At 71.8% G+C, this 55,228-nt stretch carries 56 protein-coding genes (1 of these 56 cut by a window edge); 33 read left to right on the forward strand and 23 right to left on the reverse strand.

All coding sequences use genetic code 11. The annotated features are described in order from the left end of the window. From QMK24_RS25760 to QMK24_RS25770, 3 genes are all read left to right on the forward strand, one after another. Positions 1 to 262: class II aldolase/adducin family protein (locus tag QMK24_RS25760; protein WP_283469164.1), on the forward strand; the 262-nt coding region annotated here is incomplete at its 5' end. Between the two features lie 115 nt (positions 263 to 377). Continuing rightward, a complete protein-coding gene (locus tag QMK24_RS25765; RefSeq protein WP_283469165.1) occupies positions 378 to 1,493 on the forward strand; it encodes an alpha/beta hydrolase in 1,116 nt (371 codons plus the stop codon). 89 nt (positions 1,494 to 1,582) lie between these two features. Then, the gene (locus QMK24_RS25770) at positions 1,583 to 2,968 is read left to right on the forward strand and encodes a hypothetical protein (protein ID WP_283469166.1); all 1,386 of its coding nucleotides are present in this window, start codon (positions 1,583 to 1,585) and stop codon (positions 2,966 to 2,968) included. A gap of 220 nt (positions 2,969 to 3,188) precedes the next feature. On the opposite strand, the gene ypfJ is transcribed toward QMK24_RS25770, so the two are convergent. Further along, a complete protein-coding gene (gene ypfJ / locus QMK24_RS25775; protein WP_283469167.1) occupies positions 3,189 to 4,112 on the reverse strand; it encodes a KPN_02809 family neutral zinc metallopeptidase in 924 nt (307 codons plus the stop codon). 373 nt (positions 4,113 to 4,485) lie between these two features. Here ypfJ and QMK24_RS25780 point away from each other — a divergent pair, with 373 nt between their 5' ends. The 4 genes from QMK24_RS25780 to QMK24_RS25795 all read left to right on the forward strand — a co-directional run bounded on the left by QMK24_RS25780 (position 4,486) and on the right by QMK24_RS25795 (position 8,374). Beyond that, entirely contained in the window at positions 4,486 to 5,151 is a 666-nt protein-coding gene (locus QMK24_RS25780; protein ID WP_283469168.1) for a hypothetical protein, read from the forward strand. Between the two features lie 97 nt (positions 5,152 to 5,248). Then, positions 5,249 to 6,847: an ABC-F family ATP-binding cassette domain-containing protein gene (locus tag QMK24_RS25785; RefSeq protein ID WP_283469169.1), complete on the forward strand. Its 1,599-nt coding sequence runs from the start codon at positions 5,249 to 5,251 to the stop codon at positions 6,845 to 6,847. Between the two features lie 398 nt (positions 6,848 to 7,245). Further along, positions 7,246 to 7,467: a helix-turn-helix domain-containing protein gene (locus QMK24_RS25790; protein ID WP_030021347.1), complete on the forward strand. Its 222-nt coding sequence runs from the start codon at positions 7,246 to 7,248 to the stop codon at positions 7,465 to 7,467. A 115-nt stretch (positions 7,468 to 7,582) separates the two neighbouring features. Then, positions 7,583 to 8,374, forward strand: coding sequence for an enoyl-CoA hydratase/isomerase family protein (locus tag QMK24_RS25795; protein WP_283469170.1), 792 nt, complete (start codon positions 7,583 to 7,585; stop codon positions 8,372 to 8,374). Between the two features lie 55 nt (positions 8,375 to 8,429). On the opposite strand, the gene QMK24_RS25800 is transcribed toward QMK24_RS25795, so the two are convergent. Next, the gene (locus tag QMK24_RS25800; protein ID WP_283469171.1) at positions 8,430 to 9,290 is read right to left on the reverse strand and encodes a nucleopolyhedrovirus P10 family protein; all 861 of its coding nucleotides are present in this window, start codon (positions 9,288 to 9,290) and stop codon (positions 8,430 to 8,432) included. Between the two features lie 135 nt (positions 9,291 to 9,425). Here QMK24_RS25800 and QMK24_RS25805 point away from each other — a divergent pair, with 135 nt between their 5' ends. The 5 genes from QMK24_RS25805 (at position 9,426) to amaP (ending at position 11,810) form a co-directional block, all read left to right on the forward strand. Next, positions 9,426 to 9,941 (forward strand): Asp23/Gls24 family envelope stress response protein, encoded by a 516-nt coding sequence (locus QMK24_RS25805; RefSeq protein WP_283469172.1) that lies wholly within the window; start codon positions 9,426 to 9,428, stop codon positions 9,939 to 9,941. Between the two features lie 61 nt (positions 9,942 to 10,002). Continuing rightward, positions 10,003 to 10,185 (forward strand): hypothetical protein, encoded by a 183-nt coding sequence (locus QMK24_RS25810; RefSeq protein WP_283469173.1) that lies wholly within the window; start codon positions 10,003 to 10,005, stop codon positions 10,183 to 10,185. Then, positions 10,185 to 10,556, forward strand: coding sequence for an Asp23/Gls24 family envelope stress response protein (locus tag QMK24_RS25815; protein ID WP_283469174.1), 372 nt, complete (start codon positions 10,185 to 10,187; stop codon positions 10,554 to 10,556). The genes QMK24_RS25810 and QMK24_RS25815 overlap by 1 nt, the downstream gene beginning before the upstream one ends. Next, positions 10,553 to 11,206 carry a DUF6286 domain-containing protein gene (locus tag QMK24_RS25820; protein ID WP_502962563.1) on the forward strand — a complete coding sequence of 218 codons (654 nt, stop codon included), beginning with the start codon at positions 10,553 to 10,555 and terminating at the stop codon, positions 11,204 to 11,206. Before QMK24_RS25815 ends, QMK24_RS25820 begins: the two co-directional genes overlap by 4 nt. Positions 11,207 to 11,213: 7 nt before the next feature. Then, the gene (gene amaP, locus QMK24_RS25825) at positions 11,214 to 11,810 is read left to right on the forward strand and encodes an alkaline shock response membrane anchor protein AmaP (protein WP_283469175.1); all 597 of its coding nucleotides are present in this window, start codon (positions 11,214 to 11,216) and stop codon (positions 11,808 to 11,810) included. 68 nt (positions 11,811 to 11,878) lie between these two features. Here amaP and QMK24_RS25830 read toward each other — a convergent pair whose 3' ends face one another. From QMK24_RS25830 to QMK24_RS25855, 6 genes are all read right to left on the reverse strand, one after another. Further along, complete coding sequence (locus QMK24_RS25830) at positions 11,879 to 12,640, reverse strand: SDR family oxidoreductase (RefSeq protein ID WP_283469176.1); 762 nt, start codon at positions 12,638 to 12,640, stop codon at positions 11,879 to 11,881. 4 nt (positions 12,641 to 12,644) lie between these two features. After that, positions 12,645 to 14,447 (reverse strand): glycoside hydrolase family 15 protein, encoded by a 1,803-nt coding sequence (locus QMK24_RS25835; RefSeq protein ID WP_283469177.1) that lies wholly within the window; start codon positions 14,445 to 14,447, stop codon positions 12,645 to 12,647. 49 nt (positions 14,448 to 14,496) lie between these two features. Then, complete coding sequence (locus tag QMK24_RS25840; RefSeq protein WP_283469178.1) at positions 14,497 to 15,288, reverse strand: SURF1 family cytochrome oxidase biogenesis protein; 792 nt, start codon at positions 15,286 to 15,288, stop codon at positions 14,497 to 14,499. Between the two features lie 57 nt (positions 15,289 to 15,345). Beyond that, positions 15,346 to 15,597, reverse strand: a complete 252-nt coding sequence (locus tag QMK24_RS25845; RefSeq protein WP_283469179.1) for a metallothionein — start codon at positions 15,595 to 15,597, stop codon at positions 15,346 to 15,348. 91 nt (positions 15,598 to 15,688) lie between these two features. Next, positions 15,689 to 16,720, reverse strand: coding sequence for a DEDDh family exonuclease (locus tag QMK24_RS25850; RefSeq protein ID WP_283469180.1), 1,032 nt, complete (start codon positions 16,718 to 16,720; stop codon positions 15,689 to 15,691). 25 nt (positions 16,721 to 16,745) lie between these two features. Further along, positions 16,746 to 17,363, reverse strand: a complete 618-nt coding sequence (locus tag QMK24_RS25855; RefSeq protein WP_283469181.1) for a TetR/AcrR family transcriptional regulator — start codon at positions 17,361 to 17,363, stop codon at positions 16,746 to 16,748. Between the two features lie 142 nt (positions 17,364 to 17,505). Between QMK24_RS25855 and QMK24_RS25860 the strand changes: the two genes are divergently transcribed. Continuing rightward, positions 17,506 to 18,300 carry an acetoacetate decarboxylase family protein gene (locus QMK24_RS25860; protein WP_283469224.1) on the forward strand — a complete coding sequence of 265 codons (795 nt, stop codon included), beginning with the start codon at positions 17,506 to 17,508 and terminating at the stop codon, positions 18,298 to 18,300. After that, positions 18,300 to 19,184 carry an SDR family NAD(P)-dependent oxidoreductase gene (locus QMK24_RS25865; protein ID WP_283469182.1) on the forward strand — a complete coding sequence of 295 codons (885 nt, stop codon included), beginning with the start codon at positions 18,300 to 18,302 and terminating at the stop codon, positions 19,182 to 19,184. The genes QMK24_RS25860 and QMK24_RS25865 overlap by 1 nt, the downstream gene beginning before the upstream one ends. 32 nt (positions 19,185 to 19,216) lie before the next feature. Here the strand turns inward: QMK24_RS25865 and QMK24_RS25870 are convergent, their stop codons facing one another. Then, a complete protein-coding gene (locus tag QMK24_RS25870; protein ID WP_283469183.1) occupies positions 19,217 to 20,413 on the reverse strand; it encodes an IS110 family RNA-guided transposase in 1,197 nt (398 codons plus the stop codon). Between the two features lie 228 nt (positions 20,414 to 20,641). Between QMK24_RS25870 and QMK24_RS25875 the strand changes: the two genes are divergently transcribed. Together QMK24_RS25875 and QMK24_RS25880 are read left to right on the forward strand one after the other, a co-directional pair. After that, positions 20,642 to 21,928 carry an amidohydrolase family protein gene (locus QMK24_RS25875; protein WP_283469184.1) on the forward strand — a complete coding sequence of 429 codons (1,287 nt, stop codon included), beginning with the start codon at positions 20,642 to 20,644 and terminating at the stop codon, positions 21,926 to 21,928. Then, positions 21,925 to 23,166: an amidohydrolase family protein gene (locus tag QMK24_RS25880; protein ID WP_283469185.1), complete on the forward strand. Its 1,242-nt coding sequence runs from the start codon at positions 21,925 to 21,927 to the stop codon at positions 23,164 to 23,166. Before QMK24_RS25875 ends, QMK24_RS25880 begins: the two co-directional genes overlap by 4 nt. A gap of 103 nt (positions 23,167 to 23,269) precedes the next feature. On the opposite strand, the gene QMK24_RS25885 is transcribed toward QMK24_RS25880, so the two are convergent. After that, entirely contained in the window at positions 23,270 to 23,449 is a 180-nt protein-coding gene (locus QMK24_RS25885; protein WP_283469186.1) for a hypothetical protein, read from the reverse strand. Positions 23,450 to 23,592: 143 nt separating this feature from the next. Here QMK24_RS25885 and QMK24_RS25890 point away from each other — a divergent pair, with 143 nt between their 5' ends. From QMK24_RS25890 to QMK24_RS25905, 4 genes are all read left to right on the forward strand, one after another. Next, positions 23,593 to 26,619: an ATP-binding protein gene (locus tag QMK24_RS25890; protein WP_283469187.1), complete on the forward strand. Its 3,027-nt coding sequence runs from the start codon at positions 23,593 to 23,595 to the stop codon at positions 26,617 to 26,619. A 160-nt stretch (positions 26,620 to 26,779) separates the two neighbouring features. After that, positions 26,780 to 27,670 carry a sterol desaturase family protein gene (locus QMK24_RS25895; protein WP_283469188.1) on the forward strand — a complete coding sequence of 297 codons (891 nt, stop codon included), beginning with the start codon at positions 26,780 to 26,782 and terminating at the stop codon, positions 27,668 to 27,670. Continuing rightward, complete coding sequence (locus tag QMK24_RS25900; protein ID WP_283469189.1) at positions 27,667 to 28,350, forward strand: lysoplasmalogenase; 684 nt, start codon at positions 27,667 to 27,669, stop codon at positions 28,348 to 28,350. Before QMK24_RS25895 ends, QMK24_RS25900 begins: the two co-directional genes overlap by 4 nt. Before the next feature lie 17 nt (positions 28,351 to 28,367). Continuing rightward, entirely contained in the window at positions 28,368 to 29,411 is a 1,044-nt protein-coding gene (locus QMK24_RS25905; RefSeq protein WP_283469190.1) for a zinc-dependent alcohol dehydrogenase family protein, read from the forward strand. 54 nt (positions 29,412 to 29,465) lie between these two features. Here the strand turns inward: QMK24_RS25905 and QMK24_RS25910 are convergent, their stop codons facing one another. Both QMK24_RS25910 and QMK24_RS25915 read right to left on the reverse strand, forming a co-directional pair. Continuing rightward, entirely contained in the window at positions 29,466 to 30,995 is a 1,530-nt protein-coding gene (locus QMK24_RS25910; protein ID WP_283469191.1) for a S8 family peptidase, read from the reverse strand. 155 nt (positions 30,996 to 31,150) lie between these two features. Continuing rightward, positions 31,151 to 31,342: a hypothetical protein gene (locus QMK24_RS25915; protein WP_283469192.1), complete on the reverse strand. Its 192-nt coding sequence runs from the start codon at positions 31,340 to 31,342 to the stop codon at positions 31,151 to 31,153. Between the two features lie 209 nt (positions 31,343 to 31,551). Here QMK24_RS25915 and QMK24_RS25920 point away from each other — a divergent pair, with 209 nt between their 5' ends. From QMK24_RS25920 to moaA, 3 genes are all read left to right on the forward strand, one after another. After that, entirely contained in the window at positions 31,552 to 31,917 is a 366-nt protein-coding gene (locus tag QMK24_RS25920; protein ID WP_283469193.1) for a DUF485 domain-containing protein, read from the forward strand. Continuing rightward, positions 31,914 to 33,539 carry a monocarboxylic acid transporter gene (locus tag QMK24_RS25925; RefSeq protein WP_283469194.1) on the forward strand — a complete coding sequence of 542 codons (1,626 nt, stop codon included), beginning with the start codon at positions 31,914 to 31,916 and terminating at the stop codon, positions 33,537 to 33,539. The genes QMK24_RS25920 and QMK24_RS25925 overlap by 4 nt, the downstream gene beginning before the upstream one ends. A 138-nt stretch (positions 33,540 to 33,677) precedes the next feature. Beyond that, the gene (moaA, locus tag QMK24_RS25930) at positions 33,678 to 34,667 is read left to right on the forward strand and encodes a GTP 3',8-cyclase MoaA (RefSeq protein ID WP_283469195.1); all 990 of its coding nucleotides are present in this window, start codon (positions 33,678 to 33,680) and stop codon (positions 34,665 to 34,667) included. Positions 34,668 to 34,712: 45 nt separating this feature from the next. Here the strand turns inward: moaA and QMK24_RS25935 are convergent, their stop codons facing one another. Together QMK24_RS25935 and QMK24_RS25940 are read right to left on the reverse strand one after the other, a co-directional pair. Next, positions 34,713 to 34,967: a hypothetical protein gene (locus QMK24_RS25935; protein ID WP_283469196.1), complete on the reverse strand. Its 255-nt coding sequence runs from the start codon at positions 34,965 to 34,967 to the stop codon at positions 34,713 to 34,715. A 177-nt stretch (positions 34,968 to 35,144) separates the two neighbouring features. After that, complete coding sequence (locus QMK24_RS25940; protein ID WP_283469197.1) at positions 35,145 to 35,507, reverse strand: DUF3099 domain-containing protein; 363 nt, start codon at positions 35,505 to 35,507, stop codon at positions 35,145 to 35,147. Positions 35,508 to 35,745: 238 nt separating this feature from the next. Between QMK24_RS25940 and QMK24_RS25945 the strand changes: the two genes are divergently transcribed. After that, complete coding sequence (locus QMK24_RS25945) at positions 35,746 to 36,021, forward strand: GlsB/YeaQ/YmgE family stress response membrane protein (protein ID WP_283469198.1); 276 nt, start codon at positions 35,746 to 35,748, stop codon at positions 36,019 to 36,021. A 29-nt stretch (positions 36,022 to 36,050) separates the two neighbouring features. Here QMK24_RS25945 and QMK24_RS25950 read toward each other — a convergent pair whose 3' ends face one another. From QMK24_RS25950 to QMK24_RS25960, 3 genes are all read right to left on the reverse strand, one after another. After that, entirely contained in the window at positions 36,051 to 36,602 is a 552-nt protein-coding gene (locus tag QMK24_RS25950; protein WP_283469225.1) for an RNA 2'-phosphotransferase, read from the reverse strand. A gap of 25 nt (positions 36,603 to 36,627) precedes the next feature. Next, positions 36,628 to 38,022 (reverse strand): TldD/PmbA family protein, encoded by a 1,395-nt coding sequence (locus QMK24_RS25955; protein ID WP_283469199.1) that lies wholly within the window; start codon positions 38,020 to 38,022, stop codon positions 36,628 to 36,630. A gap of 106 nt (positions 38,023 to 38,128) precedes the next feature. After that, positions 38,129 to 39,652 (reverse strand): TldD/PmbA family protein, encoded by a 1,524-nt coding sequence (locus QMK24_RS25960; RefSeq protein ID WP_283469200.1) that lies wholly within the window; start codon positions 39,650 to 39,652, stop codon positions 38,129 to 38,131. A 246-nt stretch (positions 39,653 to 39,898) separates the two neighbouring features. Here QMK24_RS25960 and QMK24_RS25965 point away from each other — a divergent pair, with 246 nt between their 5' ends. From QMK24_RS25965 to fabI, 3 genes are all read left to right on the forward strand, one after another. Further along, positions 39,899 to 40,837 (forward strand): lytic polysaccharide monooxygenase auxiliary activity family 9 protein, encoded by a 939-nt coding sequence (locus QMK24_RS25965; RefSeq protein ID WP_283469201.1) that lies wholly within the window; start codon positions 39,899 to 39,901, stop codon positions 40,835 to 40,837. Between the two features lie 160 nt (positions 40,838 to 40,997). After that, positions 40,998 to 41,702 (forward strand): 3-oxoacyl-[acyl-carrier-protein] reductase, encoded by a 705-nt coding sequence (fabG, locus tag QMK24_RS25970; RefSeq protein ID WP_283469202.1) that lies wholly within the window; start codon positions 40,998 to 41,000, stop codon positions 41,700 to 41,702. Between the two features lie 5 nt (positions 41,703 to 41,707). Further along, complete coding sequence (fabI, locus tag QMK24_RS25975) at positions 41,708 to 42,478, forward strand: enoyl-ACP reductase FabI (RefSeq protein ID WP_283469203.1); 771 nt, start codon at positions 41,708 to 41,710, stop codon at positions 42,476 to 42,478. 33 nt (positions 42,479 to 42,511) lie between these two features. Here fabI and QMK24_RS25980 read toward each other — a convergent pair whose 3' ends face one another. Beyond that, complete coding sequence (locus QMK24_RS25980) at positions 42,512 to 43,192, reverse strand: FadR/GntR family transcriptional regulator (protein WP_283469226.1); 681 nt, start codon at positions 43,190 to 43,192, stop codon at positions 42,512 to 42,514. Positions 43,193 to 43,220: 28 nt separating this feature from the next. On the opposite strand from QMK24_RS25980, the gene QMK24_RS25985 reads away from it, so the two are divergent. The 4 genes from QMK24_RS25985 (at position 43,221) to QMK24_RS26000 (ending at position 45,733) form a co-directional block, all read left to right on the forward strand. After that, a complete protein-coding gene (locus QMK24_RS25985; protein ID WP_283469204.1) occupies positions 43,221 to 44,543 on the forward strand; it encodes a CynX/NimT family MFS transporter in 1,323 nt (440 codons plus the stop codon). Positions 44,544 to 44,600: 57 nt separating this feature from the next. Then, complete coding sequence (locus tag QMK24_RS25990) at positions 44,601 to 44,723, forward strand: SGM_5486 family transporter-associated protein (protein WP_283469205.1); 123 nt, start codon at positions 44,601 to 44,603, stop codon at positions 44,721 to 44,723. 169 nt (positions 44,724 to 44,892) lie between these two features. Further along, positions 44,893 to 45,120 carry a hypothetical protein gene (locus QMK24_RS25995; protein ID WP_283469227.1) on the forward strand — a complete coding sequence of 76 codons (228 nt, stop codon included), beginning with the start codon at positions 44,893 to 44,895 and terminating at the stop codon, positions 45,118 to 45,120. Positions 45,121 to 45,211: 91 nt separating this feature from the next. Next, positions 45,212 to 45,733: a SixA phosphatase family protein gene (locus QMK24_RS26000; RefSeq protein WP_283469206.1), complete on the forward strand. Its 522-nt coding sequence runs from the start codon at positions 45,212 to 45,214 to the stop codon at positions 45,731 to 45,733. Positions 45,734 to 45,770: 37 nt separating this feature from the next. Here QMK24_RS26000 and serB read toward each other — a convergent pair whose 3' ends face one another. After that, complete coding sequence (gene serB, locus QMK24_RS26005) at positions 45,771 to 47,024, reverse strand: phosphoserine phosphatase SerB (RefSeq protein WP_283469207.1); 1,254 nt, start codon at positions 47,022 to 47,024, stop codon at positions 45,771 to 45,773. Between the two features lie 114 nt (positions 47,025 to 47,138). Beyond that, complete coding sequence (locus tag QMK24_RS26010; protein WP_283469208.1) at positions 47,139 to 48,830, reverse strand: streptophobe family protein; 1,692 nt, start codon at positions 48,828 to 48,830, stop codon at positions 47,139 to 47,141. Positions 48,831 to 49,045: 215 nt separating this feature from the next. Between QMK24_RS26010 and QMK24_RS26015 the strand changes: the two genes are divergently transcribed. After that, positions 49,046 to 51,571 (forward strand): FHA domain-containing protein, encoded by a 2,526-nt coding sequence (locus QMK24_RS26015; protein ID WP_283469209.1) that lies wholly within the window; start codon positions 49,046 to 49,048, stop codon positions 51,569 to 51,571. Between the two features lie 128 nt (positions 51,572 to 51,699). Here the strand turns inward: QMK24_RS26015 and QMK24_RS26020 are convergent, their stop codons facing one another. The 3 genes from QMK24_RS26020 to QMK24_RS26030 form a co-directional block, all read right to left on the reverse strand. After that, entirely contained in the window at positions 51,700 to 52,491 is a 792-nt protein-coding gene (locus QMK24_RS26020) for a transglycosylase SLT domain-containing protein (RefSeq protein ID WP_283469210.1), read from the reverse strand. A gap of 269 nt (positions 52,492 to 52,760) precedes the next feature. Then, positions 52,761 to 53,825, reverse strand: coding sequence for an S-adenosylmethionine:tRNA ribosyltransferase-isomerase (locus QMK24_RS26025; protein ID WP_502962564.1), 1,065 nt, complete (start codon positions 53,823 to 53,825; stop codon positions 52,761 to 52,763). 5 nt (positions 53,826 to 53,830) lie between these two features. Then, positions 53,831 to 54,529 carry an SDR family NAD(P)-dependent oxidoreductase gene (locus QMK24_RS26030; protein ID WP_283469212.1) on the reverse strand — a complete coding sequence of 233 codons (699 nt, stop codon included), beginning with the start codon at positions 54,527 to 54,529 and terminating at the stop codon, positions 53,831 to 53,833. A 165-nt stretch (positions 54,530 to 54,694) separates the two neighbouring features. Between QMK24_RS26030 and QMK24_RS26035 the strand changes: the two genes are divergently transcribed. Further along, a protein-coding gene (locus QMK24_RS26035) for a GAF domain-containing sensor histidine kinase (RefSeq protein ID WP_283469213.1) crosses the window boundary here: on the forward strand, positions 54,695 to 55,228 show its 5' portion. 621 nt of this gene lie beyond the right edge of the window; the window shows 534 of its 1,155 coding nt (coding positions 1–534); its start codon is at positions 54,695 to 54,697; its stop codon lies off the right edge, out of view.

Genomic DNA, 55,228 nt, shown 5'->3' on the forward strand with positions numbered 1-55,228 from the left:
CGCCGCCTACGGGACGGACGAGCTGGCCGCGCACGTACTGCACGCGCTGCGCGACCGCAGCGGCTGCCTGATGCGCAACCACGGCACCCTCGTGTACGGCGACACCCTGGAGCAGGCGTACGACCGTACGGCGCAGCTGGAGTGGATGTGCCGGGTCTGGCTCACCGCGAGCTCCGTACCCGGCCTGACGCCCGCCCTGCTGTCGGACGCCGAACTGGACGAGGCGGGCGAGCGGCTGCGCGGCTACGGCCAGCCCGGCTGACCGCGGCCGCCGAGGGCGCCGGCCCGGCCACTCCGACCCCGCGCCGCCCGCGCCCGACCCGGTCGGCCGCCGCCCACTGGCCGCATCGCCGCGCGGTGCCGACACTGGAACGGAGATGCGTATGCGAACCGTGGCGGCCGTGGCCGCCACCACCGTGCTCGGTGCCGGGGCGGTCGCTGTGGCGGCCGGACGGTACGTGTCCGACCTCGCCCTGAAACCGTCCGTGGACGGCCCGGAACCGGACGAGCGGCTCACCGTCCACGCCACCGCGCCGGGACAGGTCACCCTGACCCGGAGCCTGGGCTCGCTGCGGCCCGGGGTCTACGGGCTGGCCGGCGACGGCGTGCACGCCGCGGTCGGCGAGGTGCTGTGGACGACGCCCGACACGGTGGCCCGGCGGCTGGAGCGCGTGTACCGCGGCGCCCTCGACCCCGGCACCCAGGTCCGGATGACGGCCCAGGTCCACGCGGGCGACCCGCGCGACGCCCTCGGCCTGGACCACGCGGAGGTCGCCGTGCCCGGCGAACTCGGCCCGCTGCCCGCCTGGTTCGTGCCCGCCGCCCGCGACACCTGGGTGATCACCGTGCACGGCCTCGGCGCGACCCGGGAACTCCCCCTCAACGTCCTGCCGGCCCTGCACCGCCACCGGTTCCCGGTGCTCGACCTCGCCTACCGCAACGACCCAGGCGCCCCGGCCTCGCCCGACGGACTCGGGCACCTCGGCGACACCGAGTGGCGCGACCTCGACGCGGCGATGAAGTACGCCGTGCGGTACGGCGCCCGGCGGCTCGTGCTCTACGGGTGGTCCACGGGCGCGACCATGGCGCTGCGCGCCGCCGACCACTCCGCCCTCCGGGACCGGATCAGCGGGCTGATCCTCGATTCACCCGTCCTCGACTGGAAGTCGGCGGTCCGCGCCGCGGCGTCCTCGCACGGCGTTCCCGGCGCGCTGGTGCCGCTCGGCATCCGCGCCGCGGAGGGCCGCACCGGGCTGCATGCGGAACGCATCGCGGACGCCGCTGACCCCAGCCGGCTGACCGTCCCCACCCTGGTCTTCCACGGCCCGGACGACACCCTCTCCTCCTGGTCAGGCTCCCGCGAACTCGCGGCGATCCGGCCCGACCTGGTCACCCTTCACACCGTCCCCGGCGCCTCCCACGGCGCTATGTGGAACGCGGACCAGGCCTCGTACGAAGAGGCGCTGCGCCGCTTCCTGACCCCCCTGATGTAGCCCGCGGCACGGCAGGCCGCACGGAGGGTACGGGGCGCCGCCCCGGGGCGCGTTTGGGATTCTGGGGGCTCACCCGGGAGACTGCTCCAGTGACGTCCCGTACTTCGCGAGACACTCCGCTCCGCCTTGTCCCCCGACGACCTTCCCTGGCCTTCGCCGTGGGGGGCCCCGCCGCCCGCCCTACGGCGACAGCGCGGCGCTCCCGCCCGCCGAGGCCGCCCGAGGGCACTCCCGCGCTGTCCGAGCTCGCGCGCCAGGCGCGTGCCGAACTCGCCGACACGGTCCGCCTCGCGCGATGGGCCGAGGCGGGGCCCGGCACCGCAGGACCGACCGGGATACTTCCCGAGCCCGATGTCCAGCAGGCGGCGGCCGACCTGGAGTTGACGGACCGGCAGATCCGGGCGGCCTGGGACCGGGCCCGGCTCGCCGGCCTGATCGAGCTGCACCAGGGGGCCGCCCGCCCCGGCTGGCGGCTGCGCGCCTGGGACCGCGACAACACCGCCGTCCTGCGCGGCTGGGTCGCGCTCTTCGACGCCTGGTCCCTCGCGCATCCCCCCGGCGATGCCGGGGCCGACCCCTCACTGGTGGCCGAGGTCGTCGAGGCCACGCCCCAGCTGCTGTCCTTCCTCCACCTCTCCTCGGGCCCGGTACCCGTCGACAGTCTCCTGGACCTGCTGCGCCAGCGGGTGGCGGAGCTGCGGACCGAACGGCACGAGCCGCCCGCCGACGGCGCCCACGACCCGCTGCCCGCGCTCCTGGACTGGGTGCTCGACGCCGTCGCCGGGGTCGGGGCGCTGCACCCGCGCGACACCGGGGCGGACACCCGGGAGGCCGCGCTCACCCCGCTCGGCAACTGGGCGGTGTGGGTCAAGCTGGAACAGATCTGCGTGGCCGCCCAGGGCCCGGCCGGCCATATCGAGCAGTCCGCCGAGAAGATGCTGCGGGCCTGCGCGCGGCTGTCCCCCGGCCCGGCCCGCGCCGAGTACCGGGCCTGGCTCGCCGCCCGGCCCGTCGGCCTGGCCGTCGCCGAACTGCTGGAGACCGCCCGCGGTGAGGACGCGCTGCTGCGCGGCCTCGCCTTCGAGGCGCTCCGGGTGGTCGGCCCGCCCGCCGAGCCGGTCGTACGCGCCGCCTCGGGCGAGCCGACGCTGCGCCCGTACGCGCTGCTGTGGCTGGCCGAGCAGGACGGCGACGACCCCGAGGCCGTCGCCGGGCTGCTGACCCGCGAGGAGACGGCCTGGCTGTGGGTGGACACGGCCGCGGCGGTCGCCGACCACGGCGAGGGTCAGCTGCTCGTCAGCCATCTCGACGCGGCGGTGCAGGGTTCCGTGCGGGCGCTGCTGGAGGAGATCCGCGGTGCGGGGCACCCCCGCACCGTCCAGGTGCTGGTGGCGCTGGCCGCCGCGCATCCGGACCCGGCGGTGGCCAAGGCCGTACGCCGAGCGGCGTTCCAGGTGCACACCGGCGGAGCCTGAGCCGGTTCGTCCTCGAGCTCCCCGGCTACCCCTGGGTGAGTTCGAGGACGAACCATCCAGGCCCTGTCCGGGCGATCATGAACGGCCCCTTCGCCGCTAGGCACGGCACCTCGCGGCGTTGCCGAAAAGCCCACAGGAAACCACCCTGCGGGCATTCCGGCGCCTTGCGAGGCACGGCACCAGACGACGCCTGTACCGCCCATGATCGCCCGGACAGGGCCTAGCCGAAGGTGTCGCAGCGCGCCATGTCACCGGTCTGCAGACCGGTGGTGAACCACTGCTGCCGCTGGAAGGACGAGCCGTGCGTCCAGTTGTCCGGGGTCACCCGGCCCTGCGCGCGGGACTGGATCGCGTCGTCGCCGACCGCCGCCGCCGCGTCCAGGCCGCGGGCGATGTCGTCCGGCGTCACCGCGGTGATCAGCGGGCTGCCGGTGGCCGGGTTGATGGTCATCGTGGCGTTCTTCGACCACAGACCGGCGTAGCAGTCCGCCTGCAGTTCGACCCGTACCGACTTGCTGGTGACCCCGGTGCGCCCGTCCTGGGCTGCACGCAGCGTCCCCATCAGGTTCTGCACATGGTGTCCGTACTCATGGGCCACCACATAGCTCTCCGCGAACGGCCCGCCCTCGGCGCCGAACTGGGTCTGCAGCGGGGTGAAGAAGTTCAGGTCGATGTAGACCTTGCGGTCGACGGGGCAGTAGAACGGCCCGGTCCGCGGATCGGCGTTCCCGCAGCCGGTGCGCAGCGGCCGGTCGAAGAAGACGGTCGGCGCGGCCTGATACGTGCCGCCGCGCTGCCGGAACTCGTTCGTCCAGTAAGCCTGGACGCTGTTGACCACCGCGACGATCCGGCACTGCTCCTGGGTGTTGGCGTCCCGGCCGGTGGCGCAGCTCTGTGCCAGGCCGCCGGCCGTGCCGGTGCGTGGCGAGGTGTCCGTGGAGTTGCCGGTGAGGCCCATCTGGTTGGGGCTGATGCCCAGGACGAGTCCGATGACGAGCACGATCAGACCGACGATGCCGCCGCCGATCATCTTGCCGCTGGGGGCGCCACCGCCGCCGCCGGACGAACCGCCGCCGGGCGAGCCGCCACCGCGCTGGTCCTGCACCTGTGAGGTGTCCAGTTCCGCGTTGTCGTCGAACTGCATACGTCGAGTATGGGTGATTTACCCCACACCGGCCCGCTCGAGGCGCCTGCAGGCGGTGGTCTCGCCGCCAGGACCGAACGGGCGAAGCCCGCCCGGTGCCGCCCCGTGTCGCCCGGCGGGCCGCCCGCCCCCGGCTACCGTCACGCCACATGTCCCCCAGGGCCTGTCCGGCCGATCATGAACGGCCCCCCCGCCGCCTGGCACGGCGCCTCGCTGCACTCCGCTTCGCTCCGTCTTTTCGGGACACGCCTTCGGAGAAAAGCTGCCGAAACACCCGAATTCAACCGCGTATGCGGGTGCTCCGGCGCCTTGCGATCCACCGCACCAGAAAGGGGGCACCTCCCAGCGGTAGCTGGGGGCGCCTGGACCGCCCATGATCGGCCGGACAGGCCCTGGCGCGCGCCGCCTCCTGCCCGTCGCCGCTCTGCTGGTGGCTCTCCCGCTGGCCCTCGCCGCCCACCGGATCCGGCCCGCCGCCTTCGGCGACCTCGTCACACCGCGCCCGGCCGCCGCGGCCCCGGCCCCGCACCTCCTGGAGGGGCGGGCGGTGACGGCGCGGCGCTGGACGTACACCAGGACCGGCAGCAGCCCGCTGGCCGCGCGTGCCTTCGCCGACCACGCCGTCGTCCTGTGGGAGGACGGCCTCGTCACCGACAGCTCGCTGCGCGGCGGCCGGGTGCGCTGGCACCGGGCCATTCCCGGGGCGGCCGGCTGGCTCGCCCGCCCCGAGGGCCGTGGGGGCCAGGGCGTGCTGCAGCCGCTCGGCCGGGACGGCCGGATGATCGCCGTGGTGACCCCGCAGCGGATCGCGGGCTACCGCGCGGCCGACGGAGACCTGCGGTGGGTGCTGCCCGCGCGGCCCGGCTGCGCCTTCCAGCCCTCCCGCGCGGTACTCAGGGGCTCCGCCGCCGTCGTCGCCCAGCCGTGCGCGGACCCCCGTGCAGCGTGGACCAGCGAACTGATCGCGGTCGACGGTCTCGGCCGGGTCGCACCGGACCGCACTCCCCTGGGAAACAAGCGGCTTGCCACACCCCGGTAGACTGGCCGGTATGGCAGTCCCTCTCGTTCATTAGCCGGCGGCGTACGACCTCCCCGCGCCCCTTTCTGTCGTTCGCCATGCCCTGGAGCTTTTTCCCGTGATTACTGCCACTGGCCTCGAGCTGCGTGCTGGAGCCCGCATCCTCATCGAGTCCGCATCCTTCCGTATCGCCAAGGGCGACCGCATCGGCCTCGTCGGCCGCAACGGCGCCGGCAAGACCACCCTCACCAAGGTGCTCGCAGGTGAGGGCCAGCCCGCCGGAGGCACCGTCACCCGGTCCGGCGAGGTCGGCTACCTCCCGCAGGACCCGCGCACCGGCGACCTCGACACCCTCGCCCGCGACCGCATCCTCTCCGCCCGCGACCTGGACTCCGTCCTGCGCAAGATGCGGGAGAACGAGGAGCGGATGGCCAACGGCAAGGGCGCCACCCGCGAAAAGGCGATGCGGAAGTACTCCAATCTGGAGACCGAGTTCCTCACCAAGGGCGGCTACGCGGCCGAGGCCGAAGCGGCCACCATCGCCGCGGCCCTCGGTCTGCCCGACCGGGTGCTCGGCCAGCCGCTGCACACCCTCTCCGGCGGTCAGCGGCGCCGGGTGGAGCTGGCCCGGATCCTGTTCTCCGACGCCGACACCCTGCTGCTCGACGAGCCGACCAACCACCTGGACGCGGACTCCATCGTCTGGCTGCGCGACTACCTCAAGAGCTACCGCGGCGGCTTCATCGTGATCTCCCACGACATCCAGCTCGTGGAGACGGTCGTCAACAAGGTCTTCTACCTGGACGCCAACCGCACCCAGATCGACGTCTACAACATGGGCTGGAAGCTCTACCAGGCCCAGCGCGAAGCCGACGAGAAGCGCCGCAAGCGCGAGCGCAGCAACGCCGAGAAGAAGGCCGCGTCCCTCAACTCGCAGGCCGACAAGATGCGCGCCAAGGCCACCAAGACCGTCGCCGCCCAGAACATGGCCAAGCGCGCCGACCGGCTGCTGGCCGGCCTGGACGCGGTGCGGGTCTCCGACAAGGTCGCCAAGCTCCGCTTCCCGGACCCCGCGCCCTGCGGTAAGACCCCGCTGATGGCGACCGGCCTGTCCAAGTCGTACGGCTCGCTGGAGATCTTCACCGACGTCGACCTGGCCATCGACCGCGGCTCCCGGGTCGTCATCCTCGGCCTCAACGGCGCCGGCAAGACCACGCTGCTGCGCCTGCTGGCGGGAGTCGAGACGCCCGACACCGGGCAGGTCGAGCCGGGCCACGGCCTCAAGCTCGGCTACTACGCGCAGGAGCACGAGACCCTGGACCCCGAGCGCACGGTCCTGGAGAACATGCGGTCGGCCGCGCCGGACACCGGCCTGGTGGAGATCCGCAAGATCCTCGGCTCGTTCCTCTTCTCCGGCGATGACGTCGACAAGCCCGCGGGAGTGCTCTCCGGCGGCGAGAAGACCCGGCTGGCGCTCGCCTCGCTGGTGGTCTCCAGCGCCAATGTGCTGCTGCTCGACGAGCCCACCAACAACCTGGACCCGGCCAGCCGTGAGGAGATCCTCGGGGCGCTGCGCACCTTCAGCGGCGCCGTCGTCCTGGTCACCCACGACGAGGGCGCGGTGCACGCGCTGGAGCCCGAGCGGATCATCCTGCTGCCCGACGGCGTCGAGGACCTGTGGGGCGCGGACTACGCGGATCTGGTCTCGCTCGCCTGACCGCCCCGGCGATCACCCGGCCCTGGTCACTTCGCCTGATCACTTCGCCTGATCACTTGGCAATGGATCATTCGGCCCATGGGTGATCCATCATCTGTGTGAGACGAGCTCATACCGTGCCACCGGGTGGCACGGCATGAGCGTCGCTCCGAGTCGATCAGTGGCGTGACGTCGGCAAACTCCTTACCGACCATGGATGACCTGCCACTTTTCTCAGCGCTCGGACGAGTGTCCGGAAACTACCGGACAGAATTCGGGATCTTCGCGCCCCGCACGGCCGCCGCAAAAAGGTCCCCGGTTCAAATGTTGTCGTACGGACCTTGCCGAATGGGTGGCCAGGAAGCCGCCTAGGGGTGATCATGAGAGTCCAAGAGCGCACTTCCCTAGAGGAGGCACGGGTGGCCGAGACTCTGAAGAAGGGCAGCCGGGTAACCGGCGCCGCGCGCGAGAAGCTCGCGGCAGACCTGAAGAAGAAGTACGACTCCGGTGCGAGCATCCGGGCGTTGGCCGAAGAGACCGGCCGCTCCTACGGATTCGTGCACCGGATGCTCAGCGAGTCCGGCGTGACCCTGCGCGGTCGCGGCGGAGCAACACGAGGCAAGAAAGCCGCTTCGGCCTGACGGGCAGGGCATCCCCGGTGACCCGGTTTCTGTAGCGTGCCACCCGGCCGTCGTCTGTGCCGACCGGGTGGTTACTCTTCGGTAATCCAATCCGTGGTTCGCTCGGAGGTGCCCGATGCCCGACCCCACCGTGCTGCTCGAGCGTGACGGAGTACGGCTCACCGCCGATGACTCCGTCGCGACCGTCACACTGTGCAATCCGGCCAAGCGCAATGTCCAGTCGCCCGCCCTGTGGCGAGCACTGGCGGAAGCCGGCCGGCTCCTGCCGGGCAGTGTGCGGGTCGTTGTGCTCCGCGGTGAAGGACAGTCCTTCTCCGCCGGGCTCGACCGGCAGGCGTTCACGCCCGAGGGCTTCGACGGCGAGCCGTCGTTCATCGACCTCGCGCGCGGTTCCGAGAAGCAGCTCGACGCGACCATCTCCGAGTACCAGGAAGCATTCACCTGGTGGCGGCGTACCGACATCGTGAGCATCGCCGCCGTACAGGGCCATGCGATCGGTGCCGGCTTCCAGCTCGCCCTCGCCTGCGATCTGCGGGTGTGCGCGGACGACGCGCAGTTCGCCATGCGCGAGACCAGTCTCGGACTGGTTCCCGACCTCACCGGCACCAAGCCGCTGGTCGAGCTCGTCGGCTATGCGCGGGCCCTGGAGATCTGCGCCACCGGGCGCTTCGTCCACGGTTCCGAGGCCGAGCGCCTCGGCCTCGCCAATCTGGTCGTCCCGGGCGCCGAGCTGGACGCCACGGTCCAGGACCTCACCGTCGCGCTGCTCGCGGCACCCCGTGACGCCGTCATCGAGACCAAGGCCCTGCTGCGGGAGGCCGCCGGCCGCTCCCACGAGGACCAGCGCGCCGCCGAACGCGCCGCCCAGGGCCGCCGGCTGCGCGACCTCGCCGGAGTGGGCGAGTAGTTCCGTCCGGTCGGACCCCGTCCGGTCAGACCCCCGTCCGGTCGGATCGCGTCCGTCATCCGAAGGCCGTGACCACCACGGCTGCCGTGACGGCGCCGGGGGCTCCGGGTTCCGCGGCCTTCGTGACCGCCTCGCCCACCGCGCGGGCCACATCCAGCGCGCGGTGGCCGGGGACGACGGAGATCTTCACCCGGACCTCCCGGCCGGGCGGATCCCCGACGTCGGCCGTACGGATCCCGGACGTGAAGCCGCCGAGCCGCGAGGTCACCCGGGCGACGCCCGGCACCATGAGCGCGGCGATTATCACGTCACCGCCGGCCGTCCCCGGCACGGCGTCCGGCGCGTTCTGACCCGCTCTGTCCCTGTCCCCGTCCGCGGTGGGTACGGGGACGGGACCCTGGTCATGCGGCGCCCCGGGCTCCAGCAGCCCGCTGACCTCGAGGTCCACCGAGGTGACGGCCAGGCCCAGCAGATCGTGGGCCGCGTCCCACAGAGCCGCCCGCAACCGGTCCGCGACGGCCGGCAGCGGCCGGTCGGCGGCGGCCGCGAAATCCGCGGTCACACACAGCGGGCCGTGCGGCACCGCGCTCGGCGGAGTGGCCGCCGGGGCTTGGCTGGACCGCGCCACCGCGCCCGGCGCCACGTCCGCCACTGGGTCCGTCACCGCGTCAGGTTCCGCGTCCGGCGTCACGTCAGGATCCGCGTCCGGCTCCGGGATGTACGGAGCCGCGTCCTGTTCCGGGCCGATGCGCAGTGCGCCGAGCCGTATGCCCGTGAGCCCCGCCACCGCTCCCCGCAGCGCGTCGGCGGCGGCGCGTTCGGTGATCCAGGCGGCGTCGGCCGCCCCGCCGAGCGGCAGCAGCCGGCCGAACGCGATCTGCTCCCGTACCGCCTGCGCCAATCGGTCCACAGCCACCGTTCCCGCCTCCGTCTCCTCGCGCCACCCGAATGGCGGTCCGCTGTACGTTTCCTGACCGCATCTCCGCAGCGCGGCCGGGCATGCGCACATAGTGTGGTGCACGGAGCAGCCCAGACGAAGGGACGACTCGCGATGACCGAGATGGCACAGCGCAACATGTCCGAGCCCGACGGCCCGGATCCCGCGCGCGAAGGCAAGACCCTGGAGAAGGGCACGAGCGCGGGTGCCGGGGCGGCCGGCAAGCGGGCGCCGCTGGGTGATCCCGCGACCCGTGGCCGTACCACCATCGCCGACGGCGTGGTGGAGAAGATCGCCGGACTCGCCGCCCGTGATGTGCTGGGCGTGCACGCCATGGGCACCGGATTCGCCCGCACCTTCGGCGCCGTGCGCGACCGGGTGCCCGGCAGCAAGTCCGTCACCCGCGGTGTGAAGGCGGAGGTCGGGGAGGTGCAGACCGCACTCGACCTGGACATCGTCGTCGAGTACGGGGTGTCCATCGTCGATGTGGCGCGCGCGGTGCGGGAGAACGTCATCGCGGCGGTCGAGCGGATGACCGGCCTCGAGGTCGTCGAGGTCAATGTCGCGGTCGGCGATGTGAAGCTGCCCGACGAGGACGACGAGGACGAGCGGGAGCAGAGGGTCCAGTGACCGCGCGGACGGGTGATACGGCGAGCGGCGACAGCAGCGATACGGAGTTGGTGAGCGGACGATGACGATGGCTCTGGTCGGACTGGCTGTGGGAATGGCACTCGGCTTCGCCGGGTACTTCGGCGGGTTCGGTGCGTTCTTGCTGGTGGCGGCGCTGGGCGCGGTCGGGTTCGTGGCGGGGAAGTTTCTGGACGGCGATCTGGAGCCCGGGGAGTTCTTCCGCAGCCGTGACCGGCGGCGGTGATGGCCGCTGCCGCCCCGGTCTCGTTGCCGGCCGCGGACCGCGGCGCCCTGAGGATCGCGGACCGGGTGGTGGCGAAGATCGCCGCGCGCGCCGCGCGTGAGGTGCTCGCGGAGGTTCCCGAGTCCGCGCTGGTGCCGCCGGAGCGCACCCCGCACGCGTCGGTCTCGGTGCACAAGGAGACCGCGCGGGTGCGGCTGTCGGTGGAACTGGGCTATCCGGGCGACCTCGGCATGGTCTGCGGCTCGGTACGCCGTCATGTCGCGGACCGGGTACGGGCGTTGACGGGTATGGAGGTACCCGAGGTCGCCATCGAGATCGAGCGGTTGCACTCCGCGGCGGCGCGGCACCAGGGAGAGGGGAGGGTCCTGTGAGCGAGGCAGCGGCAGCGCCCGATCCCGAGGGCACCACCCGGCGGCTGCCGGTGATCGGGCCCAATGAACAACCCGAGGGGTTCAACGAACAACCCGAGCCGCCCGTCGGGCGTGCGGGCCGCTTCTGGTCGGCGCGCCGGGTGCCCGCGGCGCTGACGGCGGCGGTGGTGCTGGGCGCCGCCGGGATGCTGCTCTACGACATCGCCGCGGTGCGCGCGGACCGCTCAGCGATGAGCTGGCGCCGCCGCCTGGCGCGGGAGTTGGCGACCCGCCCGCTGGACAACGCCCTGGTGACCGGCGCGGCCGCGGCCGCCGCGGTGATCGGCCTGTGGCTGATCGTGCTGGCCCTGACCCCCGGCGAGCGTTCCGTGCTGCCGATGCGCCGCAGCGTCGCGGGCGTGCGGGCCGGACTGGACCGGCACGCCGCCGAACTGATGCTCCGCGACCGGGCGATGGAGGTCTCCGGCGTCCATACGGTGCGCGTGACCGTCGGCCGGCGCCGTATCACCGCCCGCGCCGCCTCGCACTTCCGGGACCTGACCGAGGTCCGCACCGACCTGGGCGCCGCGCTGGGACAGGGCATGGTGCAGCTGGGCCTGGCCCACCCGCCCCACCTGACCGTCCACGTGTACCGCGCCGAGAAGGGCTGACCGGGACATGCGCGCCACACTGAACCGGATCCTGCTGGCGCTGGTCGGCCTGATCCTGCTGATCGCGGGCCTGGCCGTGCTGGTCGGCAGCCTGGACCTGCAACGCCGCTGGGGTTTCACGCTGCCCTCGTGGTGGCCCTTCACCGGCCCGAAGGACGTCCTGCTCACCGCCCGCGACCGTACCCGCTACCGCGGCGACGGCTGGTGGTGGCCGACCGTCCTGGGGGTGCTGGGCGCCGTGGTCCTGGCCGCCCTGTGGTGGCTGCTGGCCCAGTCGCGCAGCCACCGGCTGCGGCAGCTACGCATCGACAGCGGCGACGGACAGGGCGCGGTCCTGCGCGGCCGTGCCCTGGAGGACGTGCTCGTCGCAGAGACCCAGGAGCTGGACGGTGTGGATCGCGCCGATGCCATCCTCACCGGCACCCGCACCGCGCCCCGGGCCCGGCTCACCCTCGGCCTGGCCCCGCACGCCGCCCCGGACAGCGTCATCTCCCGCCTGGACACCGACATCCTGCAGCGGGCCGGCGCGTCGGCGGGACTCCCGCACCTCCCCGCCGAGGCACGGCTGCGTGCGGTCAAGCACCGCGCCACCCGAGTCAGCTGATCAGCCGGCCGGACCGGGCGGCGGCTCCTGCGCAACCCCTCCGCGGCGCCGGTGTCCCGCCGCGCGGATCAGAAGCCGTGCCGGGCGCCGCCGTCCACAGGCAGCATGACGCCGGTCAGATACGAGGCGGCGGGGGAGAGCAGGAAGGCCGCCGCCCGGCCGAACTCCTCCGGGGTGCCGTAGCGGCGCAGCGGGATCGTGGCGCTGTGCCGGGCACGGGCGGCCCCGGGGTCGCCCGTGAGCGTGTCGAGTTCGCTCACCCGTTCGGTGTCGATCCGGGCGGGCAGCAGCCCCACGACGCGGATACCGCGCGGGCCCAGCTCGTTGGCGAGGTTCTTGGCGAACCCGGCGAGGCCGGGCCGCAGGCCGTTGGAGATCGTCAGGCCCGAGATCGGCTCGTACACCGACGAGGACAGCACGAAGCCGATCACGCCGCCCTCCCCGAGCACGGCCGCGGCGGCGTGCGCGAGCCGCACCGCACCGAGGAACACCGTCTCGAAGGCGTCCCGCCACTGGTCGTCCGTGATGGTCTCCGCGAGGCCGACGGCCGGGCCGCCGACGCTGATCAGTACGCCGTCCAGCCGTCCGAACCCGTCGCGCGCGGCGTCGATGAGCCGTTCCGGAGTGTCCGCGCCGGTGTTGTCCGCGGCCACGCCGAGCGCGTGTCCCCGGCCGCCCAGAGCGGCGGCCGCCGTGTCCGCCGACTCCTGCGCACGCCCGGAGACGACCACCTTCGCACCGTCGGCCGTCAGCTCGCGGGCGGCCGCCAGGCCCAGCCCGCGGGTCGCTCCGGTGAGGATGTACACCCGGTCCTTCAGTCCAAGATCCATGACCTCATACTCTCCTGCCCGCCCCGGAAAGGGTCAGTGCGGTGTTGACGAGTGCGATGTGGCTGAAGGCCTGCGGGAAGTTGCCGAGTTGGCGGCGGGCGACCGGGTCCCACTCCTCGGCGAGCAGCCCGACATCGTTGCGCAGGCTCAGCAGCCGCCCGAACAGTTCGCGGGCCTCGCGGTCGCGACCGGTAGCGTGCAGCGCGTCGCACAGCCAGAACGAGCAGGCCAGGAAGGCGCCTTCCCGGCCGGGCAGGCCGTCCACGGTCCTCTCGCCGAGGCTGTAGCTGTCGGGGGTGTAGCGGCGGACGAATCCGCCGTGGTCCAGCTCCCGGCGCACCGCGTCGACGGTACCGATCACCCGCGGATCCGAGGCGGGCAGGAAGCCGACCTGGGGGATGAGCAGCGTCGCCGCGTCGAGCTGGGTGGAGCCGTAGGACTGCGTGAAGGTGCCGCGCGCGTCGTCGTAGCCGCGCTTGCACACCTCCAGGTGCACCTGGGCGCGCATCGCCCGCCAGGCGTTCAGGTCGCCCTTCCGCTTCGGCTGAGCCTCCAGGGTGCGCACCGCGCGGTCCGCGGCGACCCACGCCATCACCTTGGAGTGCACGAAGTGCCGGCGCGGCCCGCGCACCTCCCACAGGCCCTCGTCCGGCTCGCGCCAGTTGGACTCCAGGAAGTCCATCAGGGCGCGCTGCAGATTCCAGGCGTGCTGCTGGTCGGGCAGCCCGCTGGTCCGCGCCAGGTAGAGCGAGTCGAGCACCTCGCCGTACACGTCGAGCTGCAGCTGCCCGACGGCGGCGTTGCCGATCCGGACCGGGGCGGACGCCTCGTACCCCTCCAGCCACGGCACCTCGTACTCGGGCAGCCGCCGCTCGCCCGAGATCCCGTACATGATCTGCAGGTCGGCGGGGTCGCCGGCGACCGCGCGCAGCAGCCAGTCCCGCCACTTCGCGGCCTCTTCGAGATAGCCGCTGGACACCAGCGCGTTGAGGGTCAGCGTGGCGTCGCGGAGCCAGCAGTAGCGGTAGTCCCAGTTGCGCACACCGCCGATCTCCTCCGGCAGCGAGGTGGTGACGGCCGCGGCGATACCGCCGGTCGGCGCGAAGGTGAGCGCCTTGAGTGTGATGAGGGAGCGCAGCACGGCCTCGCGCCAGGGGCCGTCGTAGGTGCACTGCGCCGACCACTTCTCCCAGTCCTCGATGCCGTGCGCCAGCGCCTCGTACGGGTCGACGCGGCGCGGCCGGATCTCGTGCGACGGGTGCCAGGTGAGGACGAAGGCGACGCTCTCGCCCGCGGAGACGGCGAAGTCGGCGTAGGTGCAGAAGTCCTTGCCGTACATCGGCAGCTGCGGCGGATAGCTGCGCAGCCAGACGGAGTCGGGTCCCGCCACCGCGATCCGGTGGCCCTCGGCGCGGCGCATCCAGGGCACGACGCTGCCGTAGTCGAAGCGCAGCCGCAGCTCGCTGTGCATCTCCACCCGGCCCGAGATGCCCTCCACGATCCGCATGACATCGGGCGCGCGGTCGCGCTGCGGCATGAAGTCGATGACCTTGACCGTGCCGGTGGCCGTCTCCCAGAACGTCTCCAGTACCAGGGTGTCGCCGCGGTAGGCGCGGCGGCTGCACTGGTCGGCCCCGGCCGGAGCGATCCGCCACTGGCCGTTTTCCTCATTGCCGAGCAGCGCCGCGAAGCAGGCGGCGGAATCGAAGCGGGGCAGGCAGAGCCAGTCGATGGAGCCGTCCTTGGAGACCAGCGCCGCGGTCTGCAGATCGCCGATGAGCGCGTAGTCCTCGATGAGTCCTGGCACGGTGCCGCCTTTCGTCTGCGCTCCTGTCGGTAGCGTGCCGGGGGCGGCGTTACACCGCGACCGGAACGCTCTTCCGGGACTGCTGCCCCGCGATCCGCTCCTTGCGCTCGCGCCGCACCAGAATGACCCAGCCGACCGGGACCATCGCGGAGAACAGCCACCACTGGACCGCGTACGCCATGTGCGGGCCGATGCTGGAGTCGTCGGGCTGCGGGATCAGTTCCGGCTGCGTGCCCGAGGGCTTGGGGGAGGTGGTGGCCAGTTCGAGGTAGCCGCCGAGGAGCGGCTGCGGGCTGGTCCCCGCCAGGTCGGCGGCGTTGATGAGCATGATCATGCGGTCGGGCAGACCGCTCTTGTTCCTGATCCCGGTGGACGAGCTGGTCTCGTCCGGGCGGAGCCGTCCGGTGACGGTGATCTCGCCGGACTCGGCGGCCGGGATCTTCGGCAGTGCGGTGAGACCGCCGCCGGCGTCGATCCAGCCCCGGTTGACCAGCACCGCCCGGCCGTCGTCCAGCACCAGCGGGGTGATGACGTGATAGCCGTTCTTCTGGCCGTCGGCGGCGGTGCGCTGGCGGGCGACCACCTCGTGCGCGGTGTCGTAGTGACCCGTCGCGCTGACCGACCGGTACAGGTCCCGCCGCGGCACGGCCTTGCCCGGCGCGGCGAGCCGCTCGACGGGGACGGCGGCGGCTTCGACGTTCTGACTGATCAGATGGTTGTTCGCCACCCGGCGCTCGTGGCGGTGCAGCTGCCAGTAGCCCAGCTTGACCATCGTGGGAATCATGACCAGCCCGAGCAGGGTGAGGATCACCCACTGGCGGGACAGCAGAAAGCGGTACACCCCACGACGGTACTCGGTCGTGGGGTGCCCGTCGGTAGGGGGTCGACGGGGGACGGATCAGGCGGTGGGGAGGGAGCCGACGCGGTCGACGATGCCGTGGGCGCCGTCGGCCTTGGCGCAGTGCGCGCCGCAGTACCAGCGGCCGTCGGCCTCGACGCCGTGGCCGACGATCCGCACCCGGCAGTGCTCACAGATGGGCGCCATGCGGTGGATGGCGCATTCGAAACTGTCGAAGACGTGCACCGCCCCCTGGGCGTGCACCTCGAAGCTCATGATGTAGTCGTTTCCGCACACTTCACAACGGGCCATAGGGCCCAGATTGCGCGGCGCGGCGGCGGCAGGCAACAGGTGGCCGGGCGCGTCGCCGCCGCGCCACTCGATCAGCCGTGTACCCCGTCGATCAGCCGTGTACCCCCGGCGCGGGGGTCACCGCCTTGAGGAGTTCCGCGAAGCGCTGCTCGTCGATGACGGGGGTGCCGACCTCGCGGGCCTTGACGGCCTTGCTGGTGGGTGAGTCCGGGTCATTGGTGACGAGCAGGCTGGTGAGCCGGCTGACGCTGGACGCGACATGCAGTCCCGCGTCGGTGGCGCGGTCCTCCAGCAGCTCGCGGTCGATGCCGGTGTCACCGGAGAACGCGACCCGCATGCCCTGCATCAGCGGGCCGTCGGGGGCCATCCGGCCGGGGTTGGGGTACGGGCAGGAGGGGCGCTTGCGCGCCGGGCGCCAGCTGCTGGGACGGTACGAGGAGCCGGAGGAGCCGTAGTACCCGGAGGGATCCGGGGACGGCGCGGGACGGGCCGCCGGCACACCGCCGTCGGCCCATTCGGTGAGCGGCCGGCAGGCGTGCAGCGGCAGCGGCAGTCCGGCGGCCGCCGCCAGGTGGAGGCTGGGGCGGAACGCCTCGGCGAGCACCCGCGCGTCGTCCAGGGCATGGTGGGCGCGCTGCTGGACGACGCCGTAGTGCGCGGCGAGGGACTCCAGTCTGTGGTTGGCCAGCGGCAGCCGGAGCTCCTTGGCCAGCACGATCGTGCACAGCCGCTGCTCGACGGGGGCGGTGGACTGCGCCCGCGCGTACTCGCGGGCCAGCATCGACCAGTCGAAGACCGCGTTGTGGGCGACGAGGACCCGGCCGGCCAGCCGCTCGGCCAGTTCCTCGGCGATCTCCGGGAAGAGCGGGGCGTCGGCGAGCATCGCGCTGGTCAGTCCGTGGATCCACACCGGGCCCGGATCGCGCAGCGGATTGACAGGTGAGTACCAGTGGTCCTGGACCTCGCCCCGGGCGTCAAGCCGGTAGACGGCGGCGGACACTATCCGGTCGTCCCGGCCGAGACCGGTGGTCTCGACGTCCACCACGGCATATCCGTCCGGGTAGGCGGCGGGCCACGGGGACGGGGAGACGGTCGGCTCGGTGCGGTTGTCCAGCATGGTCATTGAGAATAAGGGGCGCCACGGACACTCAGGTACGCAGCAGCGAGTCGACCAGGGCGCGCGTGGTGGTGGTGAAGAGGCGTTCGGGGTCGGGCGGGGCGGCCAGCGCGCGTGCCAGCGCCGGGTCGTGGCCCGCCGCGGCGGTGTCCCACAGGTCCTGCTCCGCGGGGACCTGGACGGGGGAACGCTCGCGGTTGCGCTCGACCAGGACGAAGCCGATGACATGGAACTCGATCGCCCGCAGCGCCTCGGCGGCCCGGGGGCCGCGCAGCCCGGCGGAGTGCAGCTCGTGCACCAGCGCCTGCTGGGCCGGGAGGAACATCAGCTCGGTGAGGCCGCGTTCGTGCACCATCGCGATCAGATGCGGCCGGTCGCGCAGCATCACCCGCTGGGCGCGGGCGATGGACACCACCCGGTCGCGCGGGCCGCGGCCGGTCGGCGCGATGGCGCCCATCTCCCGCACGGTGCGGGCCACCAGCTCATCCAGCAGCGACTCGCGGTTGCCCACGTGCCAGTAGATCGAGGTGACCGCGGTGCCGAGTTCCGCGGCGAGTTTGCGCATGGTCAGTGCCTCGGGGCCGAGCTGCCGGACAAGCGCGGCAGCGGCGTCGAGTACGTCGTCGCGGGTCAGGGCGGTGCGCGGCATGGTGCTCCCATTGTGGACCGTGCACGCCTATTTACCCTTCGAGCGTGTCGGTGTAACTGTGTTACAGAGCTCGTCCCGAATCTCTCATGACTGACACGCACGACCGGCACGCATGACTGACATGAACGAAGGGCGGCACGACATGGCGCGAGTGAGGTACGGCCCGCGGAGCGAAGCGGAAATGCTGGCGGCGAAGGCGGGCGGCGGCAAGCTCCCCGACATCTGGTCGACCGGAGTGGTAGCGGTCTGGGAGACCGACCCGGACGTGGTGGCGCAGGTCCTGCCGCCGCCGCTCAAACCGGGGGAACGGCCCCTGGTGCGGGTGAACATCAGCCGCGTCGACCTGTTCGGACACCCGCTGGGCGCCGGCTCGCTGGCGGTCTCCGCGCACCACGAGGGCATCGAGGGCTGGTACCCGCTGGTGATGCCCATGACCACCGAGCGGGCGCTGATCGGCGGCCGGGAGGTCTTCGGCGAACCGAAGAAGCTCGGCGAGGTCACCGTGGAGCGGGTCGGTGACGTCGTGATGGCGAAGCTCGCCCGGCACGGCATCGCGTTCGTCGAGGTCGCCGGAGCGGTCAGCGGCGCGCTCCCGCTTCCGGAGATGACCGAGAAGACCGACTTCTACTTCAAGTTCCTGCCCGCCGTGGACGGCAACGGCTTCGACGGCGACCCGGTGCTGGTGCGCTGCACCCGGCACGAACGGGTGCGCAAGCTCGAAGCGATGACCGGCAGCGTGGTGCTGCGCGAGTCCTCGTACGACCCGGTCGCCGACCTCGCCGTACGCCGGCTCGTGGAGATCACCATCGGCGAGAAGACCAGCGACCAGTCCGGCCGTGTCGTCGAACGGGTCAGCGCGCAGGCGCTGCTGCCCTACATCCACCAGCGCTACGACGACGTCCAGCAGCTCCTCGACGCGCCGCCCAGGGAGGCCTGATGGACCTGCTGGCCGGACAGACGGCCGTGGTCACCGGCGCCGCGAGCGGCATCGGCTACGCCATGGCGGAACGGTTCGCCGCGGAAGGGCTGCGGGTCGTCCTCGCCGACGTGGAGGAGGGAGCGCTCGGCAAGGCCGTCGCGCGACTGCGGGACGACGGCGCCGAAGCCGTAGGACAGCTCACCGATGTGAGCGAACGCTCCTCGGTCGAGGAGCTGGCCGACGCCGCGTACCAGGCCTTCGGCGCCGTCCATGTGCTGTGCAACAACGCCGGGGTCGGGTCCGGGGCCGAGGGCCGGATGTGGGAGCACGACCCCAAGGACTGGCAGTGGGCGTTCTCGGTCAACGTGTGGGGCGTCTTCCACGGCGTCCAGGCATTCCTGCCCAGGATGCTGGCGGCCGGACAGCCGGGGCACGTGGTCAACACCTCCTCCGGCGACGGCGGGATCGCGCCGCTGCCGACCGCCTCGGTGTACGCCGTCACCAAGGCCGCCGTGGTGACGATGACCGAGTCGCTCTACGCCCACCTGAGGGCAGAAGGCGCGCCCATCGGCGCCTCCGTGCTCTTCCCCGGCCCCCACATGCTGCGCACCGGACTGTGGGAGTCGCACCGCAACCGGCCCGAGCGGTACGCCAAGTCCGCGCCGCGCCGCACCCCTTACCGCAGCCTCGACCAGTGGGAGGCCGCGATGAGGGAGGCCGGGCACGAGGTGACGTTCACGCCCGTGGAGCAGGTCGCGGAACTCGTGGCGGACGGCATCCGCGCCGACCGCTTCTGGATGCTGCCGCCCAGCGAGCGCACCGACGCCCAGATCCGCGCGCGCTCCCAGTCGATGCTCGACCGGGCCAACCCGGCCTACCTGGAGAACTTCATTCTCGATTGATCGAGGGGACAGGAGACTTCCCAATGACGTTGTCAAGCCGCAGCGGTAGCTGGTGGTGTGGCTTGGTAGCACGCTCCGTCGCGGATCATGGCCCACAGGACGTTGGCCCGGCGGCGGGCGAGCGCCAGCAGCGCCTGCTTGTGTCCCTTGCCCTCGGCTCGCTTGCGTTCGTAGAACCGTTTCGAGGCGGGGCAACTCCTGAGGATGGCGAAGGCGGAGAGGTAGAAGGCCCGGAGCAGGCCGCGGTGATAGCGGCGGGGGCGGTGGAGGTTGCCGCTGACGCGTCCGGAGTCTCGGGGGACGGGTGCGAGGCCGGCGTAGCCGGCCAGGCGGTCGGCGGTGCCGAAGGCGTCCATATCTCCGCCGGTCGCGGCGAGGAACTCCGCACCCAGCAGGGTTCCCATGCCGGGCAGGCTCTGGATCACTTCGGCCTGCGGGTGCTCGCGAAACCGGGCCTCGATGAGAGCGTCGAGCTCGGCGATCTCCTCGTCGAGGGCCATGACCCCCTTCGCGAGTCGGGCCACCATGGTGGCCGCGAGTTTCTCGCCGGGCAGGGAGGTGGACTGGGCCTCGGCCGCCTCCACGACGGTCCGCGCCAGGGCTGCACTGCTCCGGACCTTGCGGTTCTTCAGCCACGTCGCGATGCGGGAAGCTCCGGCACGACGGATCGCGGCCGGGGTCTGGTAGCCGGTCAACAGCATGACCGGCCCCTTCTTCGTCAGCTCCAGCGAGCGTTCCAACGCGGGAAATATTTCCAGGAGTTGGGCACGGAGCCGGTTGATCTGCCGGGTCCGGTCGCAGACCACGTCGGTGCGGCGGGTGACCAGGGTGCGCAGGTCGATCGATATCTCGTCGCCGGGCCGCAGGATGCCGAGGTCCGTGCGCATGCGGGCCTGGTCGGCAATGACGAAGGCGTCCTTCGCGTCCGTCTTGGCCTGGCTCCGGTAGCCGGCCGAGGCGCGGTGGACGGCCAGGCCAGTGATGTAGGTGATGCGCTGGTCGTGGCTGACCAGCAGGCCGAGCAGGAGCGCGGCCCCACCGTGGTTGATGTCCACCGCCCACAGCACATCCTGCGACAGCTCCAGCACATCGGCCACGAGCTTGAGGAGCTCGGTCTCGTCGTTCAGCACCCGCCGAGACAGCAGCCGCTTGCCCTGGGCGTCGATCACCACGCAGTGGTGATGTTCCTTGCCGATGTCCACTCCGGCCCAGATCTCGGGCACGGCCACCTCCGCCAGCTCGTCGTACAGGAACCCAGCAGACGACCTCGCCGACGTTGTCCTACACAGCGATCGCGTCGCATCTCCCAATTAGCGGTCGAGTCGTCGCGGGGCTCCGGGCGGCCAAGTCTCCTGAGCCATCCAACGGCGACCCCATGAAAGCCATACCCGGAACCCCTGGGCCCACCGATCTTACGAATGACCAGTTCAGACCCACATCAAGAAGGTAGGACACCCATGACGGATCCGTACCTGATCATCTCCTCGGACTGCCACGCCGGGCTCCCGACGGAGCAGTACCGGCCGTATCTCGACAGCAGGTTCCACGCGGACTTCGACGAGTTCCTCGGGCAGCGCCAGGCGCGGCGCGAGGCGATGACGCGGCTCGGGGTGCGCAACGAGGAGTTCGCGCAGAAGTGGTTCAGCGACAACGAGGAGGGGCTGCGCGGCGGCTGGGACAGCGCGCAGCGCGACAAGGAGCTCGACGGTGACGGGGTGGCGGCCGAGGTCGTCTTCCCGGACGCCGACGCCGTCGACAGCCAGACCGCCGCGCCTTTCGGGGTGGGGCTCGGGCTCTCCGGCGACCAGGACCCCGCGTTGGGGATGGCGGGCGCGCAGGCCCACAACCGCTGGCTCGCGGAGTTCTGTGCCGAGCGCAGCCCGGAACGCCGCTGCGGGGTGGCGCTGCTGCCCATCACCGGCGAGGTGGACGCGGTGGTCGCCGAGGTCCGCAGGGCGAAGGCGTCCGGCCTCGGCGCTCTGATGATCCCCGCGCGATGGGTCGACAAGGCGGCGTACCACGAAGCCCGTTACGACCCGGTGTGGGCGGAGGCGCAGGCGCTGGAGCTGCCGATCGTCACCCATTCGGGTTCCGCCCCGCATCACGAGTACGGCGACCATCTCGGCATCTACGTCAGCGAGGTGACGTTCTGGCCGTCCCGTCCGCTGTGGTTCCTGCTGTGGGCCGGGGTCTTCGAGCGCTTCCCCGGCCTGAAGTTCGGCATCGCCGAATCGGGGTGCTGGTGGCTGCCGAACCAGCTGTGGTTCATGGACCGGCTCTACCTCGGCGCGCACGGCGGCAAGAAGCTGTCGCCGTTCGCCGAGCTGAAGCGGCCGCCGAGCGAGTACCTGGACCGCCAGGTCTTCATCTGCGCGACCAACACCAAGCGGCGCGAGCTGGCCCAGCGCTACGAAATCGGCGTCGGCAACATCCTGTGGGGCAGCGACTTCCCGCACCCTGAGGGCACCTGGCCCAAGACCCGGGAATGGCTGAGGAACACCTTCCACGACATCCCGGTGGACGAGACCCGCCGGATGCTGGGGCTGGCCGCCGCCGAGGTCTTCGGGTTCGACACCGAGGCGCTGGCGCCGATCGCCCGCCGGATCGGCCCGACCCCGGCCGAACTGGGCCAGCCGGACGACCAGTCGGCCGTCGAGGCCTCGTGGGCACGCGCCCGTGAGACCGGCCGGCACTGGCTGACCGGGCACGACTTCCCGTACGTGGGGATGGAGGCGGGCACATGACACCCACGGGTCCCGACGACCGCTACACGGTGATCTCGGCGGACTGCCACGCCGGCGCCGACCTGCTCGACTACCGGCCGTATCTGGCGAGCGGACAGCATGAGACGTTCGACGCGTGGGCGGCCACGTACGTCAATCCGTACCAGGACCTGATCGCCCCCGAGGCGTCCCGCAACTGGGACTCGGGACGCCGGCTCGCGGAGCTGGAGGCGGACGGCATCGTCGCCGAGGTGGTCTTCCCCAACACCGTGCCGCCGTTCTTCCCCAGCGGTTCGCTGCTGGCGCCCGCGCCCTCGAAGGAGGAGTTCGAGCTGCGCTGGGCCGGGCTGCGGGCCCACAACCGCTGGCTCGCCGACTTCTGCGCGCAGGCCCCAGGCCGCCGCGCGGGTGTCGCGCAGATCCTCCTCAACGATGTGGACGCGGCGGTACGCGAGGTGCGGTGGGCCAAGGAGCACGGGCTGGCCGGCGGCATCCTGCTGCCGGGCGCACCACCGGGCTCCGGCGTCCCGGAGCTGTACTCGGCGGTGTACGACCCGCTCTGGGCGGTCTGCGCCGAACTGGACGTACCGGTGAACCATCACGGCGGATCGGCGTCACCGCCGCTCGGCGACGAGCCCGCCGCCCGCGCGGTGTTCATGGTCGAGACGACCTGGTTCTCGCACCGGGCGCTCTGGCACCTGATGTTCGGCGGGGCGTTCCGCCGGCATCCGGGGCTGCGGCTGGTACTCACCGAGCAGGGTTCCGGCTGGATCCCCGGCGTGCTCGACATGCTGGAGTACTACCACGGGCGGCTGGTCAGCGCGGCCACCCGGGCGGCCACGGCCGAGGCCAAGTTCGGTACGGGGCTGGCCGATTCCATGGGCAAAGGGCCCAAGGAGGTATGGCGGGACAACTGCTACGTCGGCGCGAGCTTCATGCGCCCCCACGAAGTGCCGCTGCGCGACCGCATCGGCCTGGAGAAGATCATGTGGGGCAGCGACTACCCCCATGACGAGGGCACGTATCCCTATACCCGGGAGGGGCTGCGGATCGCGTACGCCGGGCTGCCGACCGACGAGATCGCCGCGATGGCGGGCGGCAACGCGGCCCGTGTCTACGGCTTCGACCTCGGTCTGCTGGACCCGATCGCCGCGAAGGCCGGCCCCACCGTGGCGGAGATCGCCGAGCCGCTCAAGGAACCGCCCGCCGACGCGACCAGCCCGGCGTTCGCGCCAGGGGGCTCGGTCCGCGTCTGGTGACGTGACCTCCGGCGGCGGGGCTCGGGGGAGTACCCCGCCGCCGGAAGAATGGGGGTGCCGCGGTACGCGGCCTGTCAGGCGCCCAGGGCCTGTCGGACTGGCCCTAATGCCGGGAGGGCGTTCCGAGCGTGGCGGGCCAGGGCGTGGTGGCGGGTCCCGCTGTGCTCTGGGTCGGTGACGGCCGCGCGGCGTCCTTGGAGGCGCCGCACGCCGTCACCAGCACGAACACGGAGAGGGCAAGCACAGCCAGGCTCACCGTGGTGGGCAGGCTGGGTCTGCGCATGAGGGGTCCCCCGGTGGATCGGCTACGGACTCCACAGTGCCGGGCCGCCGGGCGCCCGGGCATCGTGGACCACCACGAGATCAACCACGACAACACCACGACAACACCACGGCATATCCTGGGGCCGCAGCGGCGGAAGGGGCGTGGTGGCCACGGTGGGGGAGCAGCTCGGCCTGCGCGAACGCGACAGCCAGCTGGCCGTCGCGGGATGCCTCGCACAGCGGGCCGAGGCGGGAGCGGGAGCGCTCCTCGTGGTGCGCGGAGGCACCGGCAGCGGGCGTACCGCCCTACTGGACGCCGCCGCCGAACTCGCCCGGCAGCAGGGCCTGGACGTCCGCCGTACCCGCTGCTCGGAGTACGACCGGGACGGCGGCTCTGCCAGCGGCTCTGCCAGCGGCTCCGACGGCGGCCGGGAGCCGGCCGTCGTGCACCGGCTGCTCGACGGCGCGCCCGAGGCCGCGTCCATCGACGAGCTGTCTCCCGGCGGCGTCCCGCTCGCGCTGGCCGTCGACGACATCCACCTCGCGGACCCGGCCTCCCGTGCCTGGCTCGCCCGGCTCGTGCCCCGGCTCGACCGGCTGCCCGTCCTGCTGATCCTGACCGAGCGTCACCAGTACGACATGACGCCGGCTCCGCGCGGCATCGCCTGGGGCCTGGCCCCCTCACTCGTCCACACGGTGCGGGTGCCGCCGCTCAGTGAGCGGTCGGTCGACGCGATCGCCCGCGCCCGGCTCGGCGGCGAACCGCCGCCCGGCCTCGCCGCGGCGACCGCGGGCAACCCCCTGCTGCTGCACGCCCTGCTGGAGGACCTGGCCGAGCTCAACCCCGGGCAGCCGCCCGGACGGTCCCCGTCGAGCGTCGCGGAACTCCACCCCGGGGCCTACGCCGACGCCGTCTCCTGGTGGCTGGCCGCGGCCGGCCCGCAGACCGCCGACGCAGTCCGCGCGCTGGCCATGGTCCAGGACGAACACGACCCACTCGGCCTGCTGACCGGATGGCACCTGCGCGGCGCGGCGGAAGCGGGACGAGAGGCTGCCGCCCGCAGGGGTGCGGAGGCGGAGCGCGTCCAAGGGAGTGGTACGGCTGAAGCGGGACGCGACGGTAGGTGGAACGAGTGTCGGGCAGCTGCCCGCGAGGGCGTCGAGATGGAGCGCATCCTCGGGAGTGGTACGGCCGAAGCGGGACGCGACGGTGGGTGGAGCGAGCACCGGACACCCGCCCGCCGGAGTGTCGAGATCGCGCGCGGCCAGGAGAGCAGCGGAACCGGCGCGGAGCGGCGTCCGCGCGAAGCCGCCGATCCCGCGCGGCTCGCCGGCTGGGCGGCAGCCCTGCGGCACCACGGCTTCCTGGCGGCCGGGTCCGGCGGAGCCGGCGAGCCGGCCCGGTTCGCCCACGCGCTGCTGCGCGACGCCGTGCTGCACACCCTGTCGCGGGAGCGCCGGGACGCCGCACACCGCACCGCGGCCCGGCTGCTGCACGAGCGTGGCGACCGGGCCGGCGCCGTCGCCCGGCATCTGCTGCCGGTTCCCCCGGTCGGCGAGGCGTGGGCCGCCGATGTGCTGCTCGCCGCCGCGCAGGAGGCCCGCTCGGAGGCGGACGGCGTTCCGCGCGCCGTCGCCCATCTGCGCCGGGCCCTCGACGAGCCCCTCAGCACCGAGCGGCGTGGCGGCGTACTCACCGAGCTTGGCTGTCTGGAGGTCAGGATCGAGCGGCCGGCGGGGGTGCGGCGGCTCGCCGAGGCGCTGCGCGTGCAGCAGGACGGTCACGGCCGGGTACGGGTGGCCAGCGCGCTGGGTACGGCGCTCGCCGCGCACGGCGAGGTCCTGGCGGCGATCGCCGTGCTGCGCGATCTCGCCGACGGCTTCGCCGGCCGCCCCGACCTGCTGAGCGCGGTCCAGGCGGCGACCGCGCTCATCGCCTCGCACGACGGTGAGAGCTGGCGGCAGATGATCTCCGAACTGCTGCGGCTGCGGCATCTGGGCGACCCGGATCCGATGGCGGAGACGATGCTCACGGAATACGAGTCCGCCGCCGGACTGCTCTCGGCGGAACAGGCCTGGGAGCGGGTGCGCCCGCTGCTCGCGCAGGGCGCGGTGGACCCGCTGCTGGAGCCGTACGTGCTGGGTTCCGTGGCCACCGTCGCGCAGTGGGCCGACCGGCTCGACGAGGCGGAACGGCTCGCCGCCCGGGTCCCGCTCGGCGAGCCGGTGCTCCATCCGGGACATGAGTGCCTGGTGAGCGTACGGGCCGAAGCGGCCGTCATGCGGGGGGACTTCGCCCGGCTCGCCGACGACCCGGACTCCGCCGCCAATGTCCACGTCGGCGCCCAGACGGTGATCGCGCTCACCGAGCTCGACCGGCTGGACGAGGCCTGCCGGCTCGCCGGGAAGCTCGCGGGTCCCGGACCCGACAACTCCTGGCAGTGGTGCGAGTTCCTGTACGCGCGTGGTGTGCTGCGGTCGGCGCAGGGCGACCCCGCGAGTGCGCTGGCGGACTTCACCGACTGCGGGCGGCATCAGGTCGGCCGCGGTGTGGTGAGCCCCGTCGTCACCGCGTGGCGCTCGGCGGCGGCCGACTGTCTGGTCCGTACCGGCCGGGGCGGCGAAGCGGTGCCGCTCGCCGCCGAGGAGCTGCGGCTGGCCCGGATCTGGGGGACGGCCAGGACCGAGGGGCGCGCCCTGCGCGCGCTCGGCTCGGCCACCGGTGGCCGGCGCGGTCTGGAACTGATCGAGGAGGCCGTCACCGCGCTGCGTGAGGCGCCGGCCGCCGAACCCGAACTGATCGCCGCGCAGCTCGACCTGGGCCGCTCTCTCACCGCCGCCGGGCATTCGGGACAGGCACGCGATGTGCTGCGGGAGGCCGCCGCACGCGCGGAGCGGCTCGGCGCCGTACGCCTGGGACGGCTCGCGCGGCAGGCGCTGCGGGACGGCGGCGCCCGCCCGCGCCGGATCCAGCACACCGGAACCGGCGCCCTGACGGCCAGCGAGCGCCGGATAGCGGATCTCGCCGCCGCGGGCCACGGCAACGCGGGGATCGCGGAGCTGCTGCACCTGGCCCGACGTACCGTGGAGACCCATCTGACCAGCACGTATCGCAAGCTCGGCATCCGTCAGCGGGCCGATCTGGAGGCGGCTCTGGCGGCGGCCCCCGTGGCCCCGGCCGGCCGGTGAGCCGCCGCCGGAACGCGGGCAGAACGCCGCCGGAACGCCGCCGGAATGCCGCCGGAACCCCGTTGGACCGAGTGCGGCCGTAACGGTTGCCGTAACAGCCGGCGTACTTGTCGGTAACAACCTCTAGCGGTGACCGCCCGAGCGCCCCTATCGTGCGGTCATGCCGCAACTGCCCGATGTCGTGCTGTGGTCGATACCGGCCTTTGTCCTGCTCACCGTCCTGGAGATGGTGAGCTACCGCTTCCATCCCGACGAGGACGCCGCGGGTTACGCCGCCAAGGACGCCGCCACCAGTATCACGATGGGGCTCGGCAGCCTGGTCTTCGACCTGCTGTGGAAGATCCCCATCGTCGCGGTCTACACCGCGGTCTACGAGCTCACCCCGCTGCGCATCCCGGTGCTGTGGTGGACGCTGCCGCTGATGCTGCTCGGCCAGGACTTCTTCTACTACTGGTCGCACCGGGGGCACCACATGATCCGGCTGCTGTGGGCCTGCCATGTGGTGCACCACTCCAGCCGCAACTTCAACCTCTCCACCGCGCTGCGGCAGCCCTGGACCAGCCTCACCGTCTGGCCGTTCTACGTCCCGATGATCGCCTGCGGAGTGCACCCGGCGGCGCTGGCCTTCTGCTCCTCGGCCAATCTCGTCTATCAGTTCTTCGTGCACACCGAGCGGGTCGACAAGCTGCCCCGACCCTTCGAGTACCTGCTCAACACTCCCTCCCACCACCGGGTGCACCACGCCTCCCAGGGCGGCTACCTGGACCGGAACTTCGGCGGCATCCTCATCGTCTGGGACCGCCTCTTCGGCTCCTTCGCACCGGAGACGGAGCGGCCGGTCTTCGGCCTCACCAAGAACATCAGCACGTACAACCCGCTGCGCGTGGCCACCCATGAGTACGCGTCCATCGCCCGCGACGTGGCGGCCGCCACCACCTGGCGGGCCCGCTTCGGCCATGTCCTGCGCGGCCCCGGCTGGCAGCCGGCCCCGGCCACCGCTGCCGCCACCACGACGTCCGCCGCACCAGCCGCTGCGGAGCGGACCGCGTGAGCCGTGCCCGAACGGCGCGGACGCTGCTCGCCGCGTTCGCCGTCATCGGAGCCGTCCACCTGGTCGCGGTCCTCGCGGGCTGGGACCTGGCGCGGCACCTCACCAAGCCCGCCCTGATGCCCGTCCTCGCCGGATGGGCGGCGGCCCGCGGCGGCCCCCGGCCGCTGATCGCCGCGCTCCTCTTCGGCTGGGGCGGCGATGTCGCACTGCAGATCGGCGGCGACCTGGCGTTCCTGGCCGGAATGGGCTCCTTCGCCGCCGGGCACGTCTGCTACCTGGTGCTCTTCGTACGGCGCGGGGCCTTCGCCGACCGCCGGGCGACGCTCCGGCGCGCCGCCGGGTACGCCGTGGTGTGGCTCGTGGTGATAACGCTGCTGTGGGGCGGGCTGGACGCGTCCCTGCGGATCCCGGTCGCGGGCTACAGCCTGCTGCTGACCGCGATGGCCGCCGGGGCCGCCGGGCTGGGTGCGCGGGCGGCGGCGGGCGGCGCCCTGTTTCTGCTCTCCGACACGCTCATCGCCGCCGGTATCGCCGACTGGCCGCTTCTCCCGGCCCATGACTTCTGGATCATGCTGACCTATCTCGCGGCCCAGTACCTGCTGGCCGCCGCCCTGACCGGGGACCCATCGCGCGCGGCGTCCCGGCCACAGGCGTACCGTGAAGTCACCCCATTGAGCTGAGCAGCAAGGACACCCCCATGCGCGCCACCGTCATCCACGCCCCGTTCGACATCAGGGTGGAGGAGGTCCCCGACGCGGCGGTCCGGCTGCCCGGCGACGCCGTCGTCCGGGTGGTCCGCGCCTGCGTCTGCGGCAGTGACCTGTGGGCGTACCGCGGTGAATCCGCCCGCGAGCCGGGGCAGCGCATCGGCCATGAGTTCCTCGGCGTCGTTGAGGAGACCGGCTCCGAGGTGTCCGGCCTCACGGCCGGCGACCTGGTCGTCGCCCCCTTCATGTGGTCCGACGGCGTGTGCGAGTACTGCGCCGACGGGCTGACGACCTCCTGCGTGCACGGCGGTTTCTGGGGCTCGGTCGGCTCCGACGGCGGCCAGGGCGAGGCCGTCCGGGTCCCCTTCGCCGACGCGACCCTGGTCAAGCTGCCCGCCGAGGCGCTCTCCGACGATCACCTGCTGTCCGGGCTGCTCGCGCTCTCCGACGTCATGGGCACCGGCCACCACGCCGCCGTCGGCGCGGGCGTCGGCCCCGGTACGACGGTGGCCGTCGTCGGTGACGGCGCGGTCGGCCTGTGCGGTGTGCTCGCCGCCAAGCGGCTGGGCGCCGACCGCATCATCGCGCTCGGCCGGCACGAGGCACGGACCGACATAGCCCGCGCGTTCGGCGCCACCGACGTCGTCGCCGAGCGCGGCGAGGCCGCGATCGAGGCCGTCCGCGAGCTGACCCGGGGCCAGGGCGCCCACGCCGTCATCGAGGCGGTCGGCACCGAGCAGTCCATGCGTACGGCCGTGGGCATCACCCGCGACGGCGGCGCCATCGGCTATGTCGGCGTCCCGCACGGCAGCGGCACCGGCCTGGACCTCGGCGAGATGTTCAACCGCAACATCGCGCTGCGCGGCGGCGTCGCCCCGGTCCGCACCTACATCCCGCAGCTGCTCCCCGACATCCTGTCCGGCGCCATCGACCCGTCCCCGGTCTTCGACGTCGCGGTCGACCTGGACGGCGTTCCCGGCGGCTACAAGTCGATGGACGAGCGCACGGCCCTGAAGGTCATCGTCAAGCTGTAGTCCGGCCGGCCGGGCTCGTTCTTCAAGCCCGGCCGGCGATTGCGGCCTAGAACGTCACTTGGTGACGGCGTCCAGGGCGTCGACGATGCCGAAGCCGTAGAAGCTGTTCACGCGCTGGGGCCCGGTGCACGTAGCGTCCTGCACGCCGTTGCCGTCCGGGTCGTACAGGCCCGTCGGGCAGCCGGGGTTGTCGGCCTCGGCCTTGAGGATCCACTGGATCTGCTCAGGCGTGGCGTTCGGGTGCTTGCTCTTGATCAGTGCCGCGACGCCGGCCACGTGCGGGCTGGCCATCGAGGTGCCCTGCAGATAGCCGTACGTGTTGCCCGGCAGGGTGGACAGGATGCGGCCGTTCTTGCCCGGGGTGTCCGGGATCTGGTACTTGTCACCACCGGGGGCGGCGACGTCGATGACGCCCCGGCCGTAGCTGGAGTAGTACGACTTGAGGTTCTGCACGCCGGTCGCGGAGACCGTGACGACACCCGGCAGCTGGGTCGGGATGTCGAAGCACTGGTGCGGGTCGACGGTGCGGGTGACCGCGGTGCTGTCGTCCGGGCTGGACGCGTCGGTGAGCGCGTGGGAGTCGAGGTCGTTGTTGGAGTTGCCGGCCGAGGCGACGTTCAGTACGCCCTTGCGCTCCGAGTACTTCGAGGCGCGGTTGACGGCGTCGACGATCGCCCGCTGGTCGGGGTCGTCGAGGCAGTTGTAGAGCCACGGGTCGATGTAGTAGCTGTTGTTCGTCACCGAGATGCCGTGGTCGGCGGCGAAGACGAAGGCGCAGACCACGCTCTCCGGGTAGAACAGGCTGGTGACGGGTTCGCTGACCTTGATGGCCGCGACCTTGACGCCGGGTGCGACACCGGCCACGCCGATGCCGTTGCGCGCGGCGGCGATCTCGCCCGCCACATGCGTGCCGTGGTAGTCGGTGGCCGGGTTGTAGGGGCGCCAGGCGCCCGGGGTGGTGTCGGCGACACCACCGACGCAGTTCGCGGACTGCGAGGCGGAGAAGTTGGCGGCGAGATCCGGGTGGGTGTCATCGATGCCGGTGTCGATGACACCGACCGTGACCTTACTGCTGCCCGGGTTGACCATGGCTGCCTGGTCGGCCTTGATGGCCCGCAGATCCCACTGGTTGGGCTCCAGCGGCTCCTGCCCGGCGCCGGCCTTCGCGGTGGCCGCGGCGACCTGGGCGGCGGTGAGCTTCTCCGGCGCGCCCAGCTCGGTGGTCGAGGCGGGGGCGATGGCCGAGGTGCGGGTCGCGCCCGCGGTCTCCACTCCATGGGCCTCACGTATCGCGGCGGCGAAGCCCGGGTTCGCCGAGTGGACGACGATGACGCCTATCTTCTCGTACGAGATGACGACCTGGCCGCCGGCTTTGCCTATCGCACGCTCGACGCTCTTGATGGTGCCGTGGTCCACCTTGGTGTTCACCACGTACGACAGCAGCGGGCCTTCGGCCGCCGCCGTCCCGTCCGCCGCGACCGCCGAAGCGGCGCCGGGCAGGACAGTGATGGCCGCGGCCATCGCCATGCCGACGGTCGCCGCGAGTACGCGCCGCCGTCCGGACCGTCTGTGAAGCGGAACCATGGGATCTCCAATCGTCCAACGACCCGTCCGGACGGCGGGGTTGCCGTTGGACGGGTACATGACGATGGAAGCTATCGTCGTACTGTCGGCCCCATCAATGGATTGCGGTAGAAATCCCGGATTCCTACCGGATTTCTGTTCGGACCGGCGGCGCGTCAGCCACCGCTCCGGCCGGACCGCAGCGCCTCGAAGCTCAACAGCGGTATGACCACCCGCGGTCCGTACCAGCGGCCGGGTGCCGCGCGTCCGGTGGGCCGCGGCGCCGCCACCACCGGGCCGGTCAACCGAACGGCCCCGTAGGGCAGCCGGTGCGGACCGGGTGGCGGGGAACTCGGCGTGGTGTTCACGGGCGGTGTCCTCGGGCTTACGTCACGGCCGCGTCAGGGCCGCTTCACGACGGTGCTGGGCGTTCTGTACAACGAACCGCCCGGGCCCCGGTGTCGGTCCTCCGCCGGATGGCGGCAGTTTTCACCCATGGCCTGTTGAACACCCGCCGTCACACCTCTAACATGCGGTCTCCGATCATCGCGTGACGCAGATCACTCATGGAGGCACCGTGGATCCCGCACCACCGTCCGCCACTCCCGGCCCGCCGAGCGCCGCTTCGTACTCCGAGGTGGAGGCGACCGCGGAATTCGGCGAACTGCGCCACTCCTACCGGACGTTCGCCTTTCCGGTGACCGTCGCCTTCCTCGCGTGGTATCTGCTGTACGTGTTGCTGTCGAGCTACGCGGGCGGGTTCATGGCGACCAAGGTCGTCGGCAACATCAACGTGGCGTTCGTCTTCGGCCTGGCCCAGTTCCTCACCACGTTCCTCATCGCCTGGATATACGCGCGGTACGCGAACGCCAAGCTCGACCCGCGCGCCGCGGCCATCAAGGCCCGACTGGAGAACGGCGCCACGCTGGAGGGCGGCTCATGAGCACCGGCACGATCACCCTGGCCGCGGCGGCGGCGAGCGAACACCGCGCGCTGATCATCACGCTCTTCTCGGTCTTCGTCGTCGCGACCCTCGGCATCACCGTCTGGGCCGGCCGTCAGACGAAGGACGCCACCGACTTCTACGCGGGCGGCCGCGGCTTCACCGGGTTCCAGAACGGTCTGGCGATCTCCGGCGACTACATGTCCGCCGCCTCGTTCCTCGGCATCGCCGGCGCCATCGCGCTCGTCGGCTACGACGGCTTCCTCTACTCCATCGGCTTCCTGGTCGCCTGGCTGGTCGCCCTGCTGCTGGTCGCGGAACCGCTGCGCAACTCCGGCCGCTTCACCATGGCCGACGTGCTCGCGTACCGGCTGCGCCAGCGTCCGGTGCGCACCGCCGCGGGCACCTCGACCATCATCGTGTCGATCTTCTATCTGCTGGCCCAGATGGTAGGCGCGGGCGCCCTGGTCTCGCTGCTGCTCGGCGTGACCGGTGAGGGCCCGAAGCGGCTGATCGTGGCGCTGGTCGGCGTCGTCATGGTGCTGTACGTGACGATCGGCGGCATGAAGGGCACGACCTGGGTGCAGATCATCAAGGCCGTGATGCTGATCCTCGGCACCCTGCTGATCACGATCCTGGTGCTCAACAAGTTCCACTGGAACCCGTCCACACTGCTGGGCGCCGCGGCCGAGAAGAGCGGCAAGGGCTCCGCGTTCCTGGAGCCGGGCCTGAAGTACGGCATCGACAGCACCAGTAAGATCAACTTCATCTCGCTCGCCCTGGCCCTCGTGCTGGGCACCGCCGGGCTGCCGCACATCCTGGTGCGCTTCTACACCGTGCCCACCGCCAAGGTCGCCCGCAAATCCGTGAACTGGGCGATCGGCATCATCGGCGGCTTCTACCTGATGACCATCGCCCTCGGCTTCGGCGCCGCGGCCCTGGTCGGCGCCGCCAAGATCAAGGCGAGCGACAAGTCGGGCAACACGGCGGCGCCGCTGCTCGCCGAGTACGTCGGCGGCGGTCCCGGCACCACCGGCGGCGCGATCTTGCTCGCGGTGATCTCGGCGGTCGCCTTCGCCACCATCCTCGCGGTCGTCGCCGGCCTCACGCTCGCCTCGTCCGCCTCCTTCGCGCATGACCTGTGGGCCAACGTCATCCGCAAGGGGAAGGTCAGCGAGAAGAACGAGGTCATCACCGCCAAACTCGCCGCGGTCGCGATCGGGGCGGTCTCCATCGGGCTCGGCATGTACGCGACCAAACTCAACGCGGCGGCCCTGGTCGCCCTCGCCTTCGCGGTCGCCGCCTCCGCCAACCTCCCGACCATCCTGTACAGCCTGTACTGGAAGCGGTTCACCACCTCGGGTGCGACCTGGTCGATCTACGGCGGCCTGGCCTCCTCGGTCCTGCTGGTGGTCTTCTCGCCGGTCGTCTCCGGCGCCCCGGACGCCCTCTTCGCCGGCAGCGACTTCCACTGGTTCCCGCTGTCCAACCCCGGCATCGTCTCCATCCCGCTGGGCTTCCTGCTGGGCTGGCTGGGCACGATGCTGTCCAAGGAGGAGCCGGACCTGGAGAAGTACAAGGAGCTGGAGGTGCGCTCCATGACCGGTGCCGGCGCCCACTGACCGGACCGCCCACAGCTCATTCAACAAACTGTTGCAATGAGGGCCCATCGCGTACGCTGCGGCGATACGCGGTGGGTCACCGTGGTCCTAAGCTGGAGACGGCGGGTGCACCGGGTGCCCGCGAGGGAGGCGGAGCGCGTGCTCATCGACACCTACGGACGCGTGGCCACTGATCTGCGGGTCTCGCTGACCGACCGGTGCAATCTCCGCTGCACGTACTGCATGCCCGAAGAGGGCCTGCAGTGGCTGGCCAAGCCCGAGCTGCTCACCGACGACGAGATCGTCCGGATGGTACGGATAGCCGTCACCGACCTCGGCGTCAAGGACGTCCGCTTCACCGGCGGCGAGCCGCTGCTGCGCCCCGGCCTGGTCGGCATCGTCGAGCGGGTCGCGGTCCTCGAACCCCGCCCCAAGATCTCGCTGACCACCAACGGCATCGGCCTGGCCCGCACCGCCGCCGCCCTGCGGGACGCCGGCCTGAACCGGGTCAACGTCTCCCTGGACACGCTGAGCCCCGACGTCTTCCAGACCATGACCCGGCGCAAGCGCCACCATGACGTCATCGGCGGTCTGGAAGCGGCCCGCGCCGCCGGCCTGACCCCGGTCAAGATCAACACCGTGCTGATGCGCGGACTGAACGACGGCGAGGCGCCGGACCTGCTCCAATGGGCCGTCGACAACGACTACGAGCTGCGGTTCATCGAGCAGATGCCGCTGGACGCGCAGCACGGCTGGCAGCGCAGTGACATGGTCACCGCGGAGGAGATCCTGGAGAGCCTCCAGGCCCGCTTCTCCCTCACCCCCGAGCCCAACGGGGTCCGCGGCTCCGCCCCCGCCGAACGCTGGCTGGTGAACGGCGGCCCGGCCCGGGTCGGCGTCATCGCCTCCGTCACCCGCCCCTTCTGCCGCGCCTGCGACCGCACCCGGCTCACCGCCGACGGCCAGGTGCGCGACTGCCTCTTCGCCCGCACCGAGTCCGACCTGCGCGCCCCGCTGCGCTCCGGCGCCACGGACGCGGAGATCGCCGGACTGTGGAAGACCGCGATGTGGGGCAAGAAGGCCGGCTCCGGGCTCGACGACCCGACGTTCCTGCAGCCGGAGCGCCCGATGTCGGCGATCGGCGGCTAGCGCCGGACCGGCCCTAGCGCCGGACCGGGCTGGGTCACGGGAGTCCTAGGACGCCGCGGGAGCCTCGGGGTTCTCGGGCGTCCCGGGGTTTTCGGGGTCCTGCCAGTCCTCGAACGGCACGACGTCCTTCAGGAACCCCCGCATGCCCAGGAACTGGGACAGGTGCTCGCGGTGCTCAGCGCACGCCAGCCAGGTCTTCCGGCGGTCCGGAGTGTGGATCTTGGGGTTGTTCCACGCCAGCACCCACGCGGCGGTGGTGCGGCAGCCCTTGGCCGAGCAGATCGGCGTCTCGTCGTTCATGCCAGCCAGTAAACATGGCGACGCCGGGCAGCCACGGGGGGAGCTGCCCGGCGTCGGTCCGTCGCTCCGACGGGGGATGCGGAGCGCGTACGAAGTATGTCACGCGAGCACCCCCGCGGTGGAGTGGATCCTCATGATTGATCTGAGCTTTTCTTGAGCTTTGAGGATTGGTACGGATCAACTCCGACCTTGGTACGGACCGCCCAGATGTTCCGTTCCGGGTTCCGCGGGAACCTCCACGACGGCCTGTTCCAGCATCGGCAGGGTGGGCGGCGGAACGAAGGACGACGGCAGTGAGGGCGCGTTCTCCCGCCCCGCGTTCGCGATGACCACCGCGACATACGGCAGCAGCGCGCCCAGGACCAGCGCGACCCAGGCCAGCGGCCGCTGCACATTCCACAAGGTCACCGTCGCGATGACCGCTGCGGTACGGACCAGCATCGAGATGACGTAGCGGCGCTGTCTGCCCTGTACGTCCTCGGTGAGGCTCGTGCGGGCCCCGGTGATCCGGATGACCTCGCCGCCGCTGCGCTTCCACATCACATTCCACCGCCTGCTCGGCCCGCCGGACCGTACCGAATTCCGCCGCGGGACCCCGCCCGCGACTCTTCCAACGGTACGCCGCGAGTCCGCCGCATTCGAGACCGGGGGCGTACCGCGAGTGGCGCGTCCACCCCGTCGTACAGCGTATGGACGCCCCCGACATGCGGCGTAGCCCGCCCCGGATCAGACTGACGTCACGAGTGCACCGTCACTCGGAATCGAGGAGGCGAGCGACATGAGTTGGTTGTGGGCGATCATCCTCGGTCTCGTTCTGGGTCTCATCGCGAAGGCGATTCTTCCCGGAAAGCAGGCCATCCCGCTGTGGCTGACAGCGATCTTCGGCATGCTCGGCAGCATCCTGGGCAACTCGGTGGCGACCTGGATCGGCGTCAACGACACGGCGGGCATCGACTGGACCCGGCACCTGCTGCAGTTGCTCGGCGCCATCGCGGTGGTGGCCGTGGGCGACGGACTGTGGGCCGCGGTCAGAGGCAAGAAGGAAGCCGCCTGAGCCTGAGCCCGGTCCGGCGGCCCCCGGACTCAGACTGGGCGCTGCCGCAGACGTGCCGGCGGCACCCGGTCCGTCAGCCACACTCCGTTGGCGCTCACCCGGAACACATGACCATCGGCGGCCAGCGCCGCCGCGTCCACCTCGATCACCGCAGGACGGCCGTGCCGTGAGCCCACGCGCACGGCCGTCTCCACGTCCGCCGACAGATGGACGTCCTGCCGGGTCATCGGCCGCAGCCCCTCCCGGAGGATCCGCGGCAGGGTCGTGGTCGCGGTGCCGTGGTAGAGCACAGCGGGGGGCTGCGCGGCGGCCAGGCCGAGGTCCACCTCGACCGAGTGCCCCTGGCTGGCCCGTATGCGGCGGCCGTCCGCCGAGTACTCGAAGCGCTTCTTGTTGTTCGTCGCGACGACATGGTCCAGCTCGGCGCGTGAGAACCGGCGGCCCGCCCGGCCGCAGGCGGCGATGAGCGCGTCCACCGCCACCCAGCCGCCCTCGCCGAGCGTCATCCCGATCGCTCCCGGGTTGTGCCGCAGCACCAGGGCCAGGAGCTTCGAGACGTTGACCGTCCGCTTCTCGTCCATCGCCGCCATCTCGGTCATCTCCGGGTCAGACCCCCTGGCTGACCGAACTCATGTTGAAGTCCGGGATGCGCATGGCCGGCGCCGCGGCCCGGGTGAAGTAGTCGCTCCACTCGCGCGGCAGCGTCCGCTCGGTGCGGCCCGTTTCGGTGACGCGGCCGAGCAGGTCCACCGGTGACTCGTTGAACCGGAAGTTGTTCACCGCGCCCGTCACCTCGCCGTTCTCGACCAGATAAACGCCGTCCCGGGTGAGGCCGGTCAGCAGCAGTGTGGCCGGATCCACCTCGCGGATGTACCACAGGCAGGTCAGCAGCAGGCCGTACTCGGTGCCGGCGACCATCTCCTCCAGCGACTTGGTGCCGCCGCCGTCCAGGATCAGGTTGTCGGCGGCGGGGGTCACCGGCAGGCCGGTGAGGCCCGCGCTGTGCCGGGTGGTGAGCAGATGGGTGAGGACCCCGTCACGGATCCAGTCCACCGGGCCGACCGGGAGGCCGTTGTCGAACACCGAGGAGTCGTCCCCCGAGGCGTGCGCGATCACGAACGGCGCCGACTCCAGGCCGGGCGCGTGGGGATCGCTGCGCAGCGACAGCGGCAGCTCGGAGAGCCGCTCGCCGACCCGGGTGCCACCGCCGGGCTTGCTGAACACGGTGCGGCCCTCGGCCGCGTCCCGGGCGGCGGACGACCACATCTGGTAGATCGCCAGATCCGCGACGGCGGTCGGCGGCAGCAGGGTCTCGTACCGGCCGGCGGGCAGCTCGATACGGCGTTCCGCCCAGGCCAGCCGCTGCGCGAGCTCCGCGTCGAGTGCCGCCGGGTCGACGTCCTTGAAGTCCCGGGTCGAGGCCCCGGCCCAGGCCGAGCGGGAGCGGTCCGGCGACTTGGCGTTGAGCTCCATGGTGCCGTTCGGCTGGTCGTGCCGCAGCCGCAGTCCGGTGGAGGTGCCGAGGTAGGCGGAGGTGACCGAGTGGAACGCGAAGCCGTACAGCTGCCGTCCGCCGGCCCGCGCCGTCGCGAAGGACTCGCCCAGCGCGGGGGCGAACGACCCGAAGACCTCGGAGGAGGTCTCGGCGGGCGGCTCGGTGAAGCCGGCGGAGTGCGGGGTTCCCTCGACCAGCGGCTGGGCGTCCTCGGCCGGCTCCGCGGCACGGGCCGCCGCCTCCGCGGCACGGACCAGCGGCTCCAGGTCGTCGGCGGTCACCGCGGACCGGGACACCACACCGGAGGCGGCGCCCTGCGAGCCGTTCACCGTCGCGATGACGGTGAGGGTACGGCCCCGGGTCACCCCGTTGGTGGTCAGCGCGTTGCCCGCCCAGCGCAGGTTGGCACTGGACTCCTCATCGGCGATGACGACGCAGCCGTCGGCGCGGGACAGCGCCAGGGCGCGCTCGACGATCTCGTGCGGCGCGGTAGTACGCGGGCTCATCGGCCGGCCTCCTGCGTCGTGTTGAGGCTGTGTCTTCCCGGGGGGCGACCCCCGGACCCCCGGCTGGGGGCTGCGGCGGCAGGGGTCGCCCGTGGCGGTACCGCGTTCATCGGCCTGCCTCCTGCGTCGTGTTGAGGATGTTGACACCGCGGAACAGTGCGGACGGGCAGCCGTGGCTCACGGCCGCGACCTGGCCGGGCTGGGCCTTGCCGCAGTTGAAGGCGCCGCCGAGCACATACGTCTGCGGGCCGCCGACGGCTTCCATCGAGCCCCAGAAGTTGGTGGTGGTGGCCTGGTAGGCGACATCCTTGAGCTGGCCCGCGAGCCGGCCGTTCTCGATCCGGAAGAACCGCTGGCCGGTGAACTGGAAGTTGTACCGCTGCATGTCGATCGACCAGGAGCGGTCGCCGACGATGTAGATGCCGCGCTCGACGCCGCCGATCAGCTCCTGCGTCGAGGGTCCGTCCTGCGCGGGCCGGAGCGATACGTTCGCCATCCGCTGGACCGGCACATGGCCGGGGGAGTCGGCGTAGGCGCAGCCGTTGGACCGCTCGAAGCCGGTGAGCTTCGCGATCCGGCGGTCCAGCTGGTACCCGACCAGGGTGCCGTCCTTCACCAGGTCCCAGGACTGCCCGGCCACGCCCTCGTCGTCGTATCCGATGGTGGCAAGGCCGTGCTCCGCGGTGCGGTCACCGGTGACGTTCATCAGTGGGGAGCCGTACTTCAGGGTGCCCAACTGGTCGAAGGTCGCGAAGGAGGTGCCCGCGTAGGCCGCCTCGTAGCCCAGCGCGCGGTCCAGCTCCGTCGCGTGGCCGATCGACTCGTGAATGGTCAGCCACAGATTGGACGGGTCCACGACGACGTCGTACGAACCGGCCTCCACCGAGGGCGCGCGCATTTTCTCCGCGAGCAGGGCCGGGATCTCCGCGAGTTCCGTGTCCCAGTCCCAGCCGGTGCCGGTCAGGTACTCCCAGCCGCGGCCGGCCGGCGGGGCGAGGGTGCGCATGGAGTCGAATTCGCCGGAGCCGGGGTCCACCGCGACCGCCGTGAGCTGCGGGTGCAGCCGCACCCGCTGCTGGGTGGTGCTGGTGCCCGAGGTGTCCGCGTAGAACTTGTTCTCCTGGACCGTCAGCAGGGACGCGTCCGCGTGCGCGACGCCTTCCGCCGCGAGCAGCCGGCTGCTCCAGTCGGCGAGCAGCGCGGTCTTCTCGGCGTCCGGCACGTCGAAGGGGTTGATCCCGTACTCGGAGACCCACACCTTCTCCGCGTGCACCGGTTCGTCCGCGAGCTCGACCCGTTCGTCGGATCCCGCGGCCGCGATCACCTTCGCCGACAGCCGCGCCATGGCGACCGCCTGGCCCGCCACCCGCGCCGCCGCGTCCATGCTCAGGTCGACGCCGGACGCGAAGCCCCAGGCGCCGCCGTGCACGACGCGGACCGCGTAGCCCGTGTCCGTGTCGTCCGACGAGCCGGCCGGTCTGGCGTCCCGCAGCCGGCAGGCGGCGCTGCGGACGCGTTCGAAACGGAAGTCCGCGTGATCCGCGCCGAGCGCGCGGGCACGGGCGAGCGCCGCGTCGGCCAGCGCCCGCAATGGCAGCGCCAGGAATGACTGATCGACCTCGTGCGGCACAGCGGCCTCCCCCTTCGCCCAATTCGACAGGTCTGCGCAGTGAATCATGCCCGTCGGACAGTCCGGACTGCCAGGGCGTTTCCGGTGCGCCTCCGGATTCCATGATGCTCCGTCAGAAGGCGATGGGAGCAGGCCTCTTGTTGTTGGTCTAGGCCAATCCTATGCTCATGGCTGCTGTCCACCCTCGCCCCTGTCCGCAGTGCACGAGAAACAGCACGAGAAACAGCACGAGAAGGAGCCCCCCCCATGCCAGCACCCCACATGCCAGCACCCCACCTCCCCGCACTTCCAGGAATCCCCGCACTCCCCGCACTCCGCCGAGCGGCGGCGATCGGTGCCGCGGGCGCCGCCTCGCTGATGCTCGTCGCGCTCACCCCCGTACCGGCCAGCGCGCACGGCGCCCTGAGCAGCCCCGTCAGCCGGATCTCCGCCTGCTACGCGCAAGGCCCCGAGCACCCGCAGTCGCAGGTCTGCAAGGACCTGGTCGCCATGAGCGGCACCCAGCCGCTATACGACTGGAACGAGGTGAACATCGCCAACGCCGACGGTCACAGCCGGGAGATCATCCCCGACGGCAAGCTGTGTTCGGCGAACCGCGACAAGTACAAGGCCCTCGACATGGCCCGCACCGACTGGCGCGCCACCAGCGTCGCCCCCGGTGCGTTCAACGTCGGCTTCCGCGTCACCGCGCCCCACCGCGGTGTCATGACCCTGTACATCACCAAGGCCGGCTACGACCCGACCCAGCCGCTCAAGTGGTCCGACCTGGACACCACCCCGATCGCCACCTACACGACCACGGCCTCCGCGCCGAGCGGCTACTACAACTTCACCGCGACGCTGCCCAGCCGGTCCGGCCGGCACCTGATCTACCAGGTCTGGCAGCGCACCGACAGCCCGGAGGCGTTCTACGGCTGCTCCGATGTCGTCTTCGGACAGGGCACCGCCGCCGCGGCCCCCGCCGCGCCGAGCGACCAGCAGATCGCCGCCGGAGTGAGCCGGTCGACGGTCAGCCACCACGGCCACGGCGGGGACACGTCCCTCGTCACGCGGAACGCGGCAGCGAGCGGCCGGACCGCCGGCACCCTCACGACGGCACTCGGCGGCAGCGCCGTCCTCGCCGCGGGAGCCGTCGGAATGATCCTCCGCGGCCGCCGCCGGACGGCGTCCGGCACGAAGGCGTAACGAGCTGCCCTGCGATAGGGAGCGGGGCCGGTCGTAAGCCCTCGACTGTCGGGACCCGACAGGGACAGCCTTATGCCCCTGTCGGGCCCGGTTCCCTGTAACGGTGCCTGGAACGATAGTTTTCGTGGAGATAGCCACAACTATGGGAAAGGGTGATCCGTTGAGCCGCTCGGTTCTCGTCACCGGAGGAAACCGGGGCATCGGCCTCGCCATCGCCCAGGCCTTCGCCGACGCCGGCGACAAGGTCGCCATCACGTACCGCTCGGGCGAACCACCCCAGGGCTTCCTCGCGGTGAAGTGCGACATCACGGACGCCGAGCAGGTCGAGCAGGCCTTCAAGGAGATCGAGGAGAAGCACGGCGCGGTCGAGGTGCTGGTGGCCAACGCCGGTGTCACCCGCGACCAGCTGTTGCTCCGGATGACGGATGAGGACTTCACCTCCGTCCTGGACACCAACCTCACGGGCACCTTCCGCGTCGTCAAGGCCGCCGCCCGGAAGATGCTCCGCGCCCGCAAGGGACGCATCGTGCTCATCTCCTCGGTCGTCGGGCTGCTGGGCTCTGCGGGCCAGTCGAACTACGCCGCCTCCAAGGCAGGCCTGGTCGGCTTCGCCCGCTCCCTCGCCCGCGAGCTCGGCTCGCGCAACATCACCGTGAACGTCGTCGCCCCCGGCTTCGTGGACACCGACATGACCCGCTCGCTCAGCGACGAGCAGCGAACGAACATCGTCGGCCAGATCCCGCTGGGCCGTTACGCGCAGACCGCGGAGATCGCCTCCTCGGTCCGTTTTCTCGCCTCCGACGAGGCCGCATACATCACTGGTGCCGTCATTCCCGTAGACGGCGGATTGGGCATGGGTCACTGATCACCATGAGTGGAATTCTCGAAGGCAAGCGCATCCTGATCACCGGCGTGCTGATGGAGTCCTCCATCGCGTTCCACACCGCCCGGCTGGCACAGGAGCAGGGCGCTGAGATCATCCTCACCGCCTTCCCGCGGCCCACCCTGACCGAGCGCATCGCCAGGAAGCTGCCCAAGCCCACCAAGGTCATTGAGCTGGACGTGACCAACGCCGAGCACCTCGGTTCGCTCGCGGACACGGTCCGCGCCGAGCTCGGCAGCCTGGACGGCGTGGTGCACTCCATCGGCTTCGCGCCGCAGGACGCGCTGGGCGGCAACTTCCTCAACGCCCCGTGGGAGTCCGTCGCCACCGCGATGCACGTCTCGGCGTTCTCGCTGAAGTCGCTCACCATGGCGTGCCTGCCGCTGATGAGCAACGGCGGCGGCTCGGTCGTCGGCCTCACGTTCGACGCCCAGTACGCGTGGCCGCAGTACGACTGGATGGGCCCGGCCAAGGCCGCGCTGGAGGCGACCTCCCGCTACCTCGCCCGTGACCTGGGCAAGCAGAACATCCGCTGCAACCTGATCTCGGCCGGGCCGATCGGTTCCATGGCCGCCAAGTCCATCCCGGGCTTCTCGGAGCTCGCGGACGTCTGGAACCACCGCTCCCCGCTGGAATGGGACATGTCCGACCCCGACCCTGCCGGCCGTGGTGTCGTCGCCCTGCTCTCCGACTGGTTCCCGAAGACCACCGGCGAGATCGTGCACGTCGACGGCGGTCTGCACGCTGTCGGTGCGTAGTGCCGTTGTCCTCAAACGCCGGACGGGCTGATTTCAGCCCGTCCGGCGTTTGAGGAACCGGCAGTGGAACGCGTGCGCGCCCGCCTCGGCGGCGGCCGCGTCACTGTCACCCGCGCGAATCGCCTCGACCAGCCGGGCGTGGTCCAGATGGTCCTCGGGCCGCAGCTCCTCGCCGACGTCCGCGCGCAGGAAGGCCCGCAGCACCTCGCCGAAGTCCGCGTAGAGCTCGACCAGCACATCGTTGTGCGAGGCGCCGACGACCGCCAGGTGCAGCGTCGCGTCCGCGTCGACGAACGCGGCGGAGTCACCCGACTTCCAGGCCCGCTCGCGGCGCTCCAGCAGGGCGTCGAGATGGAGCAGATCACGTTCGGTGCGGCGCTGTGCGGCCAGCCCGGCCGCCGATGCCTCCAGGGCGCTGCGCAGTTCGGCGACATGCCGCGGGTCGGCGTCCGCGAAGCGGCGGTGCATGACGCCCGCCAGCTCGCTGGTGGCCCGTACATACGTGCCGGAGCCCTGCCGGATGTCGAGCAGCCCGTTGTGCGCCAGGGCCCTGACCGCCTCGCGGACGGTGTTACGGGCGACGCCCAGCTGCTCCACCAGCTCGGGCTCGGTCGGGATGCGCGAGCCGACCGGCCACTCGCCCGACGTGATCTGGGTACGCAGCCGGGTGATCACCTGGTCGGCGAGCGTGGACTGCCGGGGGAGTGGATCCATATTCATCCCATCATTCTATGATGGGCGCATGCGCGAAGACGAACCCCTCACCCTCGACCGCACCAGGACCGGGCCCATAGCCGGGCCCACCACCGAGTCCGTACCGGAGCGGAACGTCCCCGCGGCGCCGCTGCCGGTATGGACCCGGCGCCTCGTCGTCGTCGGGCTGATCCTCGCCGCGCTCAACCTCCGCCCCGCGATCACCAGCCTCGGAGCGCTGCTGAAAGAGGTGCGGGACGGCCTGGGGATGAGCGGCGCCGTCGCGGGGTTCCTCACCTCGGTGCCCGCGCTGTGCTTCGCGCTGTTCGGCATCGCCGCCCCGCGGCTGGCCCGCCGCTTCGGCCCGGGCGCCGTGGTGTGCGCGGGCATGGCGGCCATCGCGGCGGGACTGGCGCTGCGCCCGTTCGCGGGCGGCACCGTGGTGTTCCTCGCCGCCAGCGCCGTCGCGCTCGCCGGCATCGCGGTCAGCAACATCCTGATGCCGGTGATCGTCAAGCGGTACTTCCCCGACCGGGTCGGCCCGATGACCGGGCTCTACTCGATGGCGCTCTCCCTCGGAACCGCGGCCGCCGCCGCGGCGACCGTGCCCATGACCGCCGCCATGGGCGACAGCTGGCGGCTCGGACTGGGCGTCTGGGCGGCACTGGCGGTCGTCGCCATCGTGCCGTGGCTCGGTCTCGTACGGGACCGCAGCGCCGCCGCGCGGCCCGCCGCCGGGGTCACCGCCGGCACCGCCGGCACCGCCGGCACCGCCGGCACTGACGGGGGCGCGGGACGGATCACCCGCAGCCGTACGGCCTGGGCGCTGGCCTGTTTCTTCGGCCTGCAGGCCACCGCCGCCTATGTCGCCATGGGCTGGATGCCGCAGATCTTCCGTGATGCCGGGGTCTCCGCCGGCACCGCCGGGGTCCTGCTGGCCGTCACGATGGTGATGGGCGTCCCGCTGTCCTTCGTGCTGCCCTCGCTCGCCGGGCGGATGCGGCACCAGGGCCCGCTCGTCGTCGTCCTCGGCCTCTTCGGCCTCGCCGGATACACCGGCCTGTGGCTGGCCCCGGCCGCCGCGCCCTGGGTGTGGGCGCTGCTGCTCGGCGTCGCCAACTGCGCCTTCCCGCTCGCCCTGACGATGGTCGGGATGCGCTCGCGCACCGGCGCGGGCGTGGTCCGGCTGTCGGCCTTCGCGCAGAGCACCGGCTATCTGATCTCGATCCCAGGACCGATCCTGGTGGGCACCCTCTACCAGCGCAGCGGCGGCTGGGACCTGCCCATCGCGCTGATGGCCGCCCTGATGGTGCCGCAGATCGTCGTCGGCGTCCTGGCGGGCCGCAACCGGTACATCGAGGACGAACTGTGAGCCTCCCGCCGGCGACCCCGCTGCCGCCGGCGCCGGCGCCGGTGGGAGACTGAGCCCATGCCCGTACTCGAGCCCAACCCCCCGCACAGCCAGAAGCGGTTGATGATCATCATCGGCCTGATGCTCGCCGTTCCGGCCTTCGTGGCGGTCATCGCGACCGTCGCCGCCAACTTCGGCTGACCGCCGCCCCTGAGGCCGATGGTGGGGACAACCCCACCATCCTTAGGGGGGCCGGGTCAGGGTGAAGTGGGTGGCCCGCCCGATGGGATCATCCGCCCCCCTTCCGTAGTTTCGAAGTGCCAGCACATCCCAGCACTTCACGGAGGCGGTCACCGTGTCCTCGCAGTCCATCCAGGCGTACAACCGGTCCTCGCGGCACGCGGCCGGCCGGCCGGTCCGCGGGGTGCAGACACGGCTTCCGTGGTGGGCCGTCGCCCTCCCCGCGGTGGCCTTCGCCGCACTGCTCATGCTGATCGCGGGACCTGGCCGGACCAACACCTCGGCTGCCGCACCGGCCGGTCATCTCATCGCCCGCATCGCCGACGCGCTCCCGGGCATCGCGCAGCACATCCTGTGACGGGCCGGGTGACGAGCCGCGGTGACCGGCGGGGCCTGCGACCTACCCCTACCCCGCGCCCGATCGCGGGTTTTCTGGAAAGCTGAGGGGCATGAGCGTCGATTCGCCCCGTACGATCGTCCTTCTCCGTCACGCCAAGGCCGACTGGCCCTCGGTCGCCGACCATGAGCGGCCGCTGGCCGAGCGCGGCCGCACGGACGCCTCTGTGGCCGGCCGCCGGCTCGCCGACGCGGGACTCGCCCCCGGTCTGGTCCTCTGCTCCACCGCCGCCCGCACCCGTGAGACCTGGAAGCTCGCCGCGCACGAGATGCCGCAGCGTCCCAAGACCGTCTACGAGGAGCGGCTGTACGAGGCGAGCCTGGGCGATCTCCTCGCCCTGCTGAACGAGACCCCCGACGAGATCGGCTCCCTGCTGGTCGTCGGCCACAACCCCGGTATCCACGCCCTCGCCGACGCCCTCGCCGGTGACGCCGAGGCCGGCGCCCTCGCCCGGATGAACCGCAGCGGTTTCCCGACGGCGGCCTTCGCCGTTCTCACCTTCCCCGGGTCGTGGAAGTCCGTCGAGCACGGCGTCGGCAAACTGGCCGACTACTGGGTGCCGCACGAGGGATGACCGGTCCTGCACCGGCCACCCTGCTGGGAACTGAGACCTAACGGGCGTCCGTCGGCGCGACGTCCAGCGCGTCCGCCGCCTCGACCTCTTCCCGCGTGATGCCGAGCAGATACAGCACCGTGTCCAGGAACGGCACATTGACCGCCGTGTCCGCCGCCTGGCGGACGACGGGCTTGGCGTTGAAGGCGACACCGAGCCCGGCCGCGTTCAGCATGTCGAGGTCGTTCGCCCCGTCGCCGATCGCGACGGTCTGGCTCAGCGGCACCCCGGCCTGTTCCGCGAAGCTCCGCAGCAGCCGCGCCTTACCGGCCCGGTCCACGATCGGGCCGGTCACCCGGCCGGTGAACTTCCCGTCGACGACCTCCAAGGTGTTGGAGGCCGCGAAGTCCAGCCCCAGCCGCTCCTTGAGGTCATCGGTGACCTGGGTGAAGCCGCCCGAGACGATCCCCACCTGGTAGCCGAGGCGCTTGAGCGTGCGGATCAGCGTACGGGCGCCCTTGGTGAGCCGGACCTCGGCGCGGACCTTGTCCGCCACCGACTCGTCCAGCCCAGCCAGCAGCGCGACCCGCGCGTGCAGCGACTGCTCGAAGTCCAGCTCGCCGCGCATCGCCGCGGCGGTGACCTCGGCGACCTGCGCCTCGCACCCCGCGTGCGCGGCGAAGAGCTCGATCACCTCGTCCTGGATGACGGTGGAATCCACGTCCATGACCACCAGCCGCTGGGCCCGGCGCTGCAGTCCCGCCGGGACCACCGCCACATCCACCCCGCGCGCGGCGGCCTCTGTCGCCAGCGCGGAGCGCAGCGCCAGCGGGTCGGCGCCCGAGACGGCGAACTCCACGGCCGTCACCGGATACTTCGCCAGCCGGAAGATACGGTCGATGTTGCCGCCGGTGGCGGTGATGCGAGCCGCTATGGCGGCTGTCGACTCGGCGGTCAGCGGGTGCCCCAGGACCGTCACATGGGAGCGTCCCTCGCCACGCGGCTGGTTGTCGCCGAGGCCGGAGATGATCTCCGCCTGCATCTTGATCGACTCGGCCCAACTGTGCACGGTGGAGCGCAGTTCGCCTTCGGCACCGGGGCCGGCCGGCACGGTCACCAGCGCGCAGAGCACCATCCGGCCCCGGGTGACGACCTGCTCGATGTCCACGACGTCCACGCCGTACGCGGCGAGAGTGTCGAAGAGTCCTGCGGTGATGCCGGGGCGGTCCTTGCCGAAGATCTTGACGAGGAGAGTGGGCGCGTCCGCGGAGGGAACGGCGGCGACAGGGATGGGCTGCGTGGCGTCGTTCATGGTGACACCACCGTATCCGGCGGACTCGAGGACACGACGAGCCGTCCCGCGTGGCGGACACCCTCGTGCCCCGCGGTGGCCGGAACATTCCTTGCGGCCAGACCCTGACTGGCCCTAGCGGCGTCCCCCCGGTCGTCCCGGCGGCGGTGGCGGTTCGCCCGGCGGGTCGGGCCACTTGTCGGGCCGGGCCCGGCCCTGGGGCCGGCGCGGCAGGGGCGGCGGCACGAACGCCCCGGCCACGGTCGGGGCCGCGTGCGGCGAGTCACCACCGGCCCCGGCACCGGAGCCGCCGCCCGGCGCCGATGGCAGCTTGTACGGGTTCGGCTCGGTCTCGTCCGGGTGGAACGCCGGGCCGGGCAGGTACGGTCCCGGCTCGTAGGCGATGTCGGGGTACGTCCGCGAGGAATCGCCGCCCGCGGCTCCCGGGGCGCCTCCCCGGGCGAGCGGCGCCGCCCGGCGTCCCGCGGCGCCGGTCGCCAGGGCCAGCAGCGCGCCGACGCCGCCCGCCCCCGCGCCCCAGGCCGCGCCCAGCAGCAGCGCCACGGGAACGCTGCCGTGCAGGTCGATCCCGGCCCCGACGGCGTCGAACCCGAACACCGACAGGTTCGCGTTCACCGAGATTCCGGTGAGCCACACCAGTAACGGGAACGCGACGGCTGCCGCCACCCCCAGGCGCAGCGCGCAGCGTCCCACGTATCCGGTGCGCGGCCCGGTCCCGACCGGGGTACGGGTCGCCGCGAGCACCCCGGCCGTCAGCATCATCAGCGCCGCGGCGACCGGCAGCAGCCACACCCGGTGGTCCAGCTCGGCGAGCCGGCCCGGCGTGATCGGCTCGTTGAGCCCGCCGCTCAGCAGCCGGTCGATGGGGTCGGGCAGCAGTTTCGCGAGCTCTCCGGTCGCCGCGCCCTTCCATTGGACGAACAGGCCCAGCGGCACCGCCAGCCAGACCCCGTTCGGCGCGCCCAGGAGCGCTGCTCCCATGATGCGGCCCGGCTCCTTGCCGGTCACCGCCGCGTACCCGGCGGCGGCGAAGCCCGCCACGACCGCGAGCACCAGCACCGCGCACAGCGCGGAGACGGCGGGCCGCACCACCCGGTGCACGGCCTGCCAGCCCGGCGGCAGCGGCGTACGGCGTGAGCCGAGCAGCGCGATCAGCAGCACCGCCAACACCCACACCAGACCGCGCAGCAGTGTGGGGACGGTGTCCACATGGAAGCCGACCGAGGTCTTGGCCTTGATCAGACCCTTCAGCCCGTCGGTGAGCCCGCCGCCGATGTCGCCGATGCCGGGCAGATCGAGGCCGCCGCCCGTGGGGGCGCCGAGTGAGGCGCCGTCGATGGCGATGGTGTCCTGCCCGGCCCAGGCGAGCCCGCCGAGCAGGGCGGTGAAGAGCGCCGCGACCGCGATCACCCGCGCGGCCAGCTCGCCCGCGGGGACCACCGCCCCGGACCACGGCGGCTCCGTCGCGCGCGCTCCCTCGCGGCTCCGCCCCGGCTCGCCGGCGCCGCGCAGCGACCGCAGGAAGACCCATGTCAGCAGCAGCGCCCCCACCAGGCTCACGCCCAGCGGCATGACGCCGATGGCTCCCGTGGTCCCGGCGCTGTCGAGCCCGAACACGGCGACGTCGCCCGACGGGCTGACCCGGCCGCCCGCGGCCATCGCCACCACCGCGGCGGTCATCGGTCCCAACGAGCCGGCGGCGTCGGCTCCGAGCAGATGCAGGCCGAGCGCGGCTGTGCCCGCCATGGCCAGAAACGCCCAACTCACAGACGCGATGGCGGAGAGCAGTACGCTCGCCGAGGGCATGGTCCGTACGGTCATCCCGGCCCCCCGAGGTCGTGTCCTTGGGCGGTTACTACTCTCCGGTGGCTTTTGGACCCAGTCAACGCCTCCCGGGGGCGCACTTATCGGAGGGCGCCTTCCGGTTCGACAGTCGGGCCTGAAATAGTTCCTCCCGATGTTCGCAATCCCTAGACTCCCCGCATGGGGAAATACTCGGGGGACAACTTTTGGGGCTTGGGGTGCCTGAACTCGTACTCGAATTGAACGGTCAAACCTGGACGCTCGATCCGTCCAGGTCGTACAGCCTCGGACGTGACCCACAGGGGGACATGGTGTTTGACGACGCCAGGGTCTCCTGGCGTCATGCCACCATCCGCTGGGGCGAACGCAGTTGGGTCGTCGAGGATCTCGGCAGCACCAACGGCACGTATGTGCAGGGTCAGCGGATCCACCAGATGGAGGTCGGACCGGGCGCCGCCGTGAACCTCGGCAACGCAACCGACGGCCCCCGCCTCAACTTCAGCGCCGGCCAGCAGGTCAGCGCCGATCTCTACAGTGCGGAGACGTCGCTGGCACAGCCGCAACAGGCCCAGGCGGGTCAGGCGGCGCCCTTCGTGCGGCAGAATCCGCCGCAACAGCAGCCGCCCGTCCAGCCGCAGCCGCCGCAGGGCGGCTGGGGCCAGCAGCCGCCCGCACAGGTTCCGCAGCAGCAGGGCTGGGCACCGCAGCCGCAGGGCCAGCAGCCGCAGGGCCAGCAGCACCGCAGCCCGACCACCATGCACCACATCGCGATCAACCGGGTCATGAAGATCGGCCGTGCCCTGGAGAACGAGCTGGTCGTATCCGACCTGCAGGTCTCCCGGTTCCACGCCGAGTTCAGGGCGAGCCCGGACGGCCGCTACGAGATCGTCGACCTGGGCAGCCACAACGGCACCTACGTCAACGGTCAGCCGATCCAGCGTCATCTGCTGGGCCCGAACGACATCGTCGGCGTCGGCCACTCCACCTTCCGGCTGGTCGGTGACCGGCTCGAGGAGTTCGTCGACACCGGTGAGATCTCCTTCTCGGCCCGGCGGCTGACCGTCACGGTCCCGCAGGGCAACACCACGAAGACGATCCTCAAGGACGTCTCCTTCGGTGTCCCGGAGAAGTCGCTCGTCGGGGTCATCGGCCCGTCCGGTTCCGGCAAGTCCACGCTGCTGCGTGCGCTGACCGGCTACCGCCCGGCCGACCAGGGCGAGGTGCTGTATGACAACCGAAACCTGTACAAGCAGTTCGCCGAGCTGCGCCAGCGCATCGGTCTGGTCCCGCAGGACGACATCCTCCACAAGGAGCTGACCGTCCGCAAAGCACTGCGGTACGCGGCCAAGCTCCGCTTCCCCGGTGACACCGCGACCGACGAGCGCAACCACCGGATCCAGGAGGTCCTCCAGGAGCTCAAGCTCGACATCCACGCGGACAAGCGCATCACCTCCCTCTCGGGCGGCCAGCGCAAGCGTGTCTCCGTCGCGCTGGAGCTGCTCACCAAGCCGTCGCTGATCTTCCTGGACGAGCCGACCTCCGGTCTCGACCCGGGCATGGACCGCGATGTCATGAAGCTGCTGCGCGGTCTGGCCGACGACGGCCGTACCGTCCTGGTGGTCACCCACTCGGTGGCCGAGCTGGCACTGTGCGACAAGCTGCTGGTGATGGCGCCGGGCGGCTCCGTCGCGTACTTCGGTCCGCCGGAGGAAGCGCTCAACTTCTTCGGTTACGAGACCTGGGCCGACGTCTTCTCGGCGTTCGAGAACTACCGCGACTACGACTGGTCGGGCCGCTGGCACGGCTCGCAGCACTACCAGATGTACGCGGCCGACCTCGACGCCGCGCCGCAGGCCGTGGCGGTCGTCCCGCAGCAGGCCACCCGCCCGCCCAAGCCGCAGAGCTGGGGCGCGCAGCTGTGGACGCTGGTGCGACGCTATCTGTCGGTGATCGCCTCCGACCGCGGCTTCATCGGCCTGATGTTCATCCTGCCCGCGGTCCTGGGCATCGTGAGCGTCGTCATCCCGGCCGAGGCCGGGCTGGGCCCGGGCCCGATCAAGAACCACCTGACAAACAAGGACGCGGGCACCATCCTGCTGATCCTCGCGGTCGGCGCGTGCTTCTCCGGCGCCGCCAACTCGGTACGAGAACTGATCAAGGAACGGGTCATCTACGAGCGGGAACGGGCCACCGGCCTGTCGCGCTCCGCGTACCTGATGTCCAAGGTCATCGTGCTGGGCCTGATCACGGCCCTGCAGGGCGTCATCATCTGCGGCATCGGCTTCGCGCCGAGGGCGCTGCCCACCGAGGGCGTGATCTTCAAGGACACGCCGGCGATCGAGATGACGCTGGCCGTCATCGCGCTCGGGTTCACCTCGATGATGTTCGGCCTGATCATCTCCTCGCTGGTGAAGACCGCCGAGAAGACCATGCCGCTGCTGGTGATGTTCGCGATCGTCCAGGTCGTCTTCACCGGGGTGCTCTTCCAGATCTACAACTCGATCGGGGTGGAGCAGATCGCCTGGCTGATGCCGTCCAGGTGGGCCATCTCCGCTCTCGGCACGACCGAACAGCTGAACGTGCTCATGCCGTGGGACCCGGGCAACTCCACGGACCCGTTGTGGGCGCACACCGCGACCCAGTGGTTCGTCGACATGGGCGTCCTGGTCCTGCTCGCCGCGATCTGCGGCGTCGTGGTCGCGCGGCTGCTGCGCCGCCACGAGCCGGAGGTCATGCGCAAGTAGCGCGGAACCACCCGGCCACCGGACACCCGGACACCCGGGCACGTCCGGATACCCGGGTACGCGAAAGGGGCGCCCCACCCACCCGGGGGCGGCCGCCCTTTCGCGTCGGTCACGTCGTTCAGCGGCTCTTAGTAGGCCGAGTTGACGTTGTCGATGGAGCCGTAGTTCGCGGCCGCGTAGTTGCACGCGGCGGTGATGTTGGCGACCGGGTCGTAGATGTCATTCGAGGTACCCGCGACGTGGTACGCGGCGAACGTCGGGTCGATGACCTGCAGCAGTCCCTTGGAGGGGATGCCGGCGGCGGCGTTCGAGTCGGTCAGGTTGATGGCCTGCGGGTTGCCCGAGGACTCCCGCATGATGTTGCGGTGGATGCCGTCGTAGCTGCCCGGTATGCCCTTGGCGGACATGATGGACAGCGACTGCTTGATCCAGCCGTCGAGGTTGTTCGAGTACGACGCGGCGGCCGGGGCCGCGGGAGCGGGAGCGGGAGCGGGAGCGGCGGAGACTGCCTTGCGCTGGGTGGAGCGGTTGGCGGCCTGCGTCTCCTGCTGGCGCTTGGCGGCCTCGTCGGAAGCCTTCTTCTTGGCGGCGTCGTCAGAAGCCTTCTTCTTGGCGGCGTCGTCGGCCGCCTTCTTCTTCGCGGCCGCGGCGGCGTCGTCGGAAGCCTTCTTCTTGGCCGCGGCGTCGGCTGCGGCGTGCTGGGAAGCGGCGCCGGCCTGTGCGGAAATGCCCTGGTTCGGGCCGGCGGTGTTCACGACGGCGAAGTTCGCGGGCTCGCCGGAGGCGAGTGCCGTCCCGCTGGATCCCTGGGCACCGGCGGTGATGGCCAGAACCGTCAGGGCGGCGGTAGCGGTGCCTGCTACGGCGAACGTGTGCACCTTGCTCAGTCGGCCGAGCTTAGGGAGCGTGGGGAGCTGCATGGGGGAGTTACCTCTTCCAATCGCGGACTCCAGCATTGATAGCTGGGTAAAAATCGCAGGGCAAAGAGGCGCATTACTAACCAAAGTCGTAGCTGCGGGTTGAACGGCGTGGGGTGTTTACCCGTCCCTTACGTGCTGCCTTGCGCGCTGCGGACGCCCGCGCGGTCCACTAACCGGCTTCGTAAGTGACGTACGTCCTATCGGCGAGGTCACACACCACCACCCCCGCCATCGACGGATCGTGATGACGGGGGTGCGCGGGGTGACGGCTATGGGAGCAGCAGATTCACGTCGCCGAACTCGTGCCACAGATAGCCGCCGCGGACGGCTTCGGCGTAGACCCGTTCCAGCAGTGGGGCGCCCGCCACCGCCTCCAGCATCAGCAGGTGGGAGGCCGCCGGCTCATGGAGCCCGGTCAGCAGTCCGTCCACGGCGCGCACCCCGCGTTCCGGGGTCAGCACCAGGTCCGTCCAGCCCCGTGCGGCGCGCACCGTGCCCCGGCCGTCCGCGGCCGACTCCAGCGCCCGCACGGCCGTCGTGCCCACCGCGATGACCCGGCCCCCTCCGCTGCGGGCCGCGTTCACCTGCCATGCGGTGCTCGGCGGCACCGCGAACCGCTCCGGGTACGGCGGCTCATGTGTCTCCGCCGAGGAGACCCCGGCGTGCAGCACGATCGGCGCGAGCTGCACACCCCTGCTGACCAGGGCGGTCACCATCCCGGCGGTGAACGGTCGGCCCGCGCTCGGCATCTCCGCCGAGCCGAGACCGTCGGGGGTCGGCACCGAGAACACCGTCTGATAGGCCGCGAGCGGCTGGTCCCGCTCCGTGTAGCCGTACCGGATCGGCCGGCCGTGGCGGTGCAGATACGCCGCCGGGTCCGCCATGGACGGCCGCGCCACCCACAGCCGGTCCCCGCGCGGCGACAGGGGCTCCTCCAGTACCAGCCGCTCCCCGCCCGGCAGCTCCACGACGGCTCCGGCGGGTCCCCCGGCCCGGGGCAGCGTCGTGCCGCGCTCATCGGGGGTCCGCAGCTCCACCGCCCAGCGTCCCCCAACCTCCGGCCGGGGGTGCCCCCTGTCGTCCTGCCGGGTGGAGAAGTGCACGGTCACCGGCTCCCCGGCGAGATGCCCGCCGACCGCGGCGGGCAGCGTCCGCGAGGTGTTCACCACCAGCACGTCACCGGCCCGCAGCAGTCCTGGAAGCTCCCGGAAGGCGTGGTGCGACACCTCGCCCGCCGCCGCGCGGCCGACCAGCAGCCGGACGCCGTCCCGCTGCTCGGCCGGCGCCCGCGCCGACAGCTCGGGCGGCACCCGCAGCCCCCGCAACCCCTCCACCGTGGTCACCGTGGCTCCAGCAGCGCCGGAGCGGTGTAGCGCCCGCTGGGCGCGACCTCGTCCAGCAGCCGCAGGAAGGCCGGGGCCACGTCCTCGGGCAGCGGGCGGTCCGACAGGTCGTCGCCGGGGCAGGCCGCCGCGTACAGCTCGGTGCGCATGTCACCCGGGTCGACCCACCACACCCGCAGCCCCGGCTCCTCGACGGCCAGGACGGCGGACAGCTGGTCCAGGGCGGCCTTGCTCGCTCCATAGCCGCCCCAGGTCCCGTACGCCTCCACGGCCGCGTCGGAACTGACGTTCACCACCGAGCCCCCCGAGGCCCGCAGCAGCGGCAGCGCCTCCCGTATGAGCCCCAGCGGCGCCACCACATTCGTCTCCAGTGCGGCGCGCAGGCCGTCCAGCGGAAGCTCCGCCAGAGCCACCAGCGGCTCGGCGCCCAGCGCGCTCGCGTTGTTCACCAGCAGATCGAGGCCGCCGAACGCCCGCGCCGCCGCGATGAGCGCGGTCCGGTGGGCGGCGTCGGTGACATCGCCCGGCACGGCCGCCACCCGCGCCGTGCCCTCCTGCCCGAGCCCTGCCTCGGCGGCCTTCAGCGAATCCGCGGATCTCCCGTCGAGCACCAGGTCCCAGCCGCGCCGGGCGAGTGCCCCGGCCACCGCCCGGCCCAGCCCCCGTGACGCCCCAGTGATGATTGCTACGCCCATCGTCCCGCCCTCCGAGCCGCCGTCCGGCCCGGTGCCCGACGGCTGCCTTCACCGTAGGAACACCGGTGCGTCCCGCGCCTCGGCCGTCCGCCGCACTCAGGGGGGCACTTCGCCCTAGGTCCGCGGCCCGATCCGCCGGACCCGCGGCGCCGGTAGGTTGAATGCATGTCCAACCGTTCGCCCCGGGGCGGAATCGAAGCGGTCAGCTCCGCGGTCCTCGCGATGAGCCGGCACCTGGAGGTCCGCGAGGTCCTGCAGACCATCGTCGCGTCCGCCCGTGAGCTGCTCGACGCCGAGTACGCCGCGCTCGGCGTGCCCGATGATCACGGCGGGTTCGCCCAGTTCGTCGTCGACGGAGTGAGCGACGAGCAGTGGAAGGCGATCGGCCCGCTGCCCCGCCAGCACGGCATCCTCGCCGCGATGCTCCATGAAGCGACCCCCCAGCGACTGGCGGACGTCACCCAGGCCGACTGCTTCGGCGGCTGGCCGCGCGCCCACCCCGGCATGACCGACTTCATCGGCATGCCGGTCGTCGACGGCGAGGAGATCCTCGGCGCGATCTTCCTGGCCAACAAGCTCGGCCCCCGCGCGGAACCCGCCACCGTCTGCGCCTTCACCGAGGAGGACGAGACGCTGCTGCGCACCCTGGCCGCGCACGCCGCCATCGCCCTCACCAACGCCCGTCTCTACGAGCGCAGC

The sequence above is a fragment of the Streptomyces sp. PH10-H1 genome, from assembly GCF_030063355.1.
In the GTDB taxonomy this organism is placed as follows: Bacteria; Actinomycetota; Actinomycetes; order Streptomycetales; family Streptomycetaceae; genus Actinacidiphila.

Excerpts from the sequence above, each read along its gene's own strand:
- QMK24_RS25905 (WP_283469190.1), top strand. The coding sequence starts at position 28,368 with ATGCGCGCCACCGTCATCCACGCCCCGTTCGACATCAGGGTGGAGGAG.
- QMK24_RS25780 (WP_283469168.1), top strand. The coding sequence starts at position 4,486 with ATGATCGGCCGGACAGGCCCTGGCGCGCGCCGCCTCCTGCCCGTCGCC.
- QMK24_RS25985 (WP_283469204.1), top strand. The coding sequence starts at position 43,221 with ATGCGCGAAGACGAACCCCTCACCCTCGACCGCACCAGGACCGGGCCC.
- QMK24_RS26020 (WP_283469210.1), bottom strand. The coding sequence starts at position 52,491 with ATGCAGCTCCCCACGCTCCCTAAGCTCGGCCGACTGAGCAAGGTGCAC.
- QMK24_RS25765 (WP_283469165.1), top strand. The coding sequence starts at position 378 with ATGCGTATGCGAACCGTGGCGGCCGTGGCCGCCACCACCGTGCTCGGT.
- QMK24_RS25845 (WP_283469179.1), bottom strand. The coding sequence starts at position 15,597 with ATGGCCCGTTGTGAAGTGTGCGGAAACGACTACATCATGAGCTTCGAG.
- QMK24_RS25865 (WP_283469182.1), top strand. The coding sequence starts at position 18,300 with ATGGACCTGCTGGCCGGACAGACGGCCGTGGTCACCGGCGCCGCGAGC.
- QMK24_RS26030 (WP_283469212.1), bottom strand. The coding sequence starts at position 54,529 with ATGGGCGTAGCAATCATCACTGGGGCGTCACGGGGGCTGGGCCGGGCG.
- QMK24_RS25895 (WP_283469188.1), top strand. The coding sequence starts at position 26,780 with ATGCCGCAACTGCCCGATGTCGTGCTGTGGTCGATACCGGCCTTTGTC.
- QMK24_RS25880 (WP_283469185.1), top strand. The coding sequence starts at position 21,925 with ATGACACCCACGGGTCCCGACGACCGCTACACGGTGATCTCGGCGGAC.
- QMK24_RS25855 (WP_283469181.1), bottom strand. The coding sequence starts at position 17,363 with ATGCCGCGCACCGCCCTGACCCGCGACGACGTACTCGACGCCGCTGCC.
- ypfJ (WP_283469167.1), bottom strand. The coding sequence starts at position 4,112 with ATGCAGTTCGACGACAACGCGGAACTGGACACCTCACAGGTGCAGGAC.
- QMK24_RS26000 (WP_283469206.1), top strand. The coding sequence starts at position 45,212 with ATGAGCGTCGATTCGCCCCGTACGATCGTCCTTCTCCGTCACGCCAAG.
- QMK24_RS25945 (WP_283469198.1), top strand. The coding sequence starts at position 35,746 with ATGAGTTGGTTGTGGGCGATCATCCTCGGTCTCGTTCTGGGTCTCATC.
- QMK24_RS25990 (WP_283469205.1), top strand. The coding sequence starts at position 44,601 with ATGCCCGTACTCGAGCCCAACCCCCCGCACAGCCAGAAGCGGTTGATG.
- QMK24_RS25965 (WP_283469201.1), top strand. The coding sequence starts at position 39,899 with ATGCCAGCACCCCACATGCCAGCACCCCACCTCCCCGCACTTCCAGGA.
- QMK24_RS25875 (WP_283469184.1), top strand. The coding sequence starts at position 20,642 with ATGACGGATCCGTACCTGATCATCTCCTCGGACTGCCACGCCGGGCTC.
- QMK24_RS25805 (WP_283469172.1), top strand. The coding sequence starts at position 9,426 with ATGACCGAGATGGCACAGCGCAACATGTCCGAGCCCGACGGCCCGGAT.
- QMK24_RS25815 (WP_283469174.1), top strand. The coding sequence starts at position 10,185 with ATGGCCGCTGCCGCCCCGGTCTCGTTGCCGGCCGCGGACCGCGGCGCC.
- QMK24_RS25980 (WP_283469226.1), bottom strand. The coding sequence starts at position 43,192 with ATGGATCCACTCCCCCGGCAGTCCACGCTCGCCGACCAGGTGATCACC.
- QMK24_RS26010 (WP_283469208.1), bottom strand. The coding sequence starts at position 48,830 with ATGCCCTCGGCGAGCGTACTGCTCTCCGCCATCGCGTCTGTGAGTTGG.
- QMK24_RS25940 (WP_283469197.1), bottom strand. The coding sequence starts at position 35,507 with ATGTGGAAGCGCAGCGGCGGCGAGGTCATCCGGATCACCGGGGCCCGC.
- QMK24_RS25830 (WP_283469176.1), bottom strand. The coding sequence starts at position 12,640 with ATGGATCTTGGACTGAAGGACCGGGTGTACATCCTCACCGGAGCGACC.
- QMK24_RS25860 (WP_283469224.1), top strand. The coding sequence starts at position 17,506 with ATGGCGCGAGTGAGGTACGGCCCGCGGAGCGAAGCGGAAATGCTGGCG.
- QMK24_RS25955 (WP_283469199.1), bottom strand. The coding sequence starts at position 38,022 with ATGAGCCCGCGTACTACCGCGCCGCACGAGATCGTCGAGCGCGCCCTG.
- fabI (WP_283469203.1), top strand. The coding sequence starts at position 41,708 with ATGAGTGGAATTCTCGAAGGCAAGCGCATCCTGATCACCGGCGTGCTG.
- serB (WP_283469207.1), bottom strand. The coding sequence starts at position 47,024 with ATGAACGACGCCACGCAGCCCATCCCTGTCGCCGCCGTTCCCTCCGCG.
- QMK24_RS25950 (WP_283469225.1), bottom strand. The coding sequence starts at position 36,602 with ATGGACGAGAAGCGGACGGTCAACGTCTCGAAGCTCCTGGCCCTGGTG.
- QMK24_RS25885 (WP_283469186.1), bottom strand. The coding sequence starts at position 23,449 with ATGCGCAGACCCAGCCTGCCCACCACGGTGAGCCTGGCTGTGCTTGCC.
- QMK24_RS25810 (WP_283469173.1), top strand. The coding sequence starts at position 10,003 with ATGACGATGGCTCTGGTCGGACTGGCTGTGGGAATGGCACTCGGCTTC.
- amaP (WP_283469175.1), top strand. The coding sequence starts at position 11,214 with ATGCGCGCCACACTGAACCGGATCCTGCTGGCGCTGGTCGGCCTGATC.
- QMK24_RS25910 (WP_283469191.1), bottom strand. The coding sequence starts at position 30,995 with ATGGTTCCGCTTCACAGACGGTCCGGACGGCGGCGCGTACTCGCGGCG.
- QMK24_RS25925 (WP_283469194.1), top strand. The coding sequence starts at position 31,914 with ATGAGCACCGGCACGATCACCCTGGCCGCGGCGGCGGCGAGCGAACAC.
- QMK24_RS25935 (WP_283469196.1), bottom strand. The coding sequence starts at position 34,967 with ATGAACGACGAGACGCCGATCTGCTCGGCCAAGGGCTGCCGCACCACC.
- QMK24_RS25850 (WP_283469180.1), bottom strand. The coding sequence starts at position 16,720 with ATGACCATGCTGGACAACCGCACCGAGCCGACCGTCTCCCCGTCCCCG.
- QMK24_RS25795 (WP_283469170.1), top strand. The coding sequence starts at position 7,583 with ATGCCCGACCCCACCGTGCTGCTCGAGCGTGACGGAGTACGGCTCACC.